Annotated in this window: 54 protein-coding genes (2 of these 54 running past the window's edge); 14 read left to right on the forward strand and 40 right to left on the reverse strand. The window is 49.5% G+C overall.

Going from position 1 to position 57487, the window contains the following annotated elements; all coding sequences use genetic code 11:
• Positions 1–343 carry the 5' portion of a metallophosphoesterase gene (locus PCH01S_RS18235; protein ID WP_255246853.1) on the reverse strand. It extends 1028 nt beyond the left edge of the window, so the window shows 343 of its 1371 coding nt (coding positions 1–343); the start codon lies at positions 341–343; its stop codon lies beyond the left edge, outside the window.
• Between the two features lie 202 nt (positions 344–545).
• On the opposite strand from PCH01S_RS18235, the gene PCH01S_RS18240 reads away from it, so the two are divergent.
• The gene (locus tag PCH01S_RS18240) at positions 546–1697 is read left to right on the forward strand and encodes a GIY-YIG nuclease family protein (protein ID WP_042231525.1); all 1152 of its coding nucleotides are present in this window, start codon (positions 546–548) and stop codon (positions 1695–1697) included.
• A 25-nt stretch (positions 1698–1722) separates the two neighbouring features.
• On the opposite strand, the gene PCH01S_RS18245 is transcribed toward PCH01S_RS18240, so the two are convergent.
• The 5 genes from PCH01S_RS18245 to PCH01S_RS18265 form a co-directional block, all read right to left on the reverse strand.
• Complete coding sequence (locus PCH01S_RS18245) at positions 1723–2787, reverse strand: hypothetical protein (RefSeq protein ID WP_042231528.1); 1065 nt, start codon at positions 2785–2787, stop codon at positions 1723–1725.
• Entirely contained in the window at positions 2784–4559 is a 1776-nt protein-coding gene (locus tag PCH01S_RS18250; protein ID WP_042231530.1) for an HSP90 family protein, read from the reverse strand. The genes PCH01S_RS18245 and PCH01S_RS18250 overlap by 4 nt, the downstream gene beginning before the upstream one ends.
• Before the next feature lie 366 nt (positions 4560–4925).
• The gene (locus PCH01S_RS18255) at positions 4926–6140 is read right to left on the reverse strand and encodes an ATP-binding response regulator (RefSeq protein ID WP_042231531.1); all 1215 of its coding nucleotides are present in this window, start codon (positions 6138–6140) and stop codon (positions 4926–4928) included.
• Between the two features lie 42 nt (positions 6141–6182).
• A complete protein-coding gene (locus tag PCH01S_RS18260; protein WP_042231534.1) occupies positions 6183–9596 on the reverse strand; it encodes a response regulator in 3414 nt (1137 codons plus the stop codon).
• Positions 9597–9777: 181 nt separating this feature from the next.
• Positions 9778–10368 carry a S26 family signal peptidase gene (locus PCH01S_RS18265; RefSeq protein ID WP_042231537.1) on the reverse strand — a complete coding sequence of 197 codons (591 nt, stop codon included), beginning with the start codon at positions 10366–10368 and terminating at the stop codon, positions 9778–9780.
• A gap of 390 nt (positions 10369–10758) precedes the next feature.
• Between PCH01S_RS18265 and PCH01S_RS18270 the strand changes: the two genes are divergently transcribed.
• The 4 genes from PCH01S_RS18270 (at position 10759) to PCH01S_RS18285 (ending at position 13811) form a co-directional block, all read left to right on the forward strand.
• On the forward strand, positions 10759–11346 hold the full coding sequence (locus PCH01S_RS18270; RefSeq protein WP_042231538.1) for a sigma-70 family RNA polymerase sigma factor: 588 nt from the start codon (positions 10759–10761) through the stop codon (positions 11344–11346).
• Positions 11324–12106 (forward strand): DUF4179 domain-containing protein, encoded by a 783-nt coding sequence (locus tag PCH01S_RS18275; protein WP_042231540.1) that lies wholly within the window; start codon positions 11324–11326, stop codon positions 12104–12106. The genes PCH01S_RS18270 and PCH01S_RS18275 overlap by 23 nt, the downstream gene beginning before the upstream one ends.
• A 233-nt stretch (positions 12107–12339) precedes the next feature.
• A complete protein-coding gene (locus PCH01S_RS18280) occupies positions 12340–13080 on the forward strand; it encodes a glycosyltransferase family 2 protein (RefSeq protein WP_042231542.1) in 741 nt (246 codons plus the stop codon).
• Positions 13080–13811, forward strand: coding sequence for a glycosyltransferase (locus PCH01S_RS18285; RefSeq protein ID WP_042231544.1), 732 nt, complete (start codon positions 13080–13082; stop codon positions 13809–13811). The genes PCH01S_RS18280 and PCH01S_RS18285 overlap by 1 nt, the downstream gene beginning before the upstream one ends.
• A 160-nt stretch (positions 13812–13971) precedes the next feature.
• Here PCH01S_RS18285 and PCH01S_RS18290 read toward each other — a convergent pair whose 3' ends face one another.
• From PCH01S_RS18290 to PCH01S_RS18310, 5 genes are all read right to left on the reverse strand, one after another.
• The gene (locus tag PCH01S_RS18290) at positions 13972–15453 is read right to left on the reverse strand and encodes a protein adenylyltransferase SelO (RefSeq protein WP_042231546.1); all 1482 of its coding nucleotides are present in this window, start codon (positions 15451–15453) and stop codon (positions 13972–13974) included.
• 353 nt (positions 15454–15806) lie between these two features.
• Positions 15807–17726, reverse strand: a complete 1920-nt coding sequence (locus PCH01S_RS18295) for an FtsX-like permease family protein (RefSeq protein ID WP_042231548.1) — start codon at positions 17724–17726, stop codon at positions 15807–15809.
• Positions 17701–18471 carry an ABC transporter ATP-binding protein gene (locus PCH01S_RS18300; protein WP_042231551.1) on the reverse strand — a complete coding sequence of 257 codons (771 nt, stop codon included), beginning with the start codon at positions 18469–18471 and terminating at the stop codon, positions 17701–17703. Before PCH01S_RS18300 ends, PCH01S_RS18295 begins: the two co-directional genes overlap by 26 nt.
• A gap of 154 nt (positions 18472–18625) precedes the next feature.
• Positions 18626–19609, reverse strand: coding sequence for a sensor histidine kinase (locus PCH01S_RS18305; protein WP_042231552.1), 984 nt, complete (start codon positions 19607–19609; stop codon positions 18626–18628).
• On the reverse strand, positions 19606–20307 hold the full coding sequence (locus PCH01S_RS18310) for a response regulator transcription factor (RefSeq protein ID WP_042231553.1): 702 nt from the start codon (positions 20305–20307) through the stop codon (positions 19606–19608). The genes PCH01S_RS18305 and PCH01S_RS18310 overlap by 4 nt, the downstream gene beginning before the upstream one ends.
• 227 nt (positions 20308–20534) lie before the next feature.
• Here PCH01S_RS18310 and PCH01S_RS18315 point away from each other — a divergent pair, with 227 nt between their 5' ends.
• Positions 20535–21545 (forward strand): MerR family transcriptional regulator, encoded by a 1011-nt coding sequence (locus tag PCH01S_RS18315; RefSeq protein WP_241688769.1) that lies wholly within the window; start codon positions 20535–20537, stop codon positions 21543–21545.
• 65 nt (positions 21546–21610) lie between these two features.
• Here PCH01S_RS18315 and PCH01S_RS18320 read toward each other — a convergent pair whose 3' ends face one another.
• From PCH01S_RS18320 to PCH01S_RS18340, 5 genes are all read right to left on the reverse strand, one after another.
• Positions 21611–23062, reverse strand: coding sequence for an alpha/beta hydrolase family protein (locus PCH01S_RS18320; RefSeq protein WP_042231555.1), 1452 nt, complete (start codon positions 23060–23062; stop codon positions 21611–21613).
• Positions 23063–23274: 212 nt separating this feature from the next.
• Positions 23275–23763, reverse strand: coding sequence for a pyridoxamine 5'-phosphate oxidase family protein (locus PCH01S_RS18325; RefSeq protein WP_042231556.1), 489 nt, complete (start codon positions 23761–23763; stop codon positions 23275–23277).
• 145 nt (positions 23764–23908) lie between these two features.
• Positions 23909–24847 (reverse strand): alpha/beta hydrolase, encoded by a 939-nt coding sequence (locus tag PCH01S_RS18330; protein WP_042231557.1) that lies wholly within the window; start codon positions 24845–24847, stop codon positions 23909–23911.
• Positions 24837–25931 carry an LLM class flavin-dependent oxidoreductase gene (locus PCH01S_RS18335; protein WP_042231559.1) on the reverse strand — a complete coding sequence of 365 codons (1095 nt, stop codon included), beginning with the start codon at positions 25929–25931 and terminating at the stop codon, positions 24837–24839. Before PCH01S_RS18335 ends, PCH01S_RS18330 begins: the two co-directional genes overlap by 11 nt.
• Before the next feature lie 155 nt (positions 25932–26086).
• Entirely contained in the window at positions 26087–27352 is a 1266-nt protein-coding gene (locus PCH01S_RS18340) for an MFS transporter (protein WP_084706637.1), read from the reverse strand.
• A 272-nt stretch (positions 27353–27624) separates the two neighbouring features.
• Between PCH01S_RS18340 and PCH01S_RS18345 the strand changes: the two genes are divergently transcribed.
• On the forward strand, positions 27625–28206 hold the full coding sequence (locus PCH01S_RS18345; protein ID WP_042231561.1) for a TetR/AcrR family transcriptional regulator: 582 nt from the start codon (positions 27625–27627) through the stop codon (positions 28204–28206).
• 142 nt (positions 28207–28348) lie between these two features.
• Here the strand turns inward: PCH01S_RS18345 and PCH01S_RS18350 are convergent, their stop codons facing one another.
• Genes PCH01S_RS18350 through PCH01S_RS18360 form a run of 3 tightly spaced genes read right to left on the reverse strand, consistent with a single transcriptional unit; the run spans position 28349 to position 29738 of the window.
• Positions 28349–28789, reverse strand: a complete 441-nt coding sequence (locus PCH01S_RS18350) for an SRPBCC family protein (RefSeq protein ID WP_042231566.1) — start codon at positions 28787–28789, stop codon at positions 28349–28351.
• Positions 28790–28791: 2 nt separating this feature from the next.
• Positions 28792–29235, reverse strand: a complete 444-nt coding sequence (locus PCH01S_RS18355; RefSeq protein ID WP_042231567.1) for an SRPBCC family protein — start codon at positions 29233–29235, stop codon at positions 28792–28794.
• Positions 29232–29738: a MerR family transcriptional regulator gene (locus PCH01S_RS18360; RefSeq protein ID WP_042231569.1), complete on the reverse strand. Its 507-nt coding sequence runs from the start codon at positions 29736–29738 to the stop codon at positions 29232–29234. The genes PCH01S_RS18355 and PCH01S_RS18360 overlap by 4 nt, the downstream gene beginning before the upstream one ends.
• A 203-nt stretch (positions 29739–29941) precedes the next feature.
• Here PCH01S_RS18360 and PCH01S_RS18365 point away from each other — a divergent pair, with 203 nt between their 5' ends.
• On the forward strand, positions 29942–30271 hold the full coding sequence (locus tag PCH01S_RS18365) for a hypothetical protein (protein ID WP_042231572.1): 330 nt from the start codon (positions 29942–29944) through the stop codon (positions 30269–30271).
• On the opposite strand, the gene PCH01S_RS18370 is transcribed toward PCH01S_RS18365, so the two are convergent.
• The 6 genes from PCH01S_RS18370 to PCH01S_RS18395 form a co-directional block, all read right to left on the reverse strand.
• Positions 30268–30681: a MarR family winged helix-turn-helix transcriptional regulator gene (locus tag PCH01S_RS18370; protein ID WP_042231574.1), complete on the reverse strand. Its 414-nt coding sequence runs from the start codon at positions 30679–30681 to the stop codon at positions 30268–30270. The two genes, PCH01S_RS18365 and PCH01S_RS18370, sit on opposite strands and share 4 nt — an antisense overlap.
• Positions 30682–30749: 68 nt before the next feature.
• Positions 30750–31484 (reverse strand): SDR family NAD(P)-dependent oxidoreductase, encoded by a 735-nt coding sequence (locus tag PCH01S_RS18375; RefSeq protein ID WP_042231576.1) that lies wholly within the window; start codon positions 31482–31484, stop codon positions 30750–30752.
• Between the two features lie 13 nt (positions 31485–31497).
• A complete protein-coding gene (locus PCH01S_RS18380; RefSeq protein ID WP_042231577.1) occupies positions 31498–32247 on the reverse strand; it encodes an SDR family NAD(P)-dependent oxidoreductase in 750 nt (249 codons plus the stop codon).
• 43 nt (positions 32248–32290) lie between these two features.
• Entirely contained in the window at positions 32291–33559 is a 1269-nt protein-coding gene (locus PCH01S_RS18385) for an MFS transporter (RefSeq protein ID WP_042231580.1), read from the reverse strand.
• A 329-nt stretch (positions 33560–33888) separates the two neighbouring features.
• On the reverse strand, positions 33889–35991 hold the full coding sequence (locus PCH01S_RS18390; protein ID WP_042231582.1) for a TerD family protein: 2103 nt from the start codon (positions 35989–35991) through the stop codon (positions 33889–33891).
• A 356-nt stretch (positions 35992–36347) separates the two neighbouring features.
• Entirely contained in the window at positions 36348–37433 is a 1086-nt protein-coding gene (locus PCH01S_RS18395; RefSeq protein ID WP_042231585.1) for an ankyrin repeat domain-containing protein, read from the reverse strand.
• Between the two features lie 191 nt (positions 37434–37624).
• Here PCH01S_RS18395 and PCH01S_RS31455 point away from each other — a divergent pair, with 191 nt between their 5' ends.
• Both PCH01S_RS31455 and PCH01S_RS18400 read left to right on the forward strand, forming a co-directional pair.
• On the forward strand, positions 37625–37756 hold the full coding sequence (locus PCH01S_RS31455; protein WP_255246854.1) for a hypothetical protein: 132 nt from the start codon (positions 37625–37627) through the stop codon (positions 37754–37756).
• A gap of 21 nt (positions 37757–37777) precedes the next feature.
• Entirely contained in the window at positions 37778–38578 is an 801-nt protein-coding gene (locus PCH01S_RS18400) for a hypothetical protein (RefSeq protein WP_042231587.1), read from the forward strand.
• Between the two features lie 141 nt (positions 38579–38719).
• Here PCH01S_RS18400 and PCH01S_RS18405 read toward each other — a convergent pair whose 3' ends face one another.
• Positions 38720–39484: an SDR family oxidoreductase gene (locus tag PCH01S_RS18405; protein WP_042231589.1), complete on the reverse strand. Its 765-nt coding sequence runs from the start codon at positions 39482–39484 to the stop codon at positions 38720–38722.
• Positions 39485–39631: 147 nt separating this feature from the next.
• The gene (locus PCH01S_RS18410; RefSeq protein ID WP_042231591.1) at positions 39632–40213 is read right to left on the reverse strand and encodes a TetR/AcrR family transcriptional regulator; all 582 of its coding nucleotides are present in this window, start codon (positions 40211–40213) and stop codon (positions 39632–39634) included.
• Between the two features lie 280 nt (positions 40214–40493).
• Here PCH01S_RS18410 and PCH01S_RS18415 point away from each other — a divergent pair, with 280 nt between their 5' ends.
• Positions 40494–41705 (forward strand): MFS transporter, encoded by a 1212-nt coding sequence (locus PCH01S_RS18415; RefSeq protein WP_042231593.1) that lies wholly within the window; start codon positions 40494–40496, stop codon positions 41703–41705.
• Positions 41706–41794: 89 nt separating this feature from the next.
• On the opposite strand, the gene PCH01S_RS18420 is transcribed toward PCH01S_RS18415, so the two are convergent.
• From PCH01S_RS18420 to PCH01S_RS18435, 4 genes are all read right to left on the reverse strand, one after another.
• Positions 41795–42883: a low temperature requirement protein A gene (locus PCH01S_RS18420; RefSeq protein ID WP_042231595.1), complete on the reverse strand. Its 1089-nt coding sequence runs from the start codon at positions 42881–42883 to the stop codon at positions 41795–41797.
• A 299-nt stretch (positions 42884–43182) separates the two neighbouring features.
• Entirely contained in the window at positions 43183–43734 is a 552-nt protein-coding gene (locus PCH01S_RS18425) for a hypothetical protein (RefSeq protein WP_042231597.1), read from the reverse strand.
• A gap of 63 nt (positions 43735–43797) precedes the next feature.
• Complete coding sequence (locus PCH01S_RS18430) at positions 43798–44538, reverse strand: hypothetical protein (RefSeq protein ID WP_042231598.1); 741 nt, start codon at positions 44536–44538, stop codon at positions 43798–43800.
• Between the two features lie 232 nt (positions 44539–44770).
• Positions 44771–46258, reverse strand: a complete 1488-nt coding sequence (locus PCH01S_RS18435; protein ID WP_042231603.1) for a malate:quinone oxidoreductase — start codon at positions 46256–46258, stop codon at positions 44771–44773.
• Between the two features lie 416 nt (positions 46259–46674).
• On the opposite strand from PCH01S_RS18435, the gene PCH01S_RS18440 reads away from it, so the two are divergent.
• Together PCH01S_RS18440 and PCH01S_RS18445 are read left to right on the forward strand one after the other, a co-directional pair.
• A complete protein-coding gene (locus PCH01S_RS18440; RefSeq protein ID WP_042231605.1) occupies positions 46675–47049 on the forward strand; it encodes a hypothetical protein in 375 nt (124 codons plus the stop codon).
• Positions 47050–47154: 105 nt separating this feature from the next.
• Positions 47155–47577 carry a DUF4259 domain-containing protein gene (locus PCH01S_RS18445; RefSeq protein ID WP_042231607.1) on the forward strand — a complete coding sequence of 141 codons (423 nt, stop codon included), beginning with the start codon at positions 47155–47157 and terminating at the stop codon, positions 47575–47577.
• Positions 47578–47682: 105 nt separating this feature from the next.
• Here PCH01S_RS18445 and PCH01S_RS18450 read toward each other — a convergent pair whose 3' ends face one another.
• The 6 genes from PCH01S_RS18450 to PCH01S_RS18475 all read right to left on the reverse strand — a co-directional run bounded on the left by PCH01S_RS18450 (position 47683) and on the right by PCH01S_RS18475 (position 54587).
• Entirely contained in the window at positions 47683–48300 is a 618-nt protein-coding gene (locus PCH01S_RS18450; RefSeq protein WP_042231608.1) for a hypothetical protein, read from the reverse strand.
• A gap of 187 nt (positions 48301–48487) precedes the next feature.
• A complete protein-coding gene (locus PCH01S_RS18455) occupies positions 48488–49258 on the reverse strand; it encodes a glycosyltransferase family 2 protein (protein ID WP_053228750.1) in 771 nt (256 codons plus the stop codon).
• Between the two features lie 22 nt (positions 49259–49280).
• A complete protein-coding gene (locus tag PCH01S_RS18460) occupies positions 49281–50018 on the reverse strand; it encodes a GNAT family N-acetyltransferase (protein WP_042231611.1) in 738 nt (245 codons plus the stop codon).
• Between the two features lie 29 nt (positions 50019–50047).
• Complete coding sequence (rffA, locus tag PCH01S_RS18465; protein WP_042231614.1) at positions 50048–51190, reverse strand: dTDP-4-amino-4,6-dideoxygalactose transaminase; 1143 nt, start codon at positions 51188–51190, stop codon at positions 50048–50050.
• Positions 51191–51213: 23 nt separating this feature from the next.
• Entirely contained in the window at positions 51214–52746 is a 1533-nt protein-coding gene (locus PCH01S_RS18470; RefSeq protein ID WP_042231616.1) for a hypothetical protein, read from the reverse strand.
• A 290-nt stretch (positions 52747–53036) separates the two neighbouring features.
• A complete protein-coding gene (locus tag PCH01S_RS18475) occupies positions 53037–54587 on the reverse strand; it encodes an SAM-dependent methyltransferase (RefSeq protein WP_042231618.1) in 1551 nt (516 codons plus the stop codon).
• 287 nt (positions 54588–54874) lie between these two features.
• On the opposite strand from PCH01S_RS18475, the gene PCH01S_RS18480 reads away from it, so the two are divergent.
• Positions 54875–55513: a pentapeptide repeat-containing protein gene (locus tag PCH01S_RS18480; RefSeq protein ID WP_042231621.1), complete on the forward strand. Its 639-nt coding sequence runs from the start codon at positions 54875–54877 to the stop codon at positions 55511–55513.
• On the opposite strand, the gene PCH01S_RS31755 is transcribed toward PCH01S_RS18480, so the two are convergent.
• From PCH01S_RS31755 to PCH01S_RS18490, 3 genes are all read right to left on the reverse strand, one after another.
• Positions 55415–55717, reverse strand: a complete 303-nt coding sequence (locus PCH01S_RS31755; RefSeq protein WP_377648138.1) for a VanW family protein — start codon at positions 55715–55717, stop codon at positions 55415–55417. The two genes, PCH01S_RS18480 and PCH01S_RS31755, sit on opposite strands and share 99 nt — an antisense overlap.
• Positions 55718–56066: 349 nt before the next feature.
• Positions 56067–56765 (reverse strand): YczE/YyaS/YitT family protein, encoded by a 699-nt coding sequence (locus tag PCH01S_RS18485; RefSeq protein WP_042231625.1) that lies wholly within the window; start codon positions 56763–56765, stop codon positions 56067–56069.
• Between the two features lie 210 nt (positions 56766–56975).
• A protein-coding gene (locus PCH01S_RS18490; RefSeq protein ID WP_042231627.1) for an amidohydrolase family protein crosses the window boundary here: on the reverse strand, positions 56976–57487 show its end. The gene runs 1216 nt beyond the window's last position; 512 of the gene's 1728 nt are visible here — the last part of the coding sequence; the start codon falls outside the window, past its right edge — the gene reads right to left on this strand; its stop codon occupies positions 56976–56978.

Below are 57487 nucleotides of genomic sequence, written 5' to 3' on the forward strand. Positions count from 1 at the left end.
CCGCACTCTTGTCCGAGCTCGACTGATAAACCTGGATCGGCGCCGTGCTCCCCTCGAAGGAGATGACCCCGCTATCCGGCCATACGCCGCCTGTGACGAGAGACGATTCCACCACCTGCAGCTTCGTTCCGGTAACGGCGGGATCGGTATACCAGGCGAAGCCCTGCGAGGTTTTGGCATCCCCGTTGAACGTCAGCGCCAAAGCCGTCGGAGCCTTGGAGCCTGCCGCGGCCGCAATGGAGCTTCCCAAAACTCCGGCGTCCACTCCAGGTAAAACGACGGACACCGCCATGAAAACAGCCATAGGAGCGACGAGCCATTTGGACCTGCTGAATTTGTACATCATACACACCCCTTCGAACAAGAATGAAATCACCTCATCCTAGCAAAGAAGTGTTTGGTAAATATTAACATTTTATTTGGGGCAGATTAATTTCCTTCCCCCTGGCAGCTTGAAGTTCGCCCTCCCGTGTCCGCCTCGCTTTCTGTCCGTACTGCCATTTGATATAATGACAGGGCCGAGCAAGAGCAATGGAGGAATCTCTATGAATCTCGCGGAAAAAGTAAAAGCCCTTCCCTTAACTCCCGGCGTCTACCTGATGAAAGACCGTCTGGGCCATATTATCTATGTGGGCAAAGCCAAATCTCTCAAAAAAAGAGTCCAAACCTATTTTCAGCATTCCAAAGCCCATTCCCCCAAAGTCAAACGACTCATAAGCAATATCCGCGATTTCGAGGTCCGTCTGACCGACACGGAGTTCGAGGCCTTTATGCTGGAGTGCCGGTTAATCAAGCAGTTGAAGCCTCTGTATAATAAAAAAATGAAAAATCCGCTCGCCTATACGTACCTGGTCATCCGCAACAGCCGTGAGGGCCTCCGTCGGCTCGACATTACGAATGACCCCGCCGGACAGGAGGGGGACCTTTTTTTCGGGCCCTATACGAGCAGAAGCACGGTGGAAAAAGCCGTCCAAGGGCTGCAGGAAAGCTACCGGATTCTTTGCAGCAATCCTTACGCCAGGCGTTCACCCTGCCTCAATCATTCTCTCGGCTTGTGTCTGGGAATGTGCACCGGCAGCGAAGACGCTCTAAGAGCCTACAACTCCGTGCTCGATAAAATGATTACTTCCCTGAACGGGAGCCCTCCGATTGTTCTGCAAGATCTTGAGCAGCGGATGATGGAAGCGGCCGAAAGTCATAATTTCGAAGCCGCCGCCAAATACCGGGACCTGATGAAAACCTTCGGTTCCCTGATCCGCGGTGAGAAAGTGATCGGATTCGCCGAAGAAGACCGGAATATCGTCATCCTGGAACCCGTTAACGAACGGGAGGCTAAACTCATCCTCGTTAAAGGGAACCGCATTGTCCGGGATACCAAAGTGGAGGCTCCGGACGCGGACCGGAACGGGCCGGAAGCGCCGCATAAGCTCCACACCCTGGTGCGTTCGGCCATCCTGGGTACCTTCCGTCAAGCAGATCCGGCGGCCCCCCGCCCCAAAATCAGCCGGCACGATATTGACGAAGCGCAGATTCTGTACAGCTTTCTGCAAGGAAGCGCCCGCAGCTACCTGATCGTTCCCGAACATTGGCTGATTCCCGGGCATGAAGGCGAGCTTGGAGAAGCGGTTGAAGGGTTGATTGCAGGGTATGTACGCGCACAAAATAGCGCCGGGGACCAAGATGGCCCCGACGCTTGAACCTTTTATGCGAATCACGAATTTCTTACTGGCTGGTACTGTTCCGGTAGGCGGCAACGAGTCTCTCGGTATGCTTTTGCTTTTCCGTAAGAAATTCGTTCACGTAGAGGCTTCCGTTTCTGCGGTTGAACGCTTCGGTCAGCTTGGCAATTTCATGGTCGATCCAGGGTAAAGTAACGCGATCCGACTCGGCCAGCCTTTTCCTCCGCTTCGTCTTTCCCCACTCATTCAGAAACAAACGAACCGCGTAAAAATATTGCAGACGGGACCAGCCTATTTTGCTCTCCAGGCCGTATCTTATCGTCTGCTCATAAAGTTTCGTCGCCCTAGTCATATCTGTTATGGTGAAGAATTCGAGAAAAACCCCGTATTCCTCCAAATATTGCGGACCTTCGAGCTCACGGACTGCTTTCTTCGCAATTGCGACGGCCCTGTCATACTCTTTTAATTTCATCAAAGGGATGATAATCAGGCTGTAGGTATTTTGCGGAACCGATCCGCATACCATCCTGCCTTCCAGAATGGGCTTCACGGCCTGCATGCCTCTTTTTAAATGATTCATTTTAAATGAAAATTCCCCGAATAAGTTCTGTTCGCAGGCCTGGCAGTCCGCCAGTGAATCCCTCGGCGTCGACCTCCACAGCTTATAGGACTCGGCTGCCTCCTGAAACATTCCAAGCGAGATAAACAAGTTTACCCGCTTCTGGTGGTAGGCTCGCAAATTATGCCCATGCCGGATGCATCTTTCTTTAAAATCCTCAAACATCCGCTCAATCTGTTCGAACGTCATTTCGGGCATTCTCCATATGCCGTTCAGAATCCATTTATAATGCCATAATAAATAAAAATGCGGGTATCTCCCCGGATTTTTATCGAATTTGGCCACACACCAGGCAAACGAGATTAACATTTTTTCTGAGAAGCCCGCATCCATGGCCGCTGACGTGTAATCCATCCGAACGTTGTAAGAGTCTTCTTCCGTCATGTAAAGATCCGCTATTCGAATCATTTCCTCCAGAACCGCCAGCTTTTGTTTCCCATCCGGCATAGTCCAGCTTACGCGCCTCAATTCATCGAAACGGTTCTTCATTGTTCTACCTCAGGCATCCGGTCCAGACCCATATTCATGAAATGAAACAACGATTCATTCATCATGGAGAGCTCTGCTGAACTTAAGGGATGGTTCCCCAGCAATAGGGCTTGCGTATAAAACAACTCGATGCATGCTTTCTGGGCTTCCAAGTCGCGAGATTCCATGGCCTTCCGGACAATGGGATTGTTATAGTTATAACAAAGCCGCGCAAAGGGCTGATCATACAGCTCATTCTTGATGACGCGCACGGCTTCAGCGAATAAAGGATTCGCTTCCTTCTCGCTCTCTTCCGCCAGCTTAAAGAAATTAACTTCCTGATTCGTATTGTATAGAACCGGAATGTCGGCAGGCTCAAACCATCTGACCACGGAGCGGCACTGGAAACTCCGGAGTATTTCATTGGAATAATCAAGGAAAGGCCGAGTTTCTTGTTTCTCCATGACGTTCAGCTCTTTAAACCGGTTTGCAAATTCCAAAATATCCAGCACATCAACGGAAATATCGTCCTTCACGTTACGCAAATTCAGTACGAGATCCAAGTCATGAACATACCCGCCATTGATCACCATCAAGTCCTGCGCCTTAGCCACCCGCGCTACCTGCCGGAATTCATCCAGAGTAGGAGCCACTAACAGATGGGTATGATTTTCAAGAATTTCCGCCATTTTAAGATCACCGAAAGAAGTTTCAAAACTCAAGTGCTGGATAAAAAGCTCGTACAGCTCTTCATCTTCAACAGCCATTGTTTTGATAGAAGCATAGTGTACCAGTACGATGCGTTTAAACAGCTCCTGATTTTCCTGGGATAATTCGATTAGATAGTTCTTGATGCACTCACCAAGTTCATCTCTTACGCTAAAGAACAGATCATTTTCCTGGAAAGCCTCCCGCGAAGCTGTCGGCCGTAAATTCTCCGTATTAATAATCCCGTTCACGAAAAAAGCCCAGGGCGGCAAAACATTGCTCATCTTATCGGATAAAAGCATGCCTTTCAAATAAACACGATGCTTTTTCTCATCTTGAAGACTGACAGCATAAGGCAGGATAGAAGCGATGCCCTTCACGCCTCCTATAACTGAGGTCAGTGAAATTATATCCATGGGCTTGGAATAGGCCGTTTCCTCTACAAAATCCATTGCTTCTTGCTTGTCCATATTCCATGGCGGGATGGAAGTATTCACGTTCAGTTCATAGTTGTCTTCGGTCAATATAATCGGTGTCGGCAGAAACTCCCCGTATTTCTCCAATAACTCTCTCAACCGGTAAAACTCGAAATACTCCTCGTAATCCGTTTTCGCTTTCAAATAGATCGTAGTTCCTACAGGGACTTGGCGCTCTAATTTTTTGATCGAGTAGGTGCCGTCCGGCTTTCCCCGCCATTCCAAAGAGTCGCCTTCCCCGTTTGACGAACGGGTAATCAGTACGATTTCTTCACTGACGACAAAACAAGACAGAAGACCGACGCCGAATTGTCCGATATAATCGTCTGCAAGATCCTGATCTTCTCTTTTGGTGGAACTGCCGATCTTAGCGAGAAATTGCTCAATTTCCTTTTCCGTTAACCCGCAGCCGTTGTCGGAGAAAGAAATCGTATTGGAAGAGAACACCTCAACTCTTACTTCTCCTTCAAACTCCTGGCCGAGTCGTTTTCTTGCCGTAACGGCGTCTATGCCGTTCTGAAGTAATTCCCGGATAAAAACTCCGGGATCGGAGTAAAGGTGATTCGACAGCAAATCAATGACTCCTTGTAAATTAACTTGAAAATTCATCGTTTTCATCGTCCTTTTAAATTTATAATCACGGATTGGTTAAAATTAGTATATCAAATTGTAAATTTAGGAGTGTAGATAAAAATTAGCTGTATTTAGAGTTTATTTTAAGGTTAATTGTCCTTATTTGTTTGAATGGCAATAAAATAAACATTCACTACTACGTGCAGGATATCGGCAAAGGAACACCGGTTATCGCATGATGATATGGCTGGAATCCCTGTACTTCCAGGCGCATTCCGGCAGGAGTAATTCCGCCCGGAACCGACTTGCCCCGATTACTCTCCGAAAAAGACAGCACCCCTTACCCGATCACGGATCGTTCCCTTTCCGGGAAAAACCGTGAACTTGTAAGGGGTGCTTTTTTTAACAAGACGGGTTGTTTAACGTATCCGCAGGAATGCCGGTCTGGATGGTGAACACGAAGACTGCTCCCTTTTCGACATTCGACCGGGCATAGATGGTTCCGCCCATCAAGTTGACCAGTGTTTTGCAGATCGACAAACCAAGGCCCGTGCCGCCGAATTTCCGGCTGATGGTAGCGTCAATCTGCGTAAAGGGCTGGAACAAGTGATGCATTTTATCGGCGGGAATGCCGATTCCGGTATCTTCCACGATAAACTCAAGGGTGATCAGCTTATCATCCACCCTTTTTTGACTCACCGTTGCCTTAACGCTGCCGGTTTCCGTAAATTTGACCGCGTTGCCGATCAGGTTGTTCAGCACCTGTCTCAGCCGGTTGGAGTCTCCGATCAGGATCTTGGGAATTCCCGGCTCTATGTGCGTCTCCAGAAGCAGATTTCGCTCGCGTGCAAGAGCGCGGAACAGATCCATCGTTTCTTTCAAACAGACTGTCAGATTGAACGGCTCGTAGTCAAGCTCCATCTTACCCGATTCGATTTTGGTGAAATCGAGGATATGGTTGATGACGGAGAGCAGAGCGTGTCCGCTCGTATGAATAATCTCGGCCATTTCCGCGTCGTCCTGCTTCAAATCCGAAGCCATCAATATATCCGACAAGGCAATGATGCCGTTCAGAGGGGTGCGGATCTCATGGCTCATCATCGCCAGAAAGCCGGATTTGATCCTCGAAGCGACCTCCGCCGTTTCCTTAAGCTGGGTAAGCACGCGGTTCGCGTCTTCCAGCTCCAAGGTTTGTTTCTGAAGCTCGCCGGTTTTGATTTGAAGCTCTTTGCGCGCTTTGTACAACCGTACAAAGCCTTCGATTTTGCTTCTTAACACGCCGGAATGAAAGGGTTTCGTCAAATAATCAATTCCGCCGGCCGTATAAGCTTTCATATAATCTTCGACTTCCGGGGTAAGGGCGGTGAGGAAAATGATCGGAATGTCCTCCGACTTTTTGCGTCTCTTGATTCGTTCCGCCGTTTCGAACCCGTTCATATCCGGCATGAGAACATCCATAATGATGAGGGCATATTCGCTCTCCAGCAAAAATTTCAAAGCCTCCATACCCGAGGAAGCCCGGATTAACTGGTAAGGCGTATCAACCAGCAGCGCTTGTATCGTCAGAAAATCTTCCGGCCGGTCATCGACCAATAAAATGCGAATCGGATACTCCATTCTAATCCCCCGTTACAAGCTCGCACAGATCCTTCAAGTGATCTAAGTGATCAACCAGGTCTTGAGCATACTGACTAACTGTGTGGTATTAATCGGTTTCGAGATGTAATCGGAGGCGCCTGCCTGCAGGCATTTAATCCGGTCCTCGTCCATAGCTCTTGCGGTCAGCGCGATGATGACAAGCTTCTCGAACTCCGGCATTTTGCGGATCTCCCTCATGGTCTCGTAGCCGTCCATCTCAGGCATCATGATATCCATGAATACCAGATCGACTTCGGGATGATTCCGGAGAATGCTCAAAGCCTCTTTGCCGTTCTGGGCAAACTGTATATTCATGTTATACCCTTCCAGCACACTGGACAAAGCAAAAATATTCCGCATATCATCGTCAACCAGTAAAATGTTCTTGTCTTGGAACGCCGCTTCAGGATTATGAAGCTTCTCGATCAACTGCTGTTTGTCCGCCGGCAGATCCGCATGTTTACGGTGGAGGTATAGAGCCGTTTCATCGTACAACCTCTCCATGGACCTTACATTCTTGATCACGATGCTTTCCGCGTAATGATGGAGGCGCTGCTCGTCCTGCTTGTTTAATTCCTTGCCCGTAAAAATAATAACCGGCAGCGTCTGGAGCTTGCGGTTGGTCTTCACCTGCTCAAGCAGATCGAAGCCGGAAATATCGGACAGACCCAGATCGAGCACCATGCAGTCAAAATGATGGGAGGCCAGCTGTTCCAGCGCCTCCCGGCCCGTTGCGACCGCGACGATGTTCACGTCCGGATGGGCGATAAAAGCGACTACGCTGCTGCGCAGAACAGGATTGTCCTCCACAATGAGCAGGCTTTTGGTACGCCTGCGGATGTACGATTCAATCTGCAGGAAGGCCGCTTCCAACTCGTGAACATCGTTCGGCTTCTTCCAGAAGGCGAGCGCCCCCATGGCCAGCCCCTGCTGGTTCTCTTCGGCCGTCGATATGACATGAATCGGAATATGGCGAAGCTCCGGCCGGCCTTTCAAGCGGCTGATAATGGACCAGCCGTCCAGTACGGGAAGCTGGATGTCGAGCAGAATCGCATCCGGCTTGTACGCGTGAGCCAGAGCCAGACCCTGGTCTCCCTGGGAGGCGACAATGGCTTTGAAGTTTCTCTGCCGCGCCAGGTTCAGGAGCGTGGACGCAAATTCGGCGTCCTCTTCAATGATCAGCAGCAGCGTATCGCCCGGCTGCAAGTTGTCGCGGTCGTCCTCCATCTCCGCGAGCTGGAGCAGCTTCGGATTCGAGATGGAGATGTCCGGCACGAAGGATTCCTGGAAGCTGCTTTCCCCCCGCTTGGCCTGCTCGGATGCGGCGGACATGGTGTCGCTGGCCGCTGCGGCTTGGGACACGGCGATGCCGGGCTGCGCAGCCGGCAAATGCAGGGAGAAGGTGCTGCCCTCCCCTTCCGCCGAGCTGACTTCGATCCGGCCGCCCAGCAGCCCCGCCAGTTCCCGGCAGATGGTCAGGCCGAGACCCGTGCCGCCGTATTTGCGGCTGGTCGTGCCGTCCGCCTGCTGGAACGCCTCGAAGATGCTCTCCAGCTTCGAGGCGGGGATGCCGATCCCCGTGTCGGTGACGGAGAAGACGATTTCCTCGGCGGGGGCCTGTCCGTCTCCGCCGGTTGGAGCGGATGCGCCGTGAACGGAAAGCGTGACGGCCCCTTTTTCCGTAAATTTAAGCGCATTGGACAGCAGGTTGTTCAAGATTTGTTGAAGTCTGTGGCCGTCCGTCAGGATGCTCTCGGGAAGCCGTCTGTCGCTGTGTATGTCGAAATGAATATTTTTCTCCTTCGCCTGCTGTTCGAAATGACGGTACAAGTGACTGCTGACATCTTTCAGGTAGGTCGGCTCGACGACGGCCGTCATTTTGCCGACTTCCAGCTTCGCCAAGTCCAGAATCTCGTCAATCAGCGTAAGCAGGTCCTTCCCTGCCGAGAAAATCGTATGGATATATTCAAGCTGCCTGGAATGTAGGTTGCCTTCCTTATTTTCCGCAAGGATCTGGGACAGGATCAGCAAACTGTTAAGAGGCGTCCGCAGCTCGTGCGAAACGTTCGCAAGGAATTCGGATTTATATTGAGCCGCCATAAAAATTTCATCGGCTTGCTCTTTAATTTCGATTTTCTGCCGCTCGGTCAGCTCGACCTGCTGCTTTAGATTTTCATTGGAGGCAAGCAGTTCCTCCGCCTGCTCTTTGAGCTCGTCGGCCTGTTCGGCGATCTCGGTCTTCTGCAGTTCGGTCAGTTCCATCTGCTCCTGAAGCTGCTTGTTGGACTCGAACAGTTCTTCCGCCTGTTCTTTCAGCTCGTCCGCCTGCTGCTTGATTTCCTCTTTCTGAAGCTCCGTAAGCTTCATCTGTTCCTGGAGCCGCTCGTTGGAAGTTTGCAGACTACCCGCCTGCGCTTGGAGTTCTTCGGTTTGAGCCTGCAGCTCTTCCGTCTGGCTTTCGAGTTCCTCCGCCTGCATCTGCAATTCCTCGGTCTGAGCTTGCAGCTCCTCTGTCTGGGATTGAAGCTCCTCGGTTTGGGCCTCGAGCTCTTCCTTCTGCAGCTGGGTTTCTTTCAGGAGCTCGCCGATCCGCACCACATCCGCCAGCGTATTCAGCAAAATGCCCATATTGGCGCTGGTCTGATCGATTAACTGGCGTTCTTTGGACGTAAAATCGCGCAGCGAAGCCAGCTCGATAACGGCGACGACTTCATCTTCATAGCAGACGGGAACAATGATTAACGCCGCCGGCTTCGTCTCGCCGAGCGCCGAATGAATTTTCACATAACCGTCCGGAAGATCATGCAGCAGGATCGTCTGCTTATCCAGGGCGCACTGGCCTACAAGGCCGCTGCCCAAAGCGATCGGCTGCCGCCGCTCCGCCGCCGTATCATCGTAAGCGTAGCCGGCCGCGAATTGAAGCAAGCCGTCCTTGGGTACATAGAGAGCCCCGTAGGCAGCTTGTACGCATGAGGCCAGCTTGCCGATGAAAATTCGCGAGGCCGTCCCGATCTGAACGGACCCCTGCAGCAGAATCGCCATCTCCGTGACATGGACGTTAATCCACGCCTGCTCCTCCGCTTCCAGGCGCAGAATGCGCTCTTCTTCGGTTTTGTTGTACAAATCCACCGCGAGAGAGCGGAAGGATTGTGCCAGCTGCCCGAATTCGTCCCCCGCCTCGGCGGAACGGTCGGAAGGATCTACCGTACCCTGCGCCATGTCTCCGACGATCTGCGAGACCCTGTGCATGCCTTTATTAATCCCCCGGTGAATACCGGTAATAAGATAAACGCCCGTAGCCAGACCGATCAACCCTAATATCAAAGAAAGAGCCAAAAACACTCCGTCTAAAAATATGCAAGCCATCGCGGTTAAGCCGCCTATAACCAGGATTGAAACGGCGGTTCCCAACCACACCTTCCCTTTAATGTTCATGCCTTTCCACCCTGCCTTTCCTCAATAAAGCAATTATAACTTTCCGCGGTCGTCATGGGTAGTGCGGGATAGGTCGGGGCAGGAAGCAGTATTCTCCAAAACAAAAAAGACTGCTCACTTGAGCAGTCTAAAAAGGAAGCTCATTATTTTCATAATGGAGGCGTTAAAGTCGGAATAATCATTAAGGGGTACTGCATGTTGTACAAACTCCAACAACCTTGCCCTTTAATTCGTTCAGGGATAGGCTGCGAAAAGTGGAGGTATTGCTCCTGGACCAATCATCACCGATCACGAAGACTTCATCCCCGTTCAAAGTGATTTCTTGTACCTCTTTCTTATAGATTTCTTCGATCAGATTTTGTTTAGCCGGCTCCTCTATGTCACTATTTTGGAACGCTTTGTAATCATATCCCCGAATATGGGCAGCCCCATAGAACGCGGTAAGTTTGGCCCCGTTAATATAAATTTGTCCGTTCGTTATGTTTATTTTCTCATTAGGAAGCGCGACGACCCTGGATACGTCATGATCCCCATAGTACACGATATCCCCTCTTGCCACGTCCCGGGATTTGTAATAGGAGGTGTCCACCGCCACATTCTTCTCTAGTTCATGTCGGCCGCGATTCATTGCGTCACTTAGCGGATTAACGACGGTATGATTCCCGGCGGACACTTCTGCAACGGACTCCTTCGTAACTTTGTCATCTATCGCCTTTTCGGAACATGCGGCAAGTGAACCTAGCAGAAGCGCCGCTAAAAGCCATTTTTTCATCGTCCATCCTCCTAGAGTCGTTAACTCAATCGCCCAAGGTTCGGCGTAATGCTTCATAACACCGAATCTCGACATTTCGAGCGGGGCGCAAAGCTCATTCAGTGTCCTCCCGCCCGATCCAACCGGAGTACCTCCTTTTACGGGCACGTTTTAAAAAAGTTGCTCGGTACTTTATATCCGGCAACCGCCCATCCGGCTTATCTTTCCTTCCCTTTCTTTCCCCTAACCTTTTCCGCCTCCATTCGTCCTACTAACCATAAAAGCAAATCCGCAGCAGGGCGCATCCGGCTAACCTTTTTACCCTTTCGCAAAATTTTTTTTTGAAAACCGGTGAACTTTTTCGGTCCGGAGAGCCAATCTCTCATGTATACAAGTTCAGGGGGCCCTCGAATGAATGATGAACAGCTCGAACATTGGCTCGACCGGCTGGCGGCCGGGGATCAGGAAGCGATGGAAGAGATCTACCGCATGACCCGGCGCAAAGTTTACGGAACCGTCGCCGTGCTCGTCTCCAATAAAGAAGACGTTAACGATATCGTCAGTGAAATTTACTGCCAGCTATGGCGCGCATTGCCCGGCTATGACCGCAGCCGTCCTTTTCATTTCTGGCTGAACGGGATTGTCATCCGGCAGGTAAGCAGCTGGCGCCGTCAGCTCTGGAGACGATTCCGTCTGACCGACAAAACTTCCCGTCTGAGCGAAGAGCCGCATGTGGAAACGCCGGATGAAGCTCTGGCCGGCAACGAACTCCGGCAGGATGTGCGGGATGCCATTAACAAGCTGCCTTATAAACTCAGGGTGGCCGTAATATACCGCTATTTCTACGAGTATACGTACGATGAAATTGCCGAACTGCTGGCGATTCCGCCCGGTACGGTAAAATCCAGAGTTCATCTGGCCTTGAAGCGACTGCGCGCCAAATTCGACACTCAATTGGACGGGGAGGCTTATCCGAATGTCTATTCCAAAAAACATTAAAGAAGCGCTGAAAGATCAAATCGAAAACGCCGAGGTTCCGCAAGAAGTGGATCGGCGTGTCCGCCAGTCTTTCCTCGAATTTCATAAGAAAAAGGAGTCCAAACCCATGAAAAAAAGACTTGTCGCTTTCAGTATCGCCGCCGCTATTCTTATTCCTACGAGTGTATTCGCCTCCTTGGGCGGAACATCTTACTTCTTCAAGGAATCCGCCAACATCAACGGGCTGGTCAACGAAGGCACCAAGCGTGCCCTGTCCGAAGGCTTATCCGTTCCGATGAACGAGAAAATTACCGATCACGGCCTCACCGTCCAGTTCTCCGAAGTATACGTAGAGGACAGCAAAGTGCTCGTGCACTACAAGATCACCGGAGAAGACGGGAAGCTCGTTCCTTACGAATTCGATACCCGCGGCCTTAATGTCCTCTATGACGGCAAGAAGAACGGCAAGCAGGTCGAGAATCCGACCTACCAGGAGAACGGATTGGACGGTTTCTCGGTCCTCAGCTTTATCGGCACAGGTAAAAAGGACCGGCTCCCGTTCACCTTAACGGACGCGGCCGGAAACGTGATCAACACGGGAATCGCCGAGAAAGACCAGCCGGAGGGTGTGCTTGCTTTCGTCACGAGCGGAGCCAAGCTGCCTGAGTCTATCCGCCTGAACGTGAACATCGACCGTATCGGCGCCACGAAAGGCAGCTGGAAAGCACAGTTCACGATCGACCAGAGCAAGGCCAAGCAGGCTTCCGAGAAAGCGCATTGAGTTTTGGCTAATGATAATTTCGAGAAGATGAATCAGGAAGAAGACGCCGGCGGCCCGGCGTCTTTTTGACTTGCGCCCCATTTACCGTTTTTCGCTGCTCGTTGATTCTCTTAACAGATACCGGCAAGGTTTGTGCTTATGCTCTATTTTCCTGCCGTGCCGTTCCTATTACTAGCATTTTACATATCGTAAATTGAGATCGTTTGGGAGTCTACGGATAGGAGGAACGAAAAATGAAAGACGGCTCAATAAAATCTGTTAAAAATCTGGGAGTTTCCGTTATCACATGCACCAATCGCCGCAATTATTTGAAAAATCTGTTGGATAATTACAAGAGACAAGACCACCCGACTAAAGAACTCATTATCATTGTGAACAACGATAAGATACCGCTCGCCCCCTACCGGGAATTAGCCAAGAAGCTTCGGAATATCCGCATTTTCCGTGTTTCGGAACGAACCTCTCTCGGCGCTTGCTTGAATTACGCGGTCAAAAAAGCCAAGTACGGCTACGTTGCCAAGTTCGATGACGACGACTATTATGCCCCCTATTATCTCACCGAAAGCTTGCTGACCTTCCGGCAGACAAAAGCGGATGTTATAGGAAAGCGGGCTCATTATATGTACCTCCGCGGGTCGAAGACGCTTATTCTTCGTTTTTCGCAGGATGAAAACCGTCCCGTCACCCAATTGCCGGGAGCTACTCTCGTCATTAGACGCGACGTTTTGAAGAAGGTGCCGTTTCCGGACCGGAACGTGGGGGAGGACGACCTTTTTTGCCTGAGAAGCAAGAAAAAGGGCTTCAAAGTCTACTCCGCGGGAAAAGACAACTTCGTCGCCATACGCCGAAAAAACTCCAGCAACCATACCTGGATCATCAGCGACCGGGAACTGATCGCTCATCATAAGAAAGTCTCCAACGTCAACGATTACAAGAAGTTTGTACAAAGAAAGCCTAAGAGCGGTGTTCTCTAATGGCGAAGCCGGATGTCGTTCGGCCGGAACACGCCGTTTCCGTTATCACTTGCACCAAACGGCGGGACTGCATGGAGAATCTTTTCCAAAACTACAGCAGACAGAACTTTAGACACAAAGAATTAATCGTGATCCTGAATCATGACAACCTGAATGTGAGCGAGTATATTAAAGCGGCAAAAGCCTATAAACAGGTACGGATATACAGCCGGCCCGGGCTTGTATCGCTCGGTAACTGCCTGAATTTCGGCGTCCGACTATCGAAATATGACCGGATCGCTAAATTTGACGATGACGATTACTATGCTCCCGACTATTTGACGGACAGTATGCGGACCATGGTGAGAACCGGCGCCGACATCGTTGGGAAGCGGGCCCATTATATGTATCTGAACGGGACAAAGACCCTCCTTCTTCGCTATCCCGCCCGGGAAAATCAATATGTCTCCCTGGTGCAAGGGGCGACCCTTCTCGTGAAGCGGCACGTGTTCGATAAAGTCGGCTTTCCGGACCGCAACCGGGGAGAGTGCGTGAAGTTCTGTGCCGACAGTGCGGCAAAAGGGTTGAAAATTTATTCATGCAGCCGATATAACTTTCTGGCGATTCGCAGGAAAGATTCCAAAGATCACACGTGGACCGTAAGCGACCGGCAGCTTTTGGCAAGAAACGCCAAACTGGTGAAAGCGGACAACCCGCAAAAATTCGTGAGCCGCCGGAGTTTAGATTCTTGAGCTTACGGTAATGGAGGACGGCAGCCGAGAGTTTCCCGGTTGTGCTTCATCCGTAAGGCGGCCTACAAAAAAGCACCGTTCGAATGAACGGTGCTTTTGCCGACCTCTTATGGCGAGATGGTTTAAACAACGGGCCGCACAAGCCTTATCCCGTCTGCGGTTACGTGCCGCAGAACGTCCGGTACGGACTGTCGCAAGCCTCCGGCAGCGTGGAGTAAACGGCTTGTTCGGGAGAGTGCGCGAAGGGGCTCGCCAGAACAGCGAGCAGCCGCTCCATCACACTGTAATCTCCCTGTTCCACCGCGGCTTCCAGCGCCTCTTCCACCCGGTGGTTACGGGGGATTACGGCAGGGTTGCTGCTGCGCATCAGCTCATGCGAGGCGGCTGCCGATTCCGGCTGCCTGCCCCGTCTCGCCTGCCACAGCTCATGCCAGCGGGTAAACTCTTCGGCCCCGGACAAGGCCGTGTCTTCCGGTTTATCGAACGTTAAGGCGAGGAACGTGTTGGTGTAGTCGGCCCTGTGTTTTTGCATCCAACCGAGGAGGTCCTCTATAAGGGACTCGTCTCCCTCCTCCTCGTTAAAGAGGCCGAGCTTCGCCCTCATACCGGCAAGGTAGCTCCGGTTATGCAGCACGCCAAACTGCGCGATTGCCTCCTCGGCCAGCTTGATGGCCTGCTCTTGATCGGCATGAATCAGCGGCAGAAGCGTTTCGGCGAACCGGGCAAGGTTCCAGGCCCCTATGTGCGGCTGATTGCCGTAAGCGTAGCGCCCGTATGTGTCGATGGAGCTGAACACCGTCTCGGGGTCGTAGGCGTCCATGAAGGCGCAGGGCCCGTAGTCGATGGTCTCACCGCTGAGGGCCATGTTGTCGGTGTTCATCACGCCGTGGATAAAGCCGACAAGCTGCCACTTGGCAATAAGCGCGGCCTGGCGCTTGATGACTGCCTGAAGCAGCGAGAGATAGCGGTTCCCGCTGCCTGCGGCGGCTGCTTCCGGGTAGTGTCTCTGCAGGGTGTAATCGGCCAGCGCCTGCAGATCCTCGGCGGAGCCCCACTTGGCGGCGAACTGGAAAGTCCCGACACGCAGATGACTCGCCGCCACGCGGGTCAGAACGGCGCCGGGCAGCTCCGTTTCGCGGTACACCGGCTCGCCGGTGGTCACCACAGCCAGGCTGCGCGTAGTGGGAATGCCGAGCCCGTGCATGGCCTCGCTGATGATGTACTCGCGCAGCATCGGCCCGAGAGCCGCCCGGCCGTCGCCCCGGCGGGAATACGGGGTGCGGCCCGGCCCTTTGAGCTGGACGTCCACCCGCTCGCCGCCGGGAGTGATCTGCTCCCCGAGCAGAACGGCGCGTCCGTCGCCCAGCATCGTAAAGTGCCCGAATTGATGCCCTGCGTAAGCTTGGGCCAGCGGTTCCGCGCCTTCGGGAATCCGGTTGCCGGCAAACACTTCGGTCCCCTCGTTGCTTTTAAGCGCTTGACTGTTCAGCCCCAGAGAAGCCGCCAGCGCATCGTTAAAAATGACTACATCCGGCGAAGCTGCGGGAGTCGGATTCGTCTTGGCAAAAAATATTTCCGGCAGACGGGCATAACTATTGTCAAAATTCCAACCGGTTTCCGGTCCTGCTTTTTTATCCGTCATCTTATCTCCTTCTGTTCTCGATCATTTATTGGGATCGCTTAACGGGTTTAGATAGGAGTGCGCCTCTACGCAAGGCTGTGTCTCCTCGCAGAGTCCTGCCCTTTTATAAACGTATATTACCCTTTCTATACCCGAATCACTCCCTGCCGCCTATTGGCCGAAGTGAGCCGTCTCTATGTAACCCTGTGTACCTTGCTGGCGTGAACGTTGGGCTTGTCTGTGCATCCGCCTCAAGCCGGGAGGCTTACTTCATTATTCTCTCATCCGGGATAAAATTTCAAATCTTTTTTAAGCTGCCGTTTTAAACGATAAAAAACAGCCCCGCATAACGCGGAGCTGTCGCTGTCTGACTCTCATCCGTTTTTCGGATACATATGCTGCAAATAACGCCAGCGGATAAGAAAGAAATAAACAACCTGAATTCCGATGAAAGATAAGAAAATGAGCACGGAATTCATCCAGACGGAGAAATCCACGAGGTGCTGCAGAGCGATAAACGCTACCCCGCTGTGTACAAGCGCCAGGACGATCGGCAGGAAGAACATGAGCAGCAGCTGCCTCGTCACGATCCGCCGCAGCTCCTTGTTCAGCAGGCCCATTTTCGCGATCATCCGGTACTGTTCCCGGTCCCGCTCCATGTCGGCGTAGAGCCGGAAGTACAGGAGGCTGGCGGCGAAGGTAAAAAACACGACGCCTACCATCGCGCTAATGATGAACAGCAGTCCGTTGGTCTGCTTATCGGACAGCCAATCCAGCACCAGCGCATCGAATGCGAAGCGGTCGAATTCATTCTTGCCGATCTCTTCTGCCAACGCGCTCGCGACATCCCGGGTATTCTGCCAATCGGCCACGTAGAAAAAATTAAATTGCAGCTGCGTGTTTTCAATCTCCGGCACGGTTTCAAACATTCGATCGGAAACGACAACGGTATAGTGGCCGTCCGGCAGGATGACCGTCGGCACGTACTGCTTTACCGTTACGTTCTTTTGCCAGGTTTCACTTATTCCGAGGTCGATGGAGTCAGGCACGATTTCCTTCTTCTCTTTAATTTGAGTAGCCAGAAAGAGGCTGCCCGGCAGCAGCAGGCTTTCCCCTTCCGCCAGTTCCTCCGTATCGCGCAGTCCCAAGGTTTTGGCCAAAGCGTTGAATTCGCTCTGCTTAACGAGGATAAGGCGCCCCCACAGCCGCTTTGCATGGACAACGTTTAAGTCGTAAGCGAAGCCGTGGTCAGCCAGTTGTTTTTTGATCAGGGAAACAACTCCTGTTTCCTTTTGAACGCTTAGGTCCATTTTGTACGTGAAGGCATAGGGATTCTCCATCTCTTTCAGTCCGGGATGATTCGTAGCCAGTACGGTGCCGATCCCGGTAAAGGCAATCGCCGAAACGATCGTGATCATGAAAAACATCGTCGCGTTGTCCTTCATGCGATACGCCAATTGCGATAAAACCAGCAGGTTAGTCCTTTTGAAGAACACGCGGTCCTTCCGCTTCAAACTCCGGAGCGCATACACGCTGAACTGCGTAAACAGGAAGTACGTGCCTGCGACCACCAGGCCGACACCGGCAAAAAGCAGCCAGAACGAGTGAAAGTACCTGTAGACGTAAACCATCACAACGCCGTACCCGGCCAGGATCAGGACAATCGCCAAAACCGAAAGCAGCCGTGAGGGCTTCGGCTCGGGCTTCGGTTTTTCATCCGACCGGAACAAATCCGCGAGCCGGCCGGCTTTCACTATCCGGGAGGTGACCAGCGCGACAACGCCAAACAGCAAAGCGAATGCAGCAGCGGTCGTAACAATGGCCAGGACCGGTATATAGAAGGTCAAGCCAACCTTGATGACGAGCAGCTTGGCAATGCCGAGCAGGATCATCTTGGTGAAAATAAGCCCCACGGCAATACCCGCTGCAATCGAAGCTCCGCCGATAAATAAATTCTCGATAAAAACGAGCCGGCGCAGCTGCCTCGGGGACATACCGTGCATCATCAGAATACCGAATTCCCGCTTGCGGGTTTGCAGAAAAGTGCCGGCCGAGTACAGGCAGAAGAAAAACGAAAAAATGAAGAGGATCACTTGCGAGAGGCGCATGCCGTCGGTTGCCAATGCACTGATCGTTCTGCTCGTCGATCTCAGCTCTCCCTGCAGATCGGGATGAAACAGCAGCAGGGCATAGACGAAAAAAACAAAGACGGAAAACGAGCTGCTTAAGAAGTGGGCCAGATAGACCCGTTTGTTGCGGATGACGTTATTAAACGCGAACTGTCGGAAAGTCATGTCTGTAGCCTCCTAACAGCGAAAGGGCGTTGATGATCTTCTGGTAAAAGACTTCGCGGTTTCCTCCCTGCGTGATCTCGTTATGAAACCTGCCGTCCTTGATAAATACTACGCGGTCGCAGTAGCTTGCCGCCATCGCATCGTGCGTGACCAGCATCATCGTCGCTTCCTGCCTCTTGTTCATTGCCGTCAGCAGTTCCATGACATCGCGGGCCGATTTGGAGTCCAGATTGCCTGTCGGTTCGTCGGCAAGCACCAGCTTCGGCGAATGAATCAACGCGCGTGCGATAGCCGTCCGCTGTGCCTGCCCGCCGGAAATCTCGTAGGTCCGCTTGTCCAGGATCGGCGTAATGCCAAGCTGCTCCGCGATCGGCTCAAGCAGGATTTTCATCTGATCCAGCGCGACCCCTTCGAGCGTAAGCGGCAGTAAAATATTTTCCTTCACGGTCAGCGTAGGCAGCAAATTGAACGATTGAAAAATAAAGCCCAGCTTGCGTCTGCGGAACAGTGCCAGCTCGTCCGCGTTCATCCGGTGCGGATGATTGCCGTCCACGCAAACCTCGCCCGATGTCGGTTCGTCGATGGTCGACACCAGATTGAGCAGCGTCGTTTTACCGCTTCCGGAAGGTCCCATGATGCCGATGAATTCCCCCTTCTCAATCGTCAGGTTAATATCGGACAACGCCTCAAACGGCATCTTTTCGTTGTAAATTTTGCACAAGTTCGTCACCTTCAAAATATCCAAGCCAAACACGTCCCTTCTTGCTTCTAGCATACCCCAAGCGATTCGCCGCTCCTATATCGCTATCTTGCGCCAATCTTACAGGGATGAAAGATTCCGTGAACGCACACACCGGTCTATATACAAAAAGGCGAAGAGTGATCGCTCACTATTCGCCCTACTCGGTCGCGTACGGAAAAATGATGCGGACGGCCGTCCCTTTGCCGGTCTCGGACTCGATCTCCACCCGGTGATGCAGACGGTCCGCAACTTCCTTCACCAAATACAGGCCCATGCCTGTCGATTCTTTAAACTTCCGCCCGTTTTCGCCTGTAAAAAACGGATCGAACACCCGCTTTAAATCGGATGGAGGTATGCCGACGCCTTGGTCCGTGACGCTTAGAATAACGGCTTTATCCTGCGCGTGGGCCTTGAAGACGACCTTCGTCCTGCTGCCGGCCGAATAAGTAATGGCGTTCGAGATCAGCTGCTGGACAATGAACCGGAGCCATTTGGCGTCACTCTCGACCGTGACGCTCTCATCAATCAGAAGCTCCGGATGCACATAATGCCGAATGAACGACCGCCGGTTATCCTGAATGACCTCGTTCACAAGCTCTTTCAGCCCCACCCGGTAAATATGGAAGTCCTGCGCGAACGTCTCCCGACGCGCCATATAAAGCACCATTTCGAGCCCGTGGCGCAGCCGGTCGGACTCCTCCGCGATACTGGCAAACCGCTCGTCTTCGCCGTTCTGCGTGATGAGCTGGATGACCGATAGCGGGGTCTTCATTTGGTGCACCCATTGATTCATGAACGTCAGGTGCTGCCGCTGTCTTTCCTCCCGCACGTGCTCCAGCTGTTTACTCTCGCGGTACCGGGCATCGAGAATCTTCGTTAAAGACGCTGCCAGCGGCGCGCGGCTCACCTTAAGCTCCCGCGGCAGGACGTCGCTCGGGTCTGAGATGTACCGGTAAAACGCCCGAAGCCGGACATAGCGGTACATCAGATACACAAGCAGAACGCATAGGCCGAGAAACAGCGCGTACAAAGCGGTCCCCAGATGGTTGTATCCGTCCAGCCAGCAAATAAGCAGAATGACCAGCATCTGCACCAGGCTGAACCCGATAAGCGGCACATGGTCCCGTACAAACAACCTCATCGCTTCGTTTCGCCCTTCCATGTGAGGTGCAGCCGGTATCCGACGCCGCGCAGCGTTTCGATGGCGTCGTCGATGCCGAGTTCCGCCAGCTTTTTGCGCAGCCGCGTGATATTGACACTGAGCGCGTTATCGTCGACATAGCTGTAATCGTCCCACAGCTTGTCGAGAATCGTCTCCCGGCTGGCAATCCGGGGACAATGATGCATCAGCGTCTCCATCAGCAGCGATTCCTTACGCGTCAAAAGCGTGGACTGCTCCTTCAGCCGCAGCTCCATCCGCTCGGGATACAACACCAGTCCGTCCCGTTCCACAATGCGTTCCTTCGTCGCATAATCGCCGTAGACGCGCCTGATCTGGCTGCGGATCTTGGCCATCACGATTTCGTAATGGAACGGCTTCGTGATATAATCGTCCGCCCCGCTCTCCAGCGCCATCACCTGATCCATTTCTCCGCTGCGGGCGGAAATGAAAATAATCGGACACGTGGACACCGTCCGAATTTGGCGGCACCAGTAGTAACCGTCGTAGCTCGGCAGGTTGACGTCCAGCAGCACGACCTGCGGAAGCTGCTCTTGAAATAATTCCATCACACGCTGGAAATCATCTGCTACAATCGCTTCATCCCCGTATTTTTGAATGTGCGACTTCAACAATTCCGCTATTTTGGGATCGTCCTCGACGATCATGATTTTGTTCATCCCGGGAAAACCCTCCCTTTTGTGCAAATGCCTCGGCGTCACCTCCATTAAACCACAAAAAAGCGCGTGTCCCAATAAGGGACCTACTTGTTGAGAAGCTATATCTCCCTCAGCAGAGCAATGACCTTCCGTTCGGTTATAATCTTAAGTAGCACTTTATTTTAACAAGAACCGTATACTCCCATTGAATCTCCAGTTACAGGAGATAGTAAACTAACTTTTCGGAGGTGAGTGGTTTGTATTCAAAAAGCGGCACGGATTCGCAGAAGCAGCAAGCTTCTGATTCTATAGACCAAGAGCGGACTTATTCGATCGGGGACGTGGCCAAAATAATCGGATCTACCATCAAAACCGTGCGTTACTACGATGAGGTCGGATTAGTAAAGCCCACTACCTACACAGAGGGAGGGCACCGGTTGTACACGACGCAAGATATATGGCGTTTAGAGCTGACGATAACTCTGCGTTACTTGGATTTTGGAATTGATGAAATAAGCCAGATCATCTCCCGGGAAACACCCGTTGATAAAGCACTTGACTGGCAGATCGAGTCCTTAGAGCTACAGGTAAGCACGCTGTCGAATATGATTTCGATTTTGCGAATGGCGAAGGAGAATGAAGGGGATTCCCTGCAGTATGTCTATGACCTGGTCCATGAACGGGCCGTCAATAACGAAAAGCGAAGCCGTTTCATCGCGAAAAGAGTGGAAGAATCCAAATTTTTAGAGGGCGTTCCTGCGGAATGGAGAAGCTCACTTCTTTATAACTTTAACAAGCACATTGTAAATCAGACGAAAACGTCGGCCAAACAAACCGTTGCTTGGAACGAGTTACAGGAACTTATTAACGATCCCGAGTTTATTTCGGACCTTAGAAAAGATGAGTTTCTGTTTTTTAATATGGTCCATCAACCTCGATTGGGTGCGGACGCATGGGTCAAGAACCTTGAGGGAATACACACCCGGTTAAATACGGCTTTGAAGCGCAAATTAGGTGCCGAAAGTCCTTTTGTACAGGCCATTGTAGAGGATACGGCCATGCTGTATGCGAACTCGGAGCAATCGGTTGATCAAGAAGAGTTTTTTCGCTACTTTGCCGAATATTCACAGAGAACCCCATCGGAACGCATCGAACGCTTCAACACGCTATGCTCCCTCTTGAGTCCTAAATTCCGCTTGTTTTCTCAAGGAAACCTCTTATTGCTTCAAGGTATAAAGTGGAGGCTTGAACAGATGTAGCCGTTAACGAGAAGACGAGGGCTATTCGCCCTCATCCGTTCGCTGACGGCGGCGGAAATTCAGGCTCAGCCTTTCTCCAGCGTGAATCCCTGATGTTCGCCGATAGTCTGTTCCAATAGATTAAACGGCTTTTGCTTTAAATAATGGTTAAAGAAATCAAGCGAGTATTCGTTGATCAGCCGGTGCGCCTTTCGTACCTCCACCCCTTCCATCTTTTCAAAGACGGGTGAAATCAGATACATATCGGAGAAGCCCATATGCTTCATGGCTTTCATTTTGATCCAGTAATTTCCGCCTACGGTTATATCTTTATACCGCGCTAATGTTTCGTCAAAAAACTTAGTCAGATCCTCTCTTGTCGTACCCTGAGAAGCGATATTCTCATCGCTCATATTCTTCGTACCGGAAAGCGTGTCGTCTGCGCTAAACATCAGAAACGGCTTCCCCAGTCCTTCCGCCGGAATCCGCAGCTCGCCGTATAATCCGCCGTCCATATTGATTGCCGCTTTAATCCGGGAATCCGCCATCAGCATTTGGACGGCTGTCGCTCCGCCGAAGGAATGGCCGAACATACCCATGTTCTCCAGATCCATTCGGTTTGTAAAACGAGCGTCCGGATCGTTCTTGGCAAGCCGCTCGATTTGATCGACCACAAACTTTGCGTCTTCCACCCATTCCCCGTTTATTTTATCTAAATAGGCAACCGTATTCCCTTCTTGAGGAACAAAATTTACAACGCGGCCATCGGGGAAAACCGATGTTGTACTACGGTAAGTATGATCAATGCCTACGACGATATAACCCTGACTGGCCAATTGTTCGACCTCGAACGTGTTTTGATTTTTGGTTCCGTTTAAGGAGTGCGAAAAAACGAGCACAGGATAGGCCGGTTCCTTATCGGATAGTTCCGCTTTTTCAATCGCATGAGTTTTAACCATTCCGATGCTCGTAAATAGCAGTTTAGGCAGATGAAGCGCTTTGCCGTATCCATCTGCAAAAATATCCCCATGAGACACATAAGAAGCCGTCTTTCCTTTTGCGTTCATGTTCGCCGGATACCAAATCTGCACCATCAATTCTCTCTTATCACCGGCATCGGGAGTATGAGTCTCCTCTCGCCGATCGTCTTTCCAATGATAGGATACGGTTCCGATTTTGTAAGGGCCCGCCGGTTTCTCGAACGTGAATACCGGGAGCAGGACGGGCAGGGCTACGGCTGCGGAAGAATAAAGTGCGGCAAGCGCCGTAATCAGAATGACCCGGGTTCGGGCTGCCTTCTTTTCCTCTTCCTTCGGTTTACGGTACCTTACAGCAAAAATCGCGATTGGGATTAAGGTCATCGCATAGACCGGGATCATTTGCCAACGCATGCCCTCGGTTAGCCCGTGCGTCAGCACCAATAGGCCGGAAACTCCGAAACCGATAAGCAGCCCGCGCCGCGACTTGTTCTTGGCCATTATTGACCAACCGAGCAATAAGATATTAAAGATGGTAACTAGCATTTCAAAAGACCTCATAAGAGAAAACCCTCCATTTACAGTTTTGGCTGCTTGCAGCTCAAAGTATAAATCCTCCTGTAACTGGAGATTCAACCGTTGTTTATGTAATAGGTCAGCTTAATTTTCCCATAAAAAAAATCCCCTCTAAGTAAACGGTAAAGTGCTAGTTAAGCACTGTTTACTTAAAAGGGATGCTATCCGTATTGTGAGGAGCCGGTTTCTGTATAACCCTAGTTCAATTCGACCGTTTTATTTAGATCCGATTCGTCATTTTCTTTTCCCGTCAGTTTCTTGAACATATTCTTCACCAGCTTCATTCTGTTGCCGGCTTCCCAGTACTCGGCGGTTTCCGCTTTGACTTTGATCAAGACGAGACTCGGATCATCGCTCGAAACCCCGAAAAACTTCTCGTACATAGGACTCCAAAGCTCTTTCAGTTTGGCCTTGTCTTCAATCAGTTCAGCTTCACCGCGAACCGATACATACGATTTGTCCACGTATGCCAGGTTGACGTTCTTATTCTCAAGAAGCTCCCGATAAACGCTCTTGTCCTTTTGAGTCATAAACCACAGGTCCCCGTCGAATTCCACTTCCTGAGTGCTCATCGGCCGGGATACCAACCCGTCGCTGCTTATGGTCGTGAGCATGGCGACGTCGATGTCTTTGATTAAATCCCGGACCTTCTCGATAGCTTCCTGATTTTTTTCATAAGTGCTCATTCTAACATCCCCTTTTTGTGTTTGTCGGTATACGAATGGAACCAACTGAAAAGTTCCAGCCAAGTGCACAGTCTCTCTTCTATATAAACCAAACGTATAGACCGGCAAACGGAAAGCTCCTAAAGCTTGTACGAAGCTTACTCCTTTAAGGATTGAGCGCTCTTGCAATCGCATCCACATAATTTTCGCTGGCGCGTCGGCTTACTTCCGCTTGCGGGACCATCACTTCAAAGCTGTGGAATGTGCCGGGATATAGATGAAATTCGACGTCTACACCCGCTTGCGCCAGGCGCGTGACATATTCAATCGTCTCATCCCGGAACAGATCGAGCTGGCCTATGCAAGTATAGGTCGGCGGCAGCCCCGCCAAGCTTTCCGCTCTCGACGGCACCGCATATGGGGACACCCCGCTGTCTTCGATACGATTGCCCAAGTACATGCTCCAGGCCGCCAAATTGTTCGCCCGATTCCAGGTTGCGTTATCAGCCGTAATTTCAAAACTTGACGCCGTAATGTTGCGGTCGTCGATCATCGGATACAGCGGCATTTGGAAGATGAGGGACGGCCCTCCTTTGTCGCGAACCATTAAAGCAAGCGCTGCGGTCAGACCGCCGCCCCCGCTTGCACCGGCAATCGCGACACGCTTCAAGTCGATGCCCAGCAGTTCGGCTTCGTCCGTCATCCATGTCAATGCGGTGTAACAATCATCGATGGCAGCCGGGTAAGGGTGCTCGGGAGCAAGCCGATAATCAACCGATACGACGACGCATTCAGCCGCCTGCACGAAGCGTTCGCACAAAGCGTCGTCCATATCCGGATGGCCCATTACATAGCCTCCCCCGTGAATCCACAGCATGGCCGGAAGCTTAGCGCCAGTTCGCTGGGAAGGCTCATAGATTTTGACCAGCATCTCGCCTGCTAGGCTCGGAATCATCCGGCTTGTCGTGCGCACGTGCTCCGACTTCTGGATGGGAGGATTCGACAAATAACTTCGGCTCAGTTCTAAATTTTCCTCCAGTTGAAATCCAGGGAATTCGGCTATTATCGGCCTTAACTCTGGCAATACCCGATTTTCAAAATCCATTTGAATCACTCCTATAATTGAATGTTGATCTTTTTTCCGTCTCAGCTTCCCACTTGGTTATTTCCTCCCGAACCCGGGGGGCTACCTCGGTTCCTAACAGCTCAATGGCTCTCATCACCTCGGCATGCGGCATCGTGCTTAACGGAACATACAGCATAAAGCGTGTAACGCCTACATGTTTGCGAAGGTGAATGATCTTCTGGGCCACCGTCTCGGGATCGCCGACATACAGTGCGCCTTCAAAGCTGCGCGCGGCATCGTAGCTGGCACGATCATAATGCGCCCAGCCCCGCTCCTTGCCTAATCTATTCATACCTGCCATCGTAGAAGGAAAAAATGTATCTGCAGCATGTTCAGTACTCTCTCCAACAAATCCTATGGAGTGCGATCCGACCCTGAGCTGCGATTCGTCATGACCGGCATGCGCCGCCGCCTTCTTATAAAGCTGCACAAGCGGTGCAAAATCCGTCGGTCTTCCACCGATTATCGCCAGCATCAAGGGCAATCCTAACAAACCTGCACGGATAGCAGACTCCTGTCTGCCCCCGCTGCCAATCCAAACCGGTAAAGAATTTTGAACGGGCCGCGGATACACGCCCAAATTGTTAATTGTCGGCCGATGCTTGCCTTTCCAGGTTACTCTTTCGGACTCCCGCATTTTAAGGAGCAATGCCAGATGTTCTTCAAACAGCTCATCATAGTCATTCAAGTCATAGCCGAACAGCGGAAAAGATTCAATAAAGGAACCCCGGCCCGCTATAATCTCCGCACGTCCATTTGAAATGCCGTCCAGCGTAGCAAAATCCTGAAAGACGCGCACCGGATCAACTGAAGAAAGCACCGTCACAGCACTGGTCAGCCGAATCCGTTTCGTCTGTGACGCAGCCGCAGACAGCACAAGTGCCGGTGAAGATGCCGCATAATCCTGCCGGTGATGCTCACCTATGCCAAACACATCAAGTCCCACTTGATCGGCAAGGACAATTTCCTCAACAACTTCACGCAATCGCTGTGCGTGACTCATCACCTCACCGGTCCGAATGTCCGGCTTTGTTTCTACAAACGAAGTAATCCCTATCTCCACGGTCAATCTCTCCTATTCGAATAGTTTTCTCTGTCCATAACTTTGAAATTGCGATCTCTTATCCCGGTCTTTTTCAAGTAGGGGATGTAAAGCTAAATAATTCAAATCATCATATTTGTATATTTGAATATGTAAATACAAAAAAACACGCAGCTTTATTTTAATGCGGCAGCCGCAGCCCGGCGGGTCATTGCCCAGAACAGAAGAGCTAAAGCACTAACAGAGGCTCCAAGCAAGCATACTCCGTCCCAGCCATAGCGGGCATATATATGGGTCGAACTGACAGAGCCGATAGCACCGCCGATGGAATAGAAAACCATGTACCCGGCAGTGAGCCGACTGCGCGCCTCCGTACGCAGTGACAAGATCATACTTTGATTAGTGACATGAACGGCCTGAACCGCCAAGTCAAGAAGAATAATGCCAATGGCCAATGCGAACAGCGACCTTTCTGCATAGCAGATTAGCAGCCATGACACCAACAATAGAGTGAGAGCTGTGCCTGTCGTTCTTTGTCCGTAACCTCGATCGGCCAATCTCCCCGCATGTGCTGCAGCCAACGCTCCGGCAACCCCCGCGAGACCAAACGCCCCGATTGCAGTATGCGAAAGAGAGAGTGGCGGCACACTAAGAGGCAGTACTAGCGAAGTCCACAAAATGCTGAAATCAGCAAAAATAAGCAGAGCCAAAATAGCGCGGATGCGTACTATTCGTTCTTGCGCGAACAACATAAACACGGACCTAAGCAGTTGGAGATAGGACAGTGATTGTACTCTACGCTCAACGTTTGGCATCACCCTAAATAATGCACAAACCATAAGAAACATCAACGCGGCAGAGACCAAATATATGGAACGCCAACCCGCAATATCTGTTAATATTCCTGAAACGGTTCGAGCAAGAAGGATGCCGATCACAATTCCGCTTGTTATTACGCCAACGACGCGTCCTTGTTCGGCAGGACAAGCCATTGTCGCCGCGAACGCCACAATGGTCTGCGTCACAACGGCAAGTAGTCCGACTAATGCCAACCCTGCGAATAGTGCTGTGCCGGAGGAGGCAGTGCCAACTATCAGCAGAGCTGCAATGGATACTAACATCTGCCCGATAATCAGTCGGCGTTGGTTCAGTAAATCTCCAAGCGGTACGAGCAGCAGCAGTCCCGCCGCATAAAAGATCTGAGTGATCGTAATGAGAATCCCAATAATTGAATAGTCAATACTGAACTCACTCGATAATTTATCGAGTACCGGTTGTGCGAAGTAGATATTGGCGGCAGACAACCCGCAGGCAGCCGCAAACAATAGGGTCGCATAACGAGGCATATGAGATCCCCGAACTGAATCAGATGTGACAATCGTCCCCTGTGGCGAATTCGCCTTCAAATCAACATGAACTGCTACTTTTTCTTCAGCCTCCATTCTGTACACATCCTATTTCCCTTAATTTTTAACCACCGAGAAATATCATACTCATCGGTACGTTATTTTTCCCAGTAAATATACCTCTCGAAAATGAATGTTGTCAACAAATATATTTGTTTTACTTTGAAAAACCTCATTTTTTATTATTTCTTTTTAACATAAACTAACCTTCGTTTGACAATACAAGTAGAAGATCATAAAATAATATCATACTGTATGGTACGTAAATAAAGGCCGCTAAAAAACAAGAGTAACGAGAGGGACTGGTTATGGGACGAATCCGCGAATTTGACGAAGATCAAGTATTAGATGCAGCTATGCAGCTATTTTGGGAAAAGGGATATGAAGCTACCTCCTTAAGCGATTTAACTTCCAGAATGGGAATTCAACGCCCCAGTATATACTCAGCATTTGGAGGCAAAAAAGAATTGTTCGAAGCCGCGCTGCGCAAATACACGATGACCCGCGCTTCTCTTATCCGAGCCAAACTTCAAAGCAATCCATCGGTAAAAGAGGGATTTCGTACTTTTTTTGAAGATGTGATTGTTGAGGAGTATGCGGAAAACCCTAGAAAAGGATGCTTTTGCATCAATACTATGGTCGAACTTGCTCCACATGATGAGAAATTTGAAATTCTTACAAGGGAACATCAAATGTACCTGGCTGTCATATTTGAAGAAACCATAGAACGAGGTATACAATCAGGCGAGCTCGAAATCGGGGTAAATGCGAAAGCCTTATCGCAGGCACTACTCTTATCTTTAATTGGACTAACCGTACTAATAAAGTCTCGTCCGGAACGATCATTTATTGATAATTCGATAGAGGTGATACTTACACTGCTCAAGTAATAGGGAATGAGTAAAAGCAACATCTTTGATAGGCTGCCGGATTTCCGAGACTCCTCCCAATTACTGAAATAAAAATCGCCGCCACGGCCCAAGAGGGAGCGTGAACGGCGACAACTTTAAAGTCATCACATATTTACAAAAACTAACCGGCCAATTCCGCCAGTACCTCACCCAGCCTGTCGAGGTTCTGTTCATTGGCTTCCGCACAGTAAGGCTTGGCCGCTTCGAACTCTTCTTTTACCTTGAAACGCTGGCGGAACGTAACTTTGGTGCGTCCATCCAGATCTTCGAAGGTTCCCGTTAACCGGAATTCGTGGCCGGATAAATGATCCAGCACGACCCGCTCCGGCGCCACGACCTCAACAAAGACGCTGCGGTTGGGGTAATCCGTGCCGTCCGGTCCGTGCATGGTAAGGATCCATGTGCCGCCAGGCCTGATGTCGCACTCGTGAAACGTATTGGTGAAGCCCTTCGGTCCCCACCACCGGGCTAACAGCTCAGGGGTTGTCCATGCCCGGAAAACAAGCTCCCGCGGAACATCGTACTCGCGCGTGGTTACGAGTTCATTCTCTCCGATTGCCATGCTCATTCCTCCCCCTCCAGTGCCTTACCCAGCCCGTCCAGCATCGCGTTGGTACCGTGTTCCCGCACCTCCGGCGTATCGTGTCCGTCAAAGAACGCGCCCTGCTCCGTGAAAATAAGCTTCGTGCCGCCCTCCACCGCGATCAGCTCGACCGTCGTGTTCGAGACGGAGATGCGCGTGCCGTCCGAATCCAGGGTGTACGTATACACAATGCGCTGGTCCGGAACAAGTTCCTGGTAGCTCGCATCGAAGGTAAAGACAGGGCCTTCCGGCGGTCCGCCGCTGCTGTATTCGCGCCCGCCGACCCGAAACTCGAAGATGTCCGGCTTCGAAAACCACTTGGCTTTGGCATCCGGGTCGGCCCAGGCGTGATAAACCCGCTTCGGCGAAGCGGCATAAACCCTCTCGACGACGAAGGTCGCATGTTTGACGAATCGTTCACTCATTGTTTGTCCTCCTCAGGTTTCGGTATTCCGCTCCCACCGGCAAGGAAGTCTCCCAACCGGTCCAAATGTTGTTCCCAGCTCGTTTGCCGTTCAATGACAGGCTTTTCAAATCCCATTTGCATCGCTTGAAGAAGATCTGTGAAATCCTCTACTGTTACTTGCGTCTTTCCCTGCATAAGCTTGGATACATGCCCGAGCTGCTCCAACAGCTTCTGCTGCCGCCTGATCTGTTCTTTGATTCGGTCTATCTGCAGATGGACGATCTCAAGCGGGCTGATTTGTCCGCCGGTCAGGACCGAGCCGATCTCTTCGAGAGACAGCCCCAGCTCCTTAAGCGATAATATCTGGTGCAGGCGCGACAAGTCCGACTCACTGTACAACCTGTGGCCGGATTCCGTCTGGGCGGATGGAGAGAATAAACCGATTTGATCGTAATAACGCAGCGTACGTACGGTGAGACCCGTCAACTTGGCGAGGTCTCCTACTTTCCAATGCCTCTTCATGCATCATCTCCGCTTCTTTAGCGCTAGCTATATCCCGGTAGCTGTATTATAAAAGCTTACGTTACGTAAGCTGCAAGCGAAATAAACGTTCAACCGCAAAATTTTTTGGACGAAAGAAGACGCGCCCTTGATTTAAGTCAATGAACCTTCCCATCCGGCCTATTACAATGAAATCCATACAGCAAACTAAGGGAGGTTATGAAATGGTTTCTTCAAGAATAGAGCCTAAAGGAACAGCGAACAGCCGCTCTGACTACCGGCATCAGGGGAACTGGGCTTTGGAGTGTGGTTTCTGGCACAATGGGGAAAAAGCTCTGTGTAAGGCGCGGATTTTTCTCAAACCTTATCCCGCTTCATCTATCGAGAACTGCCCGGTACAACCCTTCAGCACGAAAAAAACAGGCCGCGGGAACGTCCGCTTGTTTAAGGAGCACGGTACTTTTTGGGTACTCTTTAATAGGAATCTCATCAAAGACAGCCTGTTTTTCTTCTTCGTTAAGCGACGTATATCGGGCTCCGCGATGTATTCTTAGCTGTTCAGCTTTTTGAATAGATTCGCTAGTTCCGCCCTCTCCTCGTCGGTTAACTTTTCGAATAAATTTCTGCGCAGTCTTTCTCCTTCCAAAGTGGCCCGCTTAAGGACTTCGGCACCTTTGTCGGTAATGCCCAAATAAATAATGCGGCGATCGGACTCATCCACCATTCGGACGGCTAATTTCTTCGCGACGAGCTTTTCCGATAAATAACTGAGCGTGGGCGGAGTAAGGCCCAATATTTTCGCAAGGTCCGAAGGCCGGCTTTTGCCGTTCTGCTTGAGATGACCGAGCACAAGAACATGAGAAACCCCGAGATCCTCATTGAATGTTTTGTTCCACTGGATAATCAGACCGTTGGTGAATTTGTCCATGTTATGTATAAGTTCGAAAACCGTTTGCTCTTCCATAAAATCCTCCTTGATAAAAAGAAACGACAGCCCCTAATAAAAATTAAGGACTGTCATAATCTTACACGCTATTGAGCGGAGTATCCACCATCAATCACTAACTCGGAACCCGTAATATAGGAAGAAGCATCGGAAGCCAGGAACAGGGCCGCTTTGGCGATATCGTCCGGTTGTCCCAGGCGCTGAAGAGGCGTCATTTGAATCAAACGATCCACCAAATCTTTGGACGTGCTCAGAGCCTGAGTCATCGGCGTTTCAATGATCCCCGGGAACAGAGCGTTCACGCGAATTCCCTGACGTCCGAATGCCGCGGCAGCCGCTTTGGACAGAGCGCGTACCGCACCCTTGGATGCGGAGTAGTGGTTGAAACCTTGTCCGATCAGAGCCGTGTACGAAGAAATGTTTACAATGGAACCTTGCTTCTGTTCGGCCATGTACGGAGTAACATGTTTCATACCGGCGAACGGACCGAAGCCGTTAATGGAGAGCATTTTCTGCCAATCCTGCGCGTCGATTTCTTGAAAAGGCTTTTCCGAAGAGATGCCCGCGTTGTTAACGAGGATGTCGATTTTGCCGAAACGGTCGTTTACTTCCTTCGCAAGCGCCGCCCAATCTTCATCGGAAGCCACGTTCAATTTCATCCCGTGTACATTCTGCTTCTTACTGGCTCTCGCAAGCGCCTCTTCATTGATATCCGCGGCAATAACGATGGCGCCTTCCTGTGCGAAAAGGTCTACCATACGTTCGCCGATACCGGAAGCTCCGCCGGTAATGATCGCTACTTTGTTATCCAATTGTCCCATTTTACATACTCTCCTAACGTAGTTTGATTGAACCGCCGTCCACCATAAGGGTTTGGCCGGTTATATAATTCGAGTCGTCACTTGCCAGGAATAGGGCGACACGGCCGATATCCTGTTCCGGGTCACCGAGACGGCGAAGCGGAATACGCTCGATCATCGCGTCATACAGGTGCGGGGCGCTCTCACGCCATTGCTCCACGCCCGGCGTCAGTGCGATCGGCGAGATCAGGTTGACGTTGATGCCGTCCGGACCCCACTCATTGGCGGCTACGCGGGAAATGGCGCGAATCGCTTCCTTGGCCGCCGCGTAAGACGTTTGCGTCACTTGTCCGTCAAGACCCGCGCCCGAAGCGAAGTTGATCACCTTGCCCTTCGTTTTTTTCAACTCGGGGTAGGCGGCCTGCATGAAATGAAAGGTCGGATAGAAACCGGTTCCGAAAGACAGATCCAGCAGCTCCTGCGTTGTCTCCACGAAAGAAGCCTGTCTGGAAGCATGCGCATTATTAACGAGAATATCCAGCTTGCCGAACTTCTTAACCACTTCTTCCACAATTTCATTGGCATTTTCTTTAACGGAAATATCTCGGATAAACAGGCATCCTTCCGTGTATTGATTGACTTCCGCAAGGGTTTCCTGCCCCTTCTGCTCGTTCACGTCGACAATGGCGATATGTGCGCCTTCTTTAGCCATGGCAAGCGCAATGCCGCGGCCGATTCCCGAAGCGCTGCCAGTGATGATGGCGACTTTGCCTTGTAATTTCATGTGTAGCTCCCTCATTCCCTTGATTGATGAATTCACCGGTTGATTAATTCCACAATCCGGCTTGCTCCAGCTTCTTCTTCCCGCCAAAGGCAATGCTGATGCAGAGGATGTTAATGATCAGCATGATGCCGATCGCATACAAAACAGGGGTGTAGCTTCCCGTAAAGTCGAACACAAACCCGTAAGCAGGCAGAGCGATGATCGAAGAGATCGCGAGGCCCATGGAAGCATTGGAATAAATCTGGCTGTATTCCTTGTTGCCGAACAAGCTTGATGTAAGCGCCGGTCCCAATGTTCCGATAGAGGCGGAGACAAGACCGAAGAGTCCCACAGCCAGCGAGATGACAAGCGTGCTGGTCGCCGCGAATAACAACAGCCCGATGGCCAGCACGCCCAGAATCATGGCGATAAACGTGGTGTTTCTGGTGCCGATTTTATCGCTCGCATAGCCGATAACCAAGGAGCCGATCAGCACGCCGATCATATTGGTTGCCATAACATTGCCCGCGAAGGTGACATCAAATCCCTTGTTCATCAGATACGTCGGAATATGCACCGAAAAGCTTGCCGCGGATGTGATCAGGAAGAAAAACGCGATGAGTGCATAGAAGGCGGAGGACTTCTTGGCGGCAGCCAAGGTCACGCCTTTGTTTTCCGCTCCTGCAGCCGTTGCGTTGGCTGCTGTGCCGCCTGCGGCCTCCGCTCCGTAAGGAAGCGTTTTCTTTTCAAGAGGTGATTTCCTTAGCAACAGAAGCACGATGGGAACAACGATCACGATGACCGCAATACCAACGATTACATAGGATGATCTCCATCCTTGATTGGCAATCAGATTGCCGACAACCGGCTGGGAAATGGCGCCGATCGCTCCGCCTGCGGCTCCCATAATTCCAAGGGCAAGACCCTTGCTCTTTTTAAACCATTGGTTAATTAATACCGGTCCTGCGATAACGGTAATGAATACCCCGCCCACAGCGAGAGGAACTGCAAGGATATACCAACCCCACACCGAATTCATCAGACCGAACAAGGCAAACGCTCCGGCCTGCAAAATGATCGCGCCGCTTAAAAGCAGCCGGGTATCATACTTCGCCAATAATTTGCCGCCAATCGGCAAAAAGACCATGGTAACGATAGCCGAGACACTGAAATAGAGGGTCAAGCTGCCCATCCCGACTCCAAGATCCTTGGAAACTTGCCGCAAAAAAAGACCGGCTGAGTTATTCAGGGTACCTTTCCCCAAGCCGACCATCATGCAAAGCCCTAGCAAAATCCACCAAGCGTAGTGAATTTTCCCTTTGTTTTGGCTCATAAAATTTCTTCGCTCCCCGCTTCTAATATCCGTTCAAACATAAGATGATGGTGCATTATGCCATTCTCACAAATGGCGAAGCCTATCAATGCCGTTCATTCTCCCCGATGCTCGCCAGGCTCCTTTCTTGGAGGAACAATCATGATATACGCGATATAATATTTAGATATCGAAATATTATATGTCTAAATAGTAACAAAATATTTTCCCGCCTGCAACGGAGAACAATGGAAAAGTTCATTAAAAATTCAAGATTTGGGTCTCAAGTATCGTAAATCCGCTTGAAAAACGCAAAAAGAGGAGCGTCTGCTCCCCTTTTACCACCCCACTTAAACCACATATTCCGCCATAATCTGCTCGATATGGTAAGGAGTAACCCCGCTATCCACCGAGAATATCGTATCTGCCTGATCCGCCGTATCAACTGCTCCCCCTCTTGCTTTCGCATGGAGAAGGAATAAGTCGTACAAATCCGGCTTCCGCAAAGTAGTCATCGCTTTTCCTATCAAAACGATTCCCTTCTGATTCCCCTCCACATTGTTACAGTAGTGAGGTTGTTTCGTTAGGGACAAGTCCGTCCAGATGACCGTACGTTCCACCAAATCCAGGATGACGGGAACGGCGATCCGCGTGTCGGCGGTGATGTCGATTTTGTTGACCACCGTCGAAGGCTCGAAGATTTCCCCGGAACCGGGTTTCTTGCGCATCATCCAGCCTGCGAAGCATTCCGGCAAATCGCAATACGGCTGTTCCGTAAAGGAATGCAGGGAAGCCACAATATAACGCCCGCCGTAGTCGACGATGGAAGGAATGTGCAGATCAATGAACTCGCAGGCTCCTTGAGGAGCCGACACGATGTCTCCGCTGTGGACGGCCTGGTACTTGGAGGATCGCAGATTTGTATACGAAATGTGCTCCACATACTCCCAGTTGCGGTCATACATGACTGCGGACAAGTCGATATCCACCCGGCCCGTAGGCTTACCGTCAACGGTTCCTTCTTTCCACCAGTTGAAGAAACGGATCGTGTCCCCCTCCGCCATCGGCACACGGCTTCCCCTTACAAGCGTATGCAGCGCTTTGCTTGCGGATCGTTGGGAGAACGGCACATGATAGTCCTTCAAACGTTTATCGACATGCGTCTTCCCCAGGGGAGGCAGTTCGGAGAATCGCTGAATAAGCGTTTTTTCACATAATTCAACGATGTCTTGGCAGGCCGTTTCGCTGATTTCCGGGAGCGTATGGGGGATCGCAAACGCTTTGGCCGCATTGCCTTTCGGGAAGAAGACGCGCAGCTCGGGACGCTCATGACGGCGGGCAAAATGATTCTTCACCTGCAGCAGCACGGGTGTAGATACCTGACCGGCCACTTCGCCGAATGCCAGCACGACATACTCCGTCTGTTCCGTGGACCGCAGCAGTTGATCGAGCCTTCTTGCAAATTCGCCCGGGCGCTGCATAAGCAGATCGATCAACGTCCACACCTGCCCATACCGGAAGGCCAGTTCCACGCTCCCGCCGAACGTCGTAAAAGGCTTGTTGTCGCGTAAAATTCCGAAAGCCTCCTGACAACGCGGAAAACGGTTCTTATACTCGGAAGGATGCAGAATCTCTCCCAGCCGGACCCAGCGCTCCTTATATCTCAGCATATCTTCCGTAATGGGATGACACCGTTCCAGCAATCCTAGCAGCAACCGTCTCTCGCTGCGCTTAAATTTGCGGTAACGCACGGCTTCGGCGAGACTGACATCGCCATCCGACCAGGCCGCGGCCAGACGAAGGACATCCGTTGCGGTTTTAAAGTATCGCCCGACCCGCTCCAAGCCGGCCTTGTCATGCTTCATCAAGGAAGCCGCCACGAAGGCCGCGTTCTCTTTGAACGGGATCTCGGACGGAAGAATCGCGTCCAATTCATCCGGGTCCGCGCACTCTATAGCCGCGTCAATATCTTCCTTGTCCGTCCCGGAGATCGACGTCTTGGCTTGAATCAGCCGGCTTATCAGGACATGAAACTCCGCATTGTTTCCAAGATCAATTACTTTCAAGTCTGCATCATCCTGCAGCGGAAGTCTTTGCGCAGTCTCATACTCAGGCAATTCGTGCGTTAGATAATGATAAAAGGCGTTCAAGTAAAGCTCCGCATCCTGTTCCTGCATTACCTGCGCCGGAAAGTCCGGATACATCGGCTTATACGCCACATGAGCGCCGACCATCCGTTTCAGATCCCCGATCAGCTCGCGATAGAACGCTTCGAACCGCTCTTTGGATAAGGTACACACGACGCGCATCAAGCGATGGGAGAATGTAAATCCAAGGGATTCGATATTTTTCATAGCCGCAGCCAAGTAAGCCTTAGAAAGACGACCCGCGCCTTTTCCTTGCTCCACAACCACTTTGCCCGCTCTGCGTAAATAGATCGTATTTATGTTCATAAAAAGAGTCCAGGAAAGCCATATCCCTACTGCCTTTGGTGAAATACCATAGAAGGAAGGAATATGATAGCCTGGACGCCTCCTCTCGCGGATAGAAATGCTTCAGGAAAGCTGCGACCCTAATTCGCCCAATGAAGTAGAAGGAAGGATCGCAATAGCCTGAAGCTCAAGGTTCACAGTCCGTGACTCCGAACCTTTGATGGATTCATCATCCCATATTTCCCGACATGCCAACAGGGCGAAAGTATTACGACTTTGGAAAAGATAAGCAACACGGCCTTGTTCGAATATAAAAAAAAGCGACGTCCGCAGGGCGCGGCAGTCGCTTGATTGGCGGGTTCTCCGCCGGATAATGTCTATTCTTGCAGCTCTCCCTCAAGGAATTTAATGAGGTAGGTTTCAGGGTGCGCAAGGAATTCCGTAAAGCCGCACAAATCCGCATACTCCTGATGCTCCACGTCGTAACAGCCGACGGTGCCTTTTTTCTTCGGATTCCATACAAGCTGCAGATCCGAGTAATTGTCGATGTCGGCAGACAGACGAAGCAGCTTTTGCCGGCCGACTTTCATTTCAATCGTATCGGTCAAGGTGAAAAAGTCGATATACCCGATGTCATAGTCATTCGGCGCCAGTTCCAGGCGCAGCTTATCCCCGGTGAGAAAGGCGACTAGTTCATCGGTCAACTTATACTTTTTCAGCTCAAATTTCTTGTTCTCTCTATCATGAAGCTCAGCCGGCTCCAAAGATTTCAAATAGTCGGCCAAAGCGGCATTCTTATTGCCCACCGCAATCGTATACGCCCGGTCGCCGTCCTTTTCCGTTATAGTAATGTCCGCGCCGCGTTCAATCAAATACTTGACCATCGCGACATTGCCTATACGCACGGCAACGGTTAAAGGAGTCGCTTGATAAGGATAAACTTGGTCCGGTTTATTGTAATTAATGTCCGCCCCATGATCGAGTAAATACCCGAGTGTCTTAAGATCATGGTCCGACACGGCCTGGCGCAATACGGGGCTGCCGTGCTTCTTTATATCCAATCCCAGCTCATGGAGGAGCGGAATATTGTTTTTATTTCCATAATAGGCCTGCGAGTAAGCGCCAGACCCCACATGATTAAGCTTGTCCGCTTTAGCGCCCTGCCCCGCAAGATAGCGAACGATGTCTTCCTTGCAATAGCGGATAGCCCGCAAAAAAGCCGGATTACGAGGAACATTCAGGTTAACGCCGTTCTCTGCCAGTAGCTTTACAATGTCCAGTCTCTCCGATATAAGCGCCAAGTCGAGCGGACTCAGCGTCGTATACTTGCTCAGTTCAATGCCCTCTTCGATATCCCAGCCTGCCGCAATGGCTTCCCGCAGAGCCGGCATATTTCCTTGGTAAATGTGCATCGCGATTTCCGGCAGCTTCTCGAATTTCCCGATATCTTTCAGTTGGATCATCGATTATCCTCTCCTACCCCAAGTCTTACAAGAAGTATAGAAAAGCTCTTGAAAAAAAACAACAGGCACCCGGTTGCGGCCGATAGTCCGGGAAGCCGGCGGCTCATCCCGCGGAAGCGCCTATCGGCAGGAATACTTACGCATTCGTTGAATAAAGCATAGACATTCAATTAAAGGGAGAGGGTCCGATAATGAGTGCTTATGATGTGGATATCGGCAAACTGATCAGCGAAAAGCGGGAATTGGAAGGCGGCGGAAGCTATCTCCTCTGCACTCCCGATAAGACAATCATTGAAGTCGATTCGCTCGGGCCGAATGACTGAATTCTTGTAAGTTCCAAGGATGTGTACACTTTTTCCATTTATACGGATACGGCTCACGGCAGCTTCGTCATTTACATCAACAATCTGGAAAGCTTGAACCGCAGTGTGGAGAAAGCCCTCGATCGAGATAGGCAGCGTTATCCGGACAAATGGGATGCCAACGGTAACACAGCCCGCGAGCAGCTTTATTTTGAATTCAAATACGCCGAAGCCGATTACCCTTTTATGTATGACAGCATGCCTGAGCGGCTGCAAAAATGGCTGCGTATTTACGCCTGCGTCAGCATGGAACAGCCCCATCATCTAGAGATCGAACAAAATTACATCTTCGAGAAACAGCTTTTCGACTCCCAGTTCTTCCTCATTGCCATTGATGTGATTCACCGCCTGCGGAACGACTTTCAGCAGCTCCAACGGACCGGTACTTTCATCGCCTACGTCTCGGCGGCGGACGGCGTAGGAGGCGATCCGCTGACCACCAGTCAGCTCCTGCGAAGATGCGTCAACGAGGAACAGCTCTACAAGGCGATGCCTGAGGTTCAAGAGCAGGACGAAGCCTTCCGTATGGCCGTAAGCGCCGTGCGGCAGCACTCCCTCCGTGAACAGGTCCTTCACTGGGTGACCGTTATCGAGGAGGGGGAATTCAGCGAGGACAGCCCTTATAGCTTCTGGAAAACCGACTACGAAGCGTACGAGCAGCTGCTCGAACTCGGCGGACCCGCTGTTCCTTTCATCCGGGAACATTTGAATGGCGAGCTTAAGCTGGATACGAGGCTGATTCTCGAGATGGTGATGCGCGATCTGGGGGAAATCGTTCCATAGACATCGGACGAAAGGCAATAACAAACGCGCCCGGCTTCGCAGAGGATTCTAACACGGCCATCCAAGGCCCTTCCGCTTTGAGCCGACGAACGGGAACCCGGCCGCAAAGCCGGATGCCCTTTCCCGGCTCATCGCTTCTGCCTACAGGTGCGATCCGCCGCTTGCGTCGATCAACTGGCCGGTTACCCAGCGGCTGTCCGGCGAAGCGAGAAAAGCGGCAACATCCGCTATGTCGTCGGGTTCTCCCCATCTGTTGAAAACGGAGAGCCCGGCCGCATTTTTTTGCCCGTTCGGATCTTGCAGCGTTCCCGCATTCATCTCCGTGTTAATGATGCCCGGCTGAATGGCGTTTACCGTAATTTTACGGCTCCCCAATTGTTTAGCCAGAAGAAGGGTAAAAGTGTCGATAGCCCCCTTAGACATGCTGTAGGTGAACACACTTGGGGAGGCTACACGCGTTACGAAGGAGGACACGTTAATAATGCGCCCGCCGTCTTTCATGCGCGGTAAAGCCTGTTGGGTAACAAAAAGCGGAGCTTCGACGTTAATTTTCATCACTTCGCCAAAAGAAGCCTCCGTCGTCTCTTCCAGACTGAGAATTTGCCCGATTCCGGCATTGTTGACCAGAATATCGAACCCGCTGCCGCCCGTATGTTCCCGGATCGCCTCATCCAGCGCCGTAAATAAGTGTTCAATTCCGCCGAGAGTGCTCAGGTCGGCACCGATCGCGCACGCATTCCCTCCGCTTTGGCCGATCTGCCGGACCACCGCCTCCGCTTCATTCCGTCTTTGTCCATAGTGCACGGCGACAAACGCGCCTTCCCGGGCCAGACGCAGTGCGATACCGCGGCCGATTCCCCTGCTCGCTCCGGTTACCAAAGCGACTTTACCTTCCAGTTTCCTCATGCTCTCATCTCCTTGTCCGAATTCAAGAAGAATATAGCACAGGATAAACTTTGAAATGTTGCTCTTATATTCGGTCCAAGGACTAGCATATGCCGGTCACTTTGCCATAGTCATTTCCTTCCCCTCAAAAATTCAGACAAGCTGATTTCACGCTTTAGAACGGATTCCTTCCAATGCGGTCAGTACCAAATACTGCACATAGGGTTCGTCCAGTTTGTCCCCTGTCACAAGCAAACGATAGAAAATAGGTCCGTAAATGAGATCAGTGCATATGTCAATGTCGATCCCATTTTTCAATTCCCCAAGTTGAATTCCCTTCTCCAAAAGACCCCTTGCCTCAAGCCGGCGGGGACGGAAAAACCGGGTTCGATAGGCTTCCGCCAATCCTGAATCAAACTGTCCTTCGCCCAATAATTCCGTAATGATCGTACCCTCCCGGCTTGTCAAAAACCGGGTTAAATTCGTGGCGTGAATTAGAATATCCTTACATGCCGAACCCGTATCAGGCACGGGTAATCTGGCTGTGGCGGCATACAGGAAACCGTCCATTACCACGGCAGCCTTGTTAGGCCACCATTTATAAATCGTAGCCTTGCTGACTTGGGCGCGATCGGCAATTTTATCAACCGTGACGGCTTGAAAGCCATTCTCCAGCAACAATTCATAAGACGCGGAAAGGATAGACTTCTGCGCTTCCACATTACGCGGCCTGCCTCTTTTGCCATTCATCGTAACCGTCTCCTTTCGTCCATACCTATCTTAACCGTTAAAAAACTATACGTTCAGTATACCAAGTGTGAATAAAAAATAAAGTTGAAACCACCTATTTACAAAACTACACGTTCAGTATATTATTCTATTATCAATTAATAAACTATACGTTCAGTATTTAAAATTCGAAGGAAGGAGAAATTATCATCTGGAGAACGCCGCACGGAATTGTAATTGCGTGAAACCATACAGTTGCTACGTTAGAGCATGATATTTCGATATAAGGAGTTGCCCTAAAATGAACGCTTTAAAAAAACAAACAACCGAAAAAAATATCCCGGCATGGCTAACCCTGCTGCTGGCAGCCGCATGCGGTATCATTGCAGCCAATCTTTACTATGCGCAGCCTTTGGTCGGGGAAATCAGCACTTCAATCGGGCTGTCCGCAAACAGCTCCGGCTTTATCGTGACGTTAACGCAGATTGGTTATGTAGTCGGCTTGTTATTTGTCGTGCCTCTGGGAGATATCGTGGAGAATCGAAGGCTGGTTGTCATGTCTCTGCTTCTCACAGGAGCCGCCCTTGCAGTCACGGCGGTGTCGAAACAGGCTGTGCCATTCTTAGCCGCTTCCTTTGTAATCGGGTTAGGGTCGGTTGCCGCGCAAGTACTCGTGCCTTTCGCGTCCTACCTTGCCTCCGAAACTTCACGCGGCCGCGTTGTCGGCAATGTCATGAGCGGGCTGCTGCTTGGAATCATGCTTTCGCGTCCTCTGTCGAGCCTAGCAGCCGACTTCTTTGGCTGGCACGCCGTATTCGCTTTGTCAGCCCTAGCTGTCATTATTCTGGCTGTCGTACTGTCCAAGGCACTGCCTGTAAGAAAACCTTCAACGGACACATCCTATACAGCTCTGCTCGGTTCGATGTGGCACTTGCTGCGAACAACCCCGATCTTACGCCGCCGGGCTGCCTATCACGCCTGTGTGTTTGCGACTTTCAGCTTATTCTGGACAACAGCACCGTTACTGTTATCCGGCCCGCTCTTTCATTTTTCCCAGAAAGCCGTCGCATTGTTCGCGCTTGCCGCAGTTGCGGGTGCAATAGCGGCTCCCGTAGCCGGACGATTGGCCGACCGCGGCTGGACTAAACCCGCAACAGGGATTGCACTCGCCGCGGTCGCCATTTCTATGCTGCTGCCGCTTATAATCCGTACGGGTTCACCCGTCGGGGTAGCTGTTCTCGTCGTTTCAGCCGTATTATTGGACGCCGGCGTCTCCGCAAATCTTGTACTTGGACAACGCGCGCTCTTCTCGCTAAGTCCGGAAATTCGCAGCCGGCTGAATGGGCTCTTTATGGCTATTTTCTTTTTTGGCGGAGCCGTCGGATCTGCAATCGGGGGATGGATATACGCCACGGGAGGATGGAGCGCCGCGTTATGGATCGGAATAGCTTTCCCGATCGCCGCCCTGCTTTATTTTGCCACGGAAAGGCGATACAACGCGCAAAGAGGTTAACTCTTCCGTAAAAACAAAACCATCCCGGGAATTTGCATATTCCGGGATGGTTTTTCGTTAAGCTTTTTGGATTCCTGATAGTTCAATCATCAAGTCGTCAGTTTCGCATACGCGATAAAGAAGACCATCATCTCCCCGACGATCGCATAATTGGGTACATGATAAATCAAGTTTAATGCTATACAGCAGCCCAGTATCCCTAATAATACGGCCAAATGATAAGGCTTTAAACGCAGATGTTTGGGTCGGTACAGGTGAAAAACCAAAGAAGTGGAGAAAAAATAAAGAAGAACGGACCCGAATACAAAAACCGTCATGAATGTGTAATTTAGTTGCTCTTGGTATAACAACTGGATGGCGGCGGCGATCATGCTCATGGACAAGTAGATGAATAAGTGTCCGTAAATAATCGTTTGGCCGGCCGTTTGGATTTCCTTACTCACTTTGGTTTCGACATTTTCAAAGTACTGCCACCAGATGGCGATCACTAACACGCTTGTAAACGCGACAAACAAAACGGATGACAGATCCCAACTGCTGAACTGCAGCACAGCCAGAATACTGACCACGGATTCACCTAAAAGGATGAGCGTAAATAAGGCAAAACGTTCAAATAAGTGAGGGGTATGTATAGGTGTTTTTACCAGGTGTTTTCGCCCGATTAGGGGAAGTATAATGTCAACGGCAATTCCCAAGTACAGAACGGCATACCGGACCCACGAGTCAAAGAAAAGCGAACAAGAGGATATCAAGATTCCGATCAGAAAGTGGGTCCCCAAATAAGAAGCGGTCGATTGTTGATGAGCGGCTTTGGATTTATGCACCAACAGATATTGAATGGCGGTCAGTGCTCTCGAACCTATATACCCTATGAAGAAGGGAATATAGTACTGATCAAAATCAGGGGATAAGCTCGCTGTCATAATTAAAATAAAAAAGAGCTGCAGGATGCTTAATATTCTATGTATAAAGATATCTTGGCCGAATCTGTTTACAAAGAGCGTTTGTCCTACCCACCCCCACCAGATCGGGATAAAAATCAGTACGAATTTAACTAAATATTCAATGGGAATGACTCCATGATCCGCATGCAGCAGAACATGAGTCGCTTTTGAGACTGCCGCGACAAAAAGAAGATCATAAAAAAGCTCTAACCAGGTGACCTTTTTCTCAACCATACACTTGTAAGCCCTCCTATATGGACGCATGTTGTCTAAAGAATTAAGCTGAATGAAGGCTTTGCCTCATCTGAATGATCCGTTTATTATACCAATTTTCGTGTCAGGGTCTATACGATTTTCGGAGATTGGAAAGCCCTTCCCTCCTCCTTTCTAGTATCTTCGAACCTCCGAAAAATAACCGGCCGCTTAACAAGCGTATCATCCGCTGCACATACAAAAAAACCTTCCATCCAAACGGACCAAAGGTTTTAACCCCAACGATTTCCCGAGACGGGTTCTCCAATGTTGCCAGCCATCTATTTAATCAAGATGTTTCTGTTATCCGGGTGAGCGTCGGCAGGCTCGTAATCATTCATACGCAGCAAAATATACTCAATTTCTTCTAAGGGCATTTTCAATTCTTGGCTGACTTCATATAGTCCCATGTCCTGTGCAAGAAGCTCCCGTGCTTTATTTATTTTTCCATGGAGCCAGTTGTTCTCCAGCATCCAACTCTTCACCTGGGCCAAGAAGCGGTTCTGAGTGTCCTTATCCGCGTGCTTCTTGTATTTAGCAACAGACTCCGATAGATAGTCATATAAATAAATACCCAAGGTCTCACGCTGCTCATTCTTAGACATCCGCAGATACTGCTCATAAATTAGGCTGATGTCTAACCCCAGTAAGTTATCTCGGCTGTCAAAGCGTCTGAATGTCTTTCGTTCATAGCTTTCGGGTAAAACACGAAATACAACAACGATCGCATACGGAAATTCCCATGTTTTCGCCGCTTCTTCTAACGGTAACAGTTCATCTCTCAATTCGCTCACACACGTTCCATGTGTATCTAAATAAAAGGATAGTTCCATGGGGACCTCCTCTTGCTGCCGTTTTTTTGATCCGTCTTAAAAGGCTGCCGCTTGCAGGTTTCATTACTTCTCCGGATACGGTTCGCATCCTTTCGACAAGAGCCATTGCTTGATAACGTCTACCGCTTGTATTTCATCCTGTTCATACATGACGGCCACCTCTTGCCCGTTGGCGTAATTAAATCTCACATAGCCGCCCAGTGCCTGATAGAAGAGGAAACAAGAATATTCGGTTTCAACGGACAGATCCGGGGAAAAAGCCGCTCGGCACATTCCAGCCAGATCCGCCAGCGAGAACTGTTCCTGTCCCGGTGGCAGCCGTAAAAAGAAATGGCTCCTTGACCCCGTCCACGGCTCGTAATAAACGGCTCCCTCCCGGCCGCATCCGTACACCTGACGATAGATTTCGTCCAGCACCAAAGCGTACGTCGCTTCATCTTCCCGCTCCCGCGCCTGGAGGGGAATCGCCGTCACTTGTTCCCCATGCCGGGGCAGCCAGAGCAGTTGATCCGTCTGGGGATGCACCGCCAGAAAATCGCCGTCCACCGTCGTGCTTATAGCGACACACTCTGCGATCTGCCGCTCGGTAATCGGGCTGTCCGCGTCATGCTCCCATAACCCGTACTCGGCAAAAGGCTTAAGCACATCCGGGTCCGGCAGCTGCACATTCATCCATCCCCTATAGGTCCCTTCGCCGAAGGATCGCAAAAACCGGAGATAGCCCGGTGGAAAAGCGGCCTCGTCTTTCGCAAGCGCTTGGTTGGTGCTGTCAGACAGCGGCTTTGGCCGAGATACCAGATACATACGTCTCTCCCCCTGTGTCACTAACTTTCAATTTTCATTGTAAATTTAGGCAGCCAATTCAACTTAAATTTAAAGCAGCCTGTCCCCATTATACTATATATAGGAATTGCTTCTATCATTTCCCCTTACATATACGACTTGAAACGGCCAGTTCATCGGATTTCCAGATCCTCTGCCGCAAACGCAAAAAAACCTTCGATCCAAGGACGGATCAAAGGTTCCTTATCGATAATCAGTTATAAGCCAGTTCTTTTTCGACCAGACCAAGCGTCTGAGCCGTTGATGTGAGAATTTCTTGGAAAAGCTCGGGATTGTTCAAGAGTGACACGCCGTAAGAAGGAATCATTTCTTTGATTTTCGGTTCCCACTCTTTTATATGCTGCGGGAAGCATCTTGCCAAGATCTCCAGCATCACGTGAACGGCAGTAGAAGCTCCAGGAGAAGCGCCGAGCAGCGCAGCGATCGAGCCGTCAGCGGCCGTAATCACTTCCGTACCGAATTGAAGAGTGCCTTTGCCGCCGGCTTCCGTATCCTTGATCACCTGCACACGCTGGCCCGCCACGACGATATCCCAGTCCTCGCCTTTGGCGTTCGGGATAAACTCACGCAATTCTTCCACGCGCTTTTCATTCGATAATAGTACCTGCTGGATCAGGTATTTGGTCAAGGCCATCTCTTTGACACCGGCCGCCAGCATCGTCAAGACATTATCCGGTTTCACCGACGTGATTAAATCAAACATGGAACCCGTTTTTAAAAACTTGGGCGAGAATCCGGCAAACGGTCCGAACAGCAGCGATTTTTTGTTGTCAATATAACGTGTATCCAAGTGCGGAACCGACATAGGCGGAGCTCCGACTTTGGCTTTGCCGTATACTTTGGCATGGTGCTGTTCGATAACTTCCGGATTGTTGCATACCATAAAGAGCCCGCTTACCGGGAACCCGCCAATATGTTTTCCTTCGGGAATACCGGACTTTTGCAGCAAATGCAGGCTTCCGCCGCCGCCGCCGATAAAGACGAATTTCGCCGTGTGGCGTTCGACGCTGCCGTTATCGAGGTTGCGCACCTTCAATTCCCATGATCCGTCGGCGGCACGTTTAATATTGTCCACGCTATGTTTGTAATGCATCTCCACATTTTGGGTCTGCAGGTAGTCAAAAAGCATGCGCGTTAAAGCGCCAAAGTTGACGTCCGTCCCAGAATCGATTTTTGTAGCCGCGATCGGTTCACTCGATGTACGGCCTTCCATGATAAGCGGAATCCATTCCTTCAATTTCTCAGGATCATCGGAAAACTCCATCCCTTGGAATAAAGGGTTGTTCGACATCGCTTCAAACCGTTTCTTCAAAAACGTAACATTCTCTTGCCCCTGCACCATACTCATATGCGGAATCGGCATAATAAAATCTTGCGGATTGCGGATCAGCTTGCTGTTTACAAGATAAGACCAGAACTGTCTGGAAAGCTGAAACTGTTCATTAATTTGAATCGCTTTGCTTATATCTACGGAACCGTCCGGTTTTTCGGAAGTATAGTTAAGCTCACACAGTGCAGAATGGCCTGTACCCGCGTTATTCCATTCGTTAGAGCTTTCTTCTCCTGCCTTTGCGAGTTTCTCGAACACTTTGATTTCCCATTCCGGCACTAGCTCTTTCAGTAACGATCCCAGAGTCGCGCTCATGACCCCGGCACCGATTAAGATAACGTCTGTTTTCATGATAACCTTCCTTATCCTCTATATTTATAAAAAAAGAGCAGGCACGCCTGCTTCGTATAGTAAAAAAGCAAGGCACCACCTAAGAACAAACCGATTCTGTCTCCACTATAACCCTATCTACTCTATTATAATTATTTTTACACTAAAATATCTACCATTAAGTACTTCCAAAAGCCCTAAAAACAAAAAAAACCAAGTCCTTAACTCAGTTTATGCTGAATTACGGAGTTTGGTTTGTATTTTTTGTGAGTTCTTCTAGTTTCCGCCGTAGTTTAGCAGCGCAGAATCTTAGCGCTCTTTCAGCAAAGGCAAGTTTCAAGGCAAAAATATAGACTTATTTACTTGATTAAATTAATCTTAGGAAGTAGGATCATTTTTCCATTTCTGAATAAGAGAAGGCAGCGAGGTGTCTGCCATTGACTGCACTGATTGTGATACTTGTCATTTTCTCACTAATTACGGCGTCCGTTGCAACTACCATCGTGGTTCTGATGCTGCGTACCCGCAGCAAACAACGCTTGCAGAGCAAAACCATTCTTACGGAGGGGACTTCCGCACAAGCGGTGATCAATTCCATCCGGCAAACCAATGTACAAGTGGACGATCAGCCGGAAGTCTTGCTTGATCTGACCGTCACTCAACAGGACGGCAAGGTGGTCCACGCCTTGGTAAAAGCCGTCATCCAAATCGTGAATATTCCCGCTTTTCAAAAAGGCAGCGTCATTGAAGTGAAATATATGACCATAGACAACGAGCAAAAATTCGCTGTGGTCGGTTCCTATATGCCTTAGAGCAGGAATGGCATGCTGGTCCCGCCTGGGCTTTGTCATTGAGCGTCATGCGCCTAAAGCAGAGAAGACTAGCATAAAAACAGTTAACGAAAGGTGAGATGAACAATGGGATCTTGGGGTACGGCATCGCTGGAAAGTGACGAGGGACTGGACGTTCTTCATGCGTTAACGGAATACACAACGGAGCGTAAATCGGTCAAGTTAAAGGAGCTGATCACTCATTTCAGGGAGATCGGATTCCTTTCGGAGGATCCGGACGAGGAGGATTTCCTTTACGATAATACGGCCATCGCTCTGGCTGAAATCGTATGCGCCTATATCGAAAACGGCAAGACGCAGTACGAGCAGTTGAACGGCCTGAACGAGATTGTCTTGGAGACAGAGGATCTGCGCGAGTTGAAGCAACTGGTTCAGCAGGTGCTCGATAATAAAGGCGGAGACCGCGAGCTGTATGAGCTGAGAGACGGAGATTCCGACTGGATTAAACATCTGGAGAATGTGGTTCGTATTTTGTCGGAGCGGCTATAATTGCCGGAAAACAGGCGCCGGATGCCGCAGCTCAAAGCGGCAGACGGCATCCTGCCCAAAGCCGCGTAACGCGGCCTTTTTTCGAAAGGCTTTCGTGAAAGATGTCTACTGCTTGCCCTTCATAACAAGCTCATATTTTTTAAAAATCCAGGAATCCGCCAGTTCATTCGCCGCATTTTGGCTTATGCGAACAGGCGGTTTTTGCTCTTGTAAAGCATCTGCCGCGTAGGCCGAGAAACGAAGCGGCTTTGTGATTTTTTTCGTATAGCTTGCCAGTTCATCAAAAAACGCATAAGTTAACGGCTGATGTTCCCGGATATCCTCATACACATAATACTTCCCTTTTTCATCCTCCAGATTAATTTGTAAGCCCTTGGGAAGCGAAAGCATGACATACGGCAATTCATCTTCCGCCCACTGCCCGTGATAGGGATACCTGATTCCTTCATTTTTTACAAAGAATCCGGAGCTTTCATTCCCCGCGGAGAAAGAAATAGAGTATACGAAGAATGGGTAGTAATTCGGCTTTTCTTGTGCCGCAAAATATCGGTAAAACGTTTGATAAGCCTCAACCACCTCATGTTGATCATGTTTTGTCCGGGCATGATTAGTAAGATAAAATTGTGCGTGTTTCGGCTCGAAGAGCTTCAAGACACTTTCAAATTCTTCCGGCGTTATGAAAAATTTAAGTTTATAGAATCCGCTGTGCTTCAATCTGTCCATTAATCTCACCGCCAAATATAGACTTAGGATACGCGATAAGGTCCGAAGTTTAGCAAACATCCCCTCCAGTGAGGTCTGATATGTATTCCACATGTTTAACGCGTTCTCCTGGCTTCTCTCCCATACTATTTTGCGTTGTTATACGGTGTAGCTAAGGGTCTACCCTCAAAAATTGCGAAAGGAACTGCTATGACCAGTTCCTACGAAAATGATCTATGATGAAATATACGCCAGTTGCTGCCCCTAGGGCCACAATGATTATCAACATGAAAAGGAAGTATTTCACAAACGGGGGCATGTAATAACGTACTATAGTTAACCAATGTTTAAATAGCTTGATTAGATTATAATTCGATTTTCCGTTCTTCCTCTGATGGTGCTCTGTTAAGGTGTTGGCAAGATTAGCTGTACTTCTTAGTATTAGCCCCTGAATAACAGGCTTAGGCGATTGATCCTTAATAATCATCGTAACGATAGCTCTTCTCATGATTAAGAAGTTAGTGAACGAAATCTTTTGTTTCGTACTCACGAACACAAGAAATTGATTCAGCCTGGATACCAGCTTTCGAATCAAAGATTGGTTGTAGATCATCCTTTTGCCAATTACAACGTCGTAACCCTCGTTAACTTTTTGGATTAGCTTTATGATTTCACTTGGTGGATTTTGCATATCGTCATCCATTAGAACAACAAGGTTACCCTGGCAGCGTCTAAGCCCAGTCATTAGTGCGAGCTGTTGACCGCCGTTTGTCTCTTGATGAATAACAACAACATTCGCATACCGATTACTTAGATTCTCGCACTCTTGACGACTCGCGTCCGTGCTCCCATCGTTAACAAGAATGATCTCTAACGAAAACAAGGCATTATATAAGTGAAGAATCGGCTCCACCACAGCCCCAATTGTGTCCTGTGAATTATAAACGGGGATAACTACGGATAATTCGATAGGTTCCATTTTCAATATACTTCCCACGTATCTAATTTGTTACTTTTCTTAATATATAGTAAATCTCCTTGATCTCAAAACCGACAAATAAATTAGCTCTTAGCGCTTCAATGTTGTTAGATGAAACCCTTGTGACAGCTTTAGTATACCCCGCCTCTGCCAACCAGCTGCGAATTTCCTCCAAGAAACTTAACCCAACTCCTCTTCTTCTAGAGTTATTGTACACGCTGACTAGCACCGCATGGATGGCTTTATCATTTCTTTTAGTAAAATAAAAAAAACCTATTTTTTTTGTTTTTAATATCGCCTCAATAATTAAAGCATCCCCACTGAGAAAGCCATCTCTGATCCAATTAACGTAACGCTTGTGCGCCAAACCAATACCTAATTCAGGATCAAGCGACACTCTGTCGGTTACAAAAAGATCTTCATCGATACGGGATAACATTTCTTCCAAACGTTCTATTGTTTCTACCGTTTGGAATTGAATGTGGTCGGAAATCGCTTTCGTGAATCTGGATGGCTTTGAAAGTTTCGTCAAATTCATAGTCATTTCCATTTGAGTTTCCATAAATCGAAACCCGGCTTCTTCAAGGCCATGTACGAGGTCCATTCTACGCTTGGGCACTTTTGTGACAATGTACTCATAGTCTGCATAATCATTCTGAAGTTCAGCCAAACAATCGGTTGAATCGTTTGCATCCAATTCAATTTCCAACACCTTCTTATCGAAATTCCGTTTTTCCCAGTAGGCGTCTATCTTTTTCATCGCACGACTCCTTGACCTTTATTTTCTATTCACGCTTCTCCTGGTACTTTAAAGTATTGTTTAATTAAACTCACCGTATAATGAATATCTCCTTGATCCAAACCGTAAAACATAGGTAATCTCAATATTTTTTCGCTTTCGCTGGTCGTATGAATATCCTCTCCATGAAAAAATCCGTACCTTTTCCCCATGTCGGAACTATGCAGAGGAATGTAGTGGGAAGCAGTAGAAACCCCATTGTGTTTGAGATAGGTCATTAATTCGTTTCTAACTACTTGATTGCTGACTTTCACATAAAAGATGTGGCCGTTATGCTTTGTACCCCTAGGGGTACCCGGCAGCATAAGTTTGCCGTCAACCGCCAGTTCTTCTAATGCATCGTAGTAGGTTTGCCAACTTCTAGTTCGGTCTGCATTTATGTGATCGGACAATAACAGTTGAGGAAACAAAAACGCGGCATTTAGCTCACTTAGCAAGTACGAGGAACCGATATCGACCCATGTGTATTTATCTATTTCTCCCTGCAAATATTGGGTTCGGTTTGTTCCTTTTTCCCTGATTACCTCTGCCCTTTCAATAAACCTTTTATCATTTATAATCAGTGCCCCACCTTCCCCGCACTGGTAGTTCTTCGATTCGTGAAAACTGAAGCAACCCAAATGGCCGATCGTGCCCAAGTATTTGTCTCGATAACGACTCATTAATGCATGGGCTGCATCTTCTATAACAACAAGATTGTATTGATTTGCAAGCTTCATGATTGTGTCCATTTCACAGGATACGCCAGCATAGTGGACAGGGACAATCGCCTTCGTTTTATTGGTAATGGCTTTCTCAATCAACTGCTCATTCATATTCAACGTATCCGGTCTAATATCTACGAATACCAGTTTGGCTCCTCGAAGGACAAAAGCATTGGTTGTGGAGACAAACGTAAAGGATGGAACAATAATTTCATCCCCTTCGGTAATATCCAACAACATGGCCGCCATCTCAAGCGCATGCGTGCAAGATGTGGTGAGAAGCGCCCTGTCGCAACCTAAAGTGTCTTCTAGCCATCTGCTGCATCGTCCGGTCAAAGGTCCATCTCCTGCAAATCTCCCTGATTCTATCGCTTCACGAATATATGCATCTTCTTGTCCTGTAAGTAAGGGTTTGTTAAAAGGGATCATTAATTGTATCTCCGTTCATTTCATTATCTATCTAAACGGCGAAGTACGGTATAATTCGGAGGCATCGCTTCAGCGGATATTTGTTGATAATGGCTAATCAGATATTGCCACAGGATGGGGTGAGTATTACGGAAACGCATGTCGTCCCTTCCATCCAGAGCAATATCCCCGAGAATAACCAAAGCTGCGTTTTTCTCCTTTAACTCTTCAATCTGTTTGCGCTGCTTATCCTCGGTTTCAGGGAATAGCAAATAAATATCCCATAATGGGGACTTAAGATTCAGTATGGGGTACAACGCAGGAGTATGAGGAGCAATAAAGAGATTTTCTCCCTGCTTGAGGTATTGTTGTTTGATATCTTCTACTGCCCGAATAAAATGGGCGCTAGATGCATCTATCCATACATCATGGTTCATTAGGGTAAGCTTCTCATAAGGATTCGGAGCGGCTTTTATTTGTTGATACAGCGGTTGAAATCTTCCAATGGACAAGCACGAGACAATCAACATAGCGGTCATAAAAACGATAAGTTTAGCCCTGTTGTGCTTGAAGTATTCTAAAGCCCAGAAACAAATTCCCAGTAACAGCGGGGGAATGCCTTGAGCTAAATGCCCTATATCTGCGCGTGAAAAGGCCACATATGCATAGGGAATGCCTACGAATACCGCTGCCGTAAGAAATAGGTTTGTTTTTTCTGAAACAAAACGTCGGATAACCCATCCTGCAGGAAAAAGAAGTAATAGAAGAAACAAGCACCCTACGATAAGCCCGCTGAGGATATCAATACCCTGGAGATGTGCAAAGTCAACTCTCCACGGCCATGGAATCGGAAGAGGAATATTGGTGTTCCCTAATCGGAAAAGCCAGATGATCATATCAATAAAACTATTAAAAAATCCAGGAATAAAACTAAACATAAGAAGCATAGGGGAATAGCCGATGAAGATGCCGATTACCATGATGCAAATTTTCTTAATGGCATTCGTTCTGTCCAGTTTGAAAAAGATATACAAACACGCAAGAACAAAGGAGACAAGTACGTATAGGCCATGATTACTGCCAAAAAAAGCAGCAAGACCTATCGTAATTCCACTATATAAATATTGCGAAGGTTTAGGCTTTTCTAATAGGAGACTAACCATATACACGGCGATCATACAGATGCTGATATCAAACATTTTGTGCCTAGGGAACACCCATAACAGGAGAAGAACCCCTATAATCAATAAGTAGCGCCAGGATTTTGTCATACGCCTTACGACAAGCAAAGCACACGTCAGTCCGAGCATTTGAAATAACAGCACGGCAATTCTAAGCGTGAGTAAATCGGTATTGCCGAATATCTTAAACCAGAGGGCTACCCAATAATATCTGCCTGGATCATAGGACTGAAAATCCAAGAATGGGACTTCTCCATTAGACGTTTGGATGGCACCGTACCAAAGATAACCTTCGTCCGCTAGATTAATGCCAATATTGCCCTGCAGAACAAACATGATTCCAAGCAATAAAAATGAGAGCATCGCCGCGCATAACCAATCCGGTACCCTTTTCATTTCTGCACATCCTCTTTATCAAAATTGCAATGCTTCTCTAAACCTATTTTAATCTCAAAGCAATATCATTTGTAAAGAAAATTGTCGAATAAAGGCATTATTAATCGCCTATGCCGCTCGCAATTTCCCCTAGAATGCGAATCTTTGCATGATAACAGCAAGGCTGCTTCGAGCATGAGCCCGAAGCAGCCTTGTCTATGCATTCTTTTTTTACTTGCTCTTTTGCGCCCACATTTTCAACAGTACGGGGTTGTTACCCTTGTTCCGGAGTCCTTCCTTCTCGATGGCGGCTATTCAAAATGGCTGATCAGCGCCAATGCCTCTTCATGATCAGGCTCAAGTTCCAACAATTTTCGTATGTAACTCAATGCATCTTCAACTAACTCTAGCTCGAAACAACATATGGCCAGACAATAAAACACGGTTGATACGACCTCGTCTTGCTCTTCCTCTACCGAAATTTCCAAATACCGTTTGGAGTGCTCGTACATGTCCATCTCAAACAGGATCAACCCGGCATCCAGCGCCAGATCATATCGCTGCTCCATGACATAGTAGGAGGACCACATCAGCTCTATGCCTCTCAACAAATCCTGCTTTTCTTCATCGTTCGCGTCCGGTAACAGACTGGAAATCTGCTTCGCGCTTTGGATGAAAAATTCCGCATCATATCCGCCCAAACGCCAAAAGCTTAAGATTTGCTCCAGCCTCATGCTGTCCAGATTCCGATCTACCCAACCCTTCATACTAAAAAACTCATCTGGACCAAAGCGTTCGATGCATCGGCGATAAGCCAATCTCATATTCGGATAGTCCTTCGGTTTGTCCAAATGGAGGATACAGCCGACATTTATATTTATATAATGGTGGGGAGGAAATAACGCCTCGGCTCCTCTTTGTTCAAAAACATGTACGAACGCATGGTAATTGGCCGTTAAAGAAAAGCTTCCATGCAAGACCAATTCCGGCGGTTCCGCGAATTTCCAATTATCCAGCAGATGATCTCCTTTGTCCGCTGTTATCAATAGGAAACCGGCCTGAGATAATGAATTCAACCGCTGTAAACAAGTTAATCCGGCGGCTGGAAATAAAATATGGGAGTCTTCCAGTTGCTCCCGGTAAAGGGAGATGACATCGCGGTAAGGATAAGTTTCTTGTTCATACTCAGGCGCCCGCCGATGCTCATAGTGTAAAGTGATTTGATTTAACCATTCCGACGGTTTAAGGGAATCCTTATGTTCGGGATACTCGACGTCAACATCCGCTTCATAAATCTGCCCCTCACTCACATAAATCAACTCTTGCGGGATGCCGTCAAAAAAGTAGTTGGCCACAATGATTACCGGTTGTTCTAAATCTCCTTCACCAATGGTTGTACCCGCTACAACAAGGTTCAATACCGTATCATGTACAGCATCAAATTGCGCAAAATCGAGTAAACCCTCGGCAATGAAAGATTGCAAGGCGGGATGTTCTTTCCAAGCCATCACATTGCTCATCGCCAAATCCGTCATGATATAGCGGAACCCGGGCAGCGGTATTCCCGCGTAGTCTCTCATCTGACACAACTCATGCAGCACATGGTAAGCGAAACGTCCGGCTCCGGCTCCGAGCTCTACAATTGTAACCGGCTCCGAACCACATCCCTTAATCGCCCGGTCATGAAGAAACCCAAAGATCATTTCCGCATAAGCGGCAGCGATCATCGGATTACTCGTTATGTATTGAGGAACCTGATCATTGTTCCAAGCCTTCGTTCCCAACTCTTCGTAATATTTCCGCTGGATATTCCATATAGGCGCTTCACTGAAGCGGTAACGCTCTTTCTTATTATCTGTCATTTCATCGATCCTGCTCTCTCGAAGTCATTATTTCCTCTACTTATATAACTTACATCAATAAGTCCTTTTTTTATACACCTTGTATCAAAACCTTGTACATTCCCCGCGTGTTCTCCCGGCTTCTCCTCGCCGCTATTTATCTAGAGCAGCGCTCCCCGTGGTGTCTGCAACGTTATTTTTTACCTTCCAGGATTTATGTTACTATTAACCGAACTTATAAAAAAGAGCCGAAACTCACAGTGTTCTTACGCAGCCAAACTTCACCGGTGAAACAGGAGGTTGTCATTTTGAGCAAAAAGCAATTCATTACAAGGTGGGACGACGAGCAGCTCGCTGAAGCCAACCGGTCATTGGCCGCCGTTACAGGCAAATCCAACCTGCATAAAAAGGATCGCCTCTTCCCTTCCTCTCCCTTCGGGCAGACAGCTGCCGGGTTGGAGGATTTCCGGGGAGTCGAACTGACAGAGACGATTCAGTACCTGACTGTACAGGGCGTCGATCTGTCTTACGCCCGCTTCGTTGGGGCTGCAAGTCTGAACACTTCGACATTTACAAATTGCTGTTTTGATAGGGTAAAACTGGACAGCCGATATGTGACACGTGAATTCAGCCGCTGCTCGTTTCGGGGAGCCAAGCTGAATAATGCCAGGATCAGCGAACGATTTGAGGATTGCGATTTTACGGGAAGCAATTTAAGCAAAGCCATAGCAAACGACGTATCGTTCATACGATGCCGGTTTTCCGATGTTAATTTCCGCGGCGCCATGTTTATGCATTGCCGATTTGAGGAATGCAGCTTCGAAGGGGCTGTTTTTCATAACGGCTCGTTAGCCGGAAGCCGTTTTACGGGAGAGACCGGCCTGCTTCCGGTTTGGGGAAATACGATACTGGATGGCGTTAAGATCAATGGGGAGAGATTGGTTTAGAGAAAGCAAAGCCCTCCACCAATCGTCGTCTAACAAAAACAGGGCTGCTTCGTAAAAACAGCATATTCGCCAGTTGGCATAGTCCGCCCCCGTACCCGTTCGAACTTCTCCGTTAGATAACATTAAGCCTTCGATATAGCCTTTGGCTTTAGTCGTTTTGCCGATCAGCTTCCAAAAGGAAAATGTCTCCCCCGGATAGATCACGATACCGTCCGTCTGCTTAAGAGCAATCCTCAGATTGTTGATTTTATTTGCTTGTAGAATCGGGTCCGAGTTAGCCAGAACTCTTCAAACGATCTACCCTACCCAATCCTAACATATGTTGGAACATTTTTGATTATTTGCATATAAACGTCTCACTCGTAAAAACGGCAAAGAGCCCCTGTGCAGACTTTAAAGTCGCCGAGGCTCGAACATTAGTATAGCAGGCCGATGTAATTGCAGGCGTGCTTTGTGACTGGGCCGATAGAGCTTCCGGGTTATGCCCGGCTTTCTTGCATGGGCTCCATTGATTACGCTGCCCTTGCAGGCAAAGGCAGCGCTGCCGCCTCCATTAGTGCTTCACTACCTTGGGATCCAGTCCCTTCTTCGCTCTTGAACGGTTAAGCAGATACGTATATAACTTGATATACTGCCCGACAAGGATGGCGTTGAGGATCGTTCCCTCGCGGATAAACATAATTTTATGCAGGAATATCAAACCGATGCATGCCGCCAGCACGAGAAGGGAGCAGTCAAAGACGGTTTTAATGTTGCCCCACTTTTTGCCGGTTCTTTTGAAAACCGTATTTACGAACATATCGATCGGCATAAGGACCAGGTTGGCCTGGATCATCAGGAAGAGGCCGAACGCCAGAGCGGCGTCTCCAAAAACAAGAAGCAGCAGCTTGGTATAATACACATCCAATTTAATAAAGCCGGTGAGCGATAAATTAAAATCCAGGAAGAAAGCCAGAGCCAAAGCGGGGATCAAGGAAGCAAAATTTTTTAATTTAAAATCCTTCGGCAAAACCAAGTAAGTCAGCAGCAGCATGAAGAGTTCCAGCAGAAAATTATAGGTCCCTTGGCTGAGGTTAGGCTGAATGACCGTCATCACCCGGGTAAGGCTGCTTTGGGGAGAAATCCCGATGCCTGCTCTTATCGCCAGGCTGACGCCTAAAGTCAAAATATAAATTCCGACTAAGTACAGGATCCAGCGCTTAGTCAGACTGCTGCCTTGCAGCTCTGCGGGTGCCGCATTTGTTGGTTGCATGTATCGTCCCTCTTCCTACATGTTTTTTATGATCCCGGGCATGGCTTGAACTATTATCGCAATATCGGAAGCGCTTACGCAACACAAAAATCATAGCGGCTTGCACTTGACTTCCGTCCCCGGGAGAATGCCTGATCAGCATCCTCCCGTTAAGGACTTTGGATCGCCTCCTGTTCAAAAGTTTCGCTGAACTTCAAACCCTTCTTCTCCCTATTCCATGAAGCGGAAGCGGTGCAGGGAAATGAACAGGCTCAGAAGCTTATTCACGACCGGCTCGCCTTCGTTGCGGTTGCCGAATTCCTCCAGGGCGGCGTCGATTGCATCCGCACTGGACGTAAGCTCGTCCACGGTCATATCGGCCATCACTCCGTAAATTTCGAGAGGCATGACGGCTTTCTTGCTTTTGTTCTCCGTTACGATACAAGCTCCCGAATACTGATCCACTTCTTTGGCACAGCAGCACATTTCCTCGCTGTCCTGTCCTACGACGACAAAGTACGGCTTCGGCGCCGGCCAGAAAGTAGCGACCGCGCCGCGCTCGATAGATACGCCTTTGAACAGGCCGTTGACTACATGCCGTTTTCCGCTGGCATAACGCTGAATGACTGAGAGACGGCTATACTTCTCTCCTTCGTACTCCGGAACAATTTTGCCGTCTTTCAGCGTAACCCAGATTTCATGATAGAATTTGGCATGTCCGCGCCCGTACACATCAAATAAAT

This window comes from Paenibacillus chitinolyticus NBRC 15660 (assembly GCF_000739915.1).
Lineage (GTDB): Bacteria > Bacillota > Bacilli > Paenibacillales > NBRC-103111 > Paenibacillus_F > Paenibacillus_F chitinolyticus.

What these genes read in the sequence shown, in the direction of transcription:
- PCH01S_RS18415 (WP_042231593.1), top strand. Translation starts at nt 40,494, where the DNA reads ATGAACGCTTTAAAAAAACAAACAACCGAAAAAAATATCCCGGCATGG.
- PCH01S_RS18325 (WP_042231556.1), bottom strand. Translation starts at nt 23,763, where the DNA reads ATGAGCACTTATGAAAAAAATCAGGAAGCTATCGAGAAGGTCCGGGAT.
- PCH01S_RS18275 (WP_042231540.1), top strand. Translation starts at nt 11,324, where the DNA reads ATGTCTATTCCAAAAAACATTAAAGAAGCGCTGAAAGATCAAATCGAA.
- PCH01S_RS18340 (WP_084706637.1), bottom strand. Translation starts at nt 27,352, where the DNA reads ATGGAGGCTGAAGAAAAAGTAGCAGTTCATGTTGATTTGAAGGCGAAT.
- PCH01S_RS18240 (WP_042231525.1), top strand. Translation starts at nt 546, where the DNA reads ATGAATCTCGCGGAAAAAGTAAAAGCCCTTCCCTTAACTCCCGGCGTC.
- PCH01S_RS18380 (WP_042231577.1), bottom strand. Translation starts at nt 32,247, where the DNA reads ATGAAATTACAAGGCAAAGTCGCCATCATCACTGGCAGCGCTTCGGGA.
- PCH01S_RS18310 (WP_042231553.1), bottom strand. Translation starts at nt 20,307, where the DNA reads ATGAACAAAATCATGATCGTCGAGGACGATCCCAAAATAGCGGAATTG.
- PCH01S_RS18375 (WP_042231576.1), bottom strand. Translation starts at nt 31,484, where the DNA reads ATGGGACAATTGGATAACAAAGTAGCGATCATTACCGGCGGAGCTTCC.
- PCH01S_RS18420 (WP_042231595.1), bottom strand. Translation starts at nt 42,883, where the DNA reads ATGGTTGAGAAAAAGGTCACCTGGTTAGAGCTTTTTTATGATCTTCTT.
- PCH01S_RS18285 (WP_042231544.1), top strand. Translation starts at nt 13,080, where the DNA reads ATGGCGAAGCCGGATGTCGTTCGGCCGGAACACGCCGTTTCCGTTATC.
- PCH01S_RS18460 (WP_042231611.1), bottom strand. Translation starts at nt 50,018, where the DNA reads ATGAAAAAGATAGACGCCTACTGGGAAAAACGGAATTTCGATAAGAAG.
- PCH01S_RS18345 (WP_042231561.1), top strand. Translation starts at nt 27,625, where the DNA reads ATGGGACGAATCCGCGAATTTGACGAAGATCAAGTATTAGATGCAGCT.
- PCH01S_RS18450 (WP_042231608.1), bottom strand. Translation starts at nt 48,300, where the DNA reads ATGGACAGATTGAAGCACAGCGGATTCTATAAACTTAAATTTTTCATA.
- PCH01S_RS18405 (WP_042231589.1), bottom strand. Translation starts at nt 39,484, where the DNA reads ATGAGGAAACTGGAAGGTAAAGTCGCTTTGGTAACCGGAGCGAGCAGG.
- PCH01S_RS18255 (WP_042231531.1), bottom strand. Translation starts at nt 6,140, where the DNA reads ATGGAGTATCCGATTCGCATTTTATTGGTCGATGACCGGCCGGAAGAT.
- PCH01S_RS18270 (WP_042231538.1), top strand. Translation starts at nt 10,759, where the DNA reads ATGAATGATGAACAGCTCGAACATTGGCTCGACCGGCTGGCGGCCGGG.
- PCH01S_RS18390 (WP_042231582.1), bottom strand. Translation starts at nt 35,991, where the DNA reads ATGAACATAAATACGATCTATTTACGCAGAGCGGGCAAAGTGGTTGTG.
- PCH01S_RS18250 (WP_042231530.1), bottom strand. Translation starts at nt 4,559, where the DNA reads ATGAATTTTCAAGTTAATTTACAAGGAGTCATTGATTTGCTGTCGAAT.
- PCH01S_RS18455 (WP_053228750.1), bottom strand. Translation starts at nt 49,258, where the DNA reads ATGGAACCTATCGAATTATCCGTAGTTATCCCCGTTTATAATTCACAG.
- rffA (WP_042231614.1), bottom strand. Translation starts at nt 51,190, where the DNA reads ATGATCCCTTTTAACAAACCCTTACTTACAGGACAAGAAGATGCATAT.
- PCH01S_RS18290 (WP_042231546.1), bottom strand. Translation starts at nt 15,453, where the DNA reads ATGACGGATAAAAAAGCAGGACCGGAAACCGGTTGGAATTTTGACAAT.
- PCH01S_RS18395 (WP_042231585.1), bottom strand. Translation starts at nt 37,433, where the DNA reads ATGATCCAACTGAAAGATATCGGGAAATTCGAGAAGCTGCCGGAAATC.
- PCH01S_RS18385 (WP_042231580.1), bottom strand. Translation starts at nt 33,559, where the DNA reads ATGAGCCAAAACAAAGGGAAAATTCACTACGCTTGGTGGATTTTGCTA.
- PCH01S_RS18260 (WP_042231534.1), bottom strand. Translation starts at nt 9,596, where the DNA reads ATGAACATTAAAGGGAAGGTGTGGTTGGGAACCGCCGTTTCAATCCTG.
- PCH01S_RS18370 (WP_042231574.1), bottom strand. Translation starts at nt 30,681, where the DNA reads ATGGAAGAGCAAACGGTTTTCGAACTTATACATAACATGGACAAATTC.
- PCH01S_RS18295 (WP_042231548.1), bottom strand. Translation starts at nt 17,726, where the DNA reads ATGACTTTCCGACAGTTCGCGTTTAATAACGTCATCCGCAACAAACGG.
- PCH01S_RS18355 (WP_042231567.1), bottom strand. Translation starts at nt 29,235, where the DNA reads ATGAGTGAACGATTCGTCAAACATGCGACCTTCGTCGTCGAGAGGGTT.
- PCH01S_RS18445 (WP_042231607.1), top strand. Translation starts at nt 47,155, where the DNA reads ATGGGATCTTGGGGTACGGCATCGCTGGAAAGTGACGAGGGACTGGAC.
- PCH01S_RS18365 (WP_042231572.1), top strand. Translation starts at nt 29,942, where the DNA reads ATGGTTTCTTCAAGAATAGAGCCTAAAGGAACAGCGAACAGCCGCTCT.
- PCH01S_RS18265 (WP_042231537.1), bottom strand. Translation starts at nt 10,368, where the DNA reads ATGAAAAAATGGCTTTTAGCGGCGCTTCTGCTAGGTTCACTTGCCGCA.
- PCH01S_RS18475 (WP_042231618.1), bottom strand. Translation starts at nt 54,587, where the DNA reads ATGACAGATAATAAGAAAGAGCGTTACCGCTTCAGTGAAGCGCCTATA.
- PCH01S_RS18470 (WP_042231616.1), bottom strand. Translation starts at nt 52,746, where the DNA reads ATGAAAAGGGTACCGGATTGGTTATGCGCGGCGATGCTCTCATTTTTA.
- PCH01S_RS18485 (WP_042231625.1), bottom strand. Translation starts at nt 56,765, where the DNA reads ATGCAACCAACAAATGCGGCACCCGCAGAGCTGCAAGGCAGCAGTCTG.
- PCH01S_RS18350 (WP_042231566.1), bottom strand. Translation starts at nt 28,789, where the DNA reads ATGGCAATCGGAGAGAATGAACTCGTAACCACGCGCGAGTACGATGTT.
- PCH01S_RS18305 (WP_042231552.1), bottom strand. Translation starts at nt 19,609, where the DNA reads ATGAGGTTGTTTGTACGGGACCATGTGCCGCTTATCGGGTTCAGCCTG.
- PCH01S_RS18360 (WP_042231569.1), bottom strand. Translation starts at nt 29,738, where the DNA reads ATGAAGAGGCATTGGAAAGTAGGAGACCTCGCCAAGTTGACGGGTCTC.
- PCH01S_RS18330 (WP_042231557.1), bottom strand. Translation starts at nt 24,847, where the DNA reads ATGGATTTTGAAAATCGGGTATTGCCAGAGTTAAGGCCGATAATAGCC.
- PCH01S_RS18320 (WP_042231555.1), bottom strand. Translation starts at nt 23,062, where the DNA reads ATGAGGTCTTTTGAAATGCTAGTTACCATCTTTAATATCTTATTGCTC.
- PCH01S_RS18410 (WP_042231591.1), bottom strand. Translation starts at nt 40,213, where the DNA reads ATGAATGGCAAAAGAGGCAGGCCGCGTAATGTGGAAGCGCAGAAGTCT.
- PCH01S_RS18430 (WP_042231598.1), bottom strand. Translation starts at nt 44,538, where the DNA reads ATGTATCTGGTATCTCGGCCAAAGCCGCTGTCTGACAGCACCAACCAA.
- PCH01S_RS18425 (WP_042231597.1), bottom strand. Translation starts at nt 43,734, where the DNA reads ATGGAACTATCCTTTTATTTAGATACACATGGAACGTGTGTGAGCGAA.
- PCH01S_RS18435 (WP_042231603.1), bottom strand. Translation starts at nt 46,258, where the DNA reads ATGAAAACAGACGTTATCTTAATCGGTGCCGGGGTCATGAGCGCGACT.
- PCH01S_RS31455 (WP_255246854.1), top strand. Translation starts at nt 37,625, where the DNA reads ATGAGTGCTTATGATGTGGATATCGGCAAACTGATCAGCGAAAAGCGG.
- PCH01S_RS18280 (WP_042231542.1), top strand. Translation starts at nt 12,340, where the DNA reads ATGAAAGACGGCTCAATAAAATCTGTTAAAAATCTGGGAGTTTCCGTT.
- PCH01S_RS18245 (WP_042231528.1), bottom strand. Translation starts at nt 2,787, where the DNA reads ATGAAGAACCGTTTCGATGAATTGAGGCGCGTAAGCTGGACTATGCCG.